The sequence below is a fragment of the Shimia sp. NS0008-38b genome (assembly GCF_040370365.1).
Lineage (GTDB): Bacteria > Pseudomonadota > Alphaproteobacteria > Rhodobacterales > Rhodobacteraceae > Shimia.
Genome location: NZ_BAABWQ010000002.1, coordinates 1 through 57,671, shown reverse-complemented (window position 1 = coordinate 57,671; position 57,671 = coordinate 1). Strand labels below are relative to the sequence as shown.

Annotated in this window: 50 protein-coding genes and 2 tRNA genes (1 of these 52 running past the window's edge); 37 read left to right on the top strand and 15 right to left on the bottom strand. The window is 55.9% G+C overall.

The window, feature by feature from the left end:
- Positions 1-3,391 carry the 3' portion of a DNA-directed RNA polymerase subunit beta' gene (gene rpoC / locus ABWV47_RS06330; RefSeq protein ID WP_353309745.1) on the top strand. It extends 857 nt beyond the left edge of the window, so 3,391 of the gene's 4,248 nt are visible here — the last part of the coding sequence; the start codon falls outside the window, past its left edge; its stop codon occupies positions 3,389-3,391.
- A 166-nt stretch (positions 3,392-3,557) separates the two neighbouring features.
- Positions 3,558-4,439 carry a DMT family transporter gene (locus ABWV47_RS06325; RefSeq protein ID WP_353309743.1) on the top strand — a complete coding sequence of 294 codons (882 nt, stop codon included), beginning with the start codon at positions 3,558-3,560 and terminating at the stop codon, positions 4,437-4,439.
- Here the strand turns inward: ABWV47_RS06325 and ABWV47_RS06320 are convergent.
- A complete protein-coding gene (locus ABWV47_RS06320; RefSeq protein WP_353312034.1) occupies positions 4,415-5,215 on the bottom strand; it encodes a putative rhamnosyl transferase in 801 nt (266 codons plus the stop codon). The genes ABWV47_RS06325 and ABWV47_RS06320 overlap by 25 nt on opposite strands.
- A 345-nt stretch (positions 5,216-5,560) precedes the next feature.
- Here ABWV47_RS06320 and rpsL point away from each other — a divergent pair, with 345 nt between their 5' ends.
- The 12 genes from rpsL to ABWV47_RS06260 all read left to right on the top strand — a co-directional run bounded on the left by rpsL (position 5,561) and on the right by ABWV47_RS06260 (position 18,735).
- On the top strand, positions 5,561-5,932 hold the full coding sequence (gene rpsL, locus ABWV47_RS06315) for a 30S ribosomal protein S12 (RefSeq protein ID WP_054000841.1): 372 nt from the start codon (positions 5,561-5,563) through the stop codon (positions 5,930-5,932).
- Positions 5,933-5,947: 15 nt separating this feature from the next.
- Positions 5,948-6,418: a 30S ribosomal protein S7 gene (gene rpsG, locus ABWV47_RS06310; RefSeq protein WP_353309739.1), complete on the top strand. Its 471-nt coding sequence runs from the start codon at positions 5,948-5,950 to the stop codon at positions 6,416-6,418.
- 24 nt (positions 6,419-6,442) lie between these two features.
- On the top strand, positions 6,443-8,560 hold the full coding sequence (gene fusA / locus ABWV47_RS06305) for an elongation factor G (protein ID WP_353309736.1): 2,118 nt from the start codon (positions 6,443-6,445) through the stop codon (positions 8,558-8,560).
- Positions 8,557-9,093, top strand: coding sequence for a hypothetical protein (locus ABWV47_RS06300; protein WP_353309733.1), 537 nt, complete (start codon positions 8,557-8,559; stop codon positions 9,091-9,093). The genes fusA and ABWV47_RS06300 overlap by 4 nt, the downstream gene beginning before the upstream one ends.
- Before the next feature lie 38 nt (positions 9,094-9,131).
- Complete coding sequence (tuf, locus tag ABWV47_RS06295) at positions 9,132-10,307, top strand: elongation factor Tu (RefSeq protein WP_353309730.1); 1,176 nt, start codon at positions 9,132-9,134, stop codon at positions 10,305-10,307.
- A gap of 188 nt (positions 10,308-10,495) precedes the next feature.
- Positions 10,496-11,497 (top strand): sterol desaturase family protein, encoded by a 1,002-nt coding sequence (locus ABWV47_RS06290; protein ID WP_353309728.1) that lies wholly within the window; start codon positions 10,496-10,498, stop codon positions 11,495-11,497.
- Position 11,498: 1 nt separating this feature from the next.
- Positions 11,499-12,608, top strand: a complete 1,110-nt coding sequence (locus ABWV47_RS06285) for an acyltransferase family protein (protein ID WP_353309726.1) — start codon at positions 11,499-11,501, stop codon at positions 12,606-12,608.
- Positions 12,609-12,831: 223 nt separating this feature from the next.
- A complete protein-coding gene (locus tag ABWV47_RS06280) occupies positions 12,832-14,397 on the top strand; it encodes an ABC transporter substrate-binding protein (protein ID WP_353309724.1) in 1,566 nt (521 codons plus the stop codon).
- 109 nt (positions 14,398-14,506) lie between these two features.
- Complete coding sequence (locus ABWV47_RS06275) at positions 14,507-15,487, top strand: ABC transporter permease (protein WP_353309721.1); 981 nt, start codon at positions 14,507-14,509, stop codon at positions 15,485-15,487.
- Positions 15,487-16,428 (top strand): ABC transporter permease, encoded by a 942-nt coding sequence (locus ABWV47_RS06270; RefSeq protein WP_353309718.1) that lies wholly within the window; start codon positions 15,487-15,489, stop codon positions 16,426-16,428. The genes ABWV47_RS06275 and ABWV47_RS06270 overlap by 1 nt, the downstream gene beginning before the upstream one ends.
- The gene (locus ABWV47_RS06265) at positions 16,428-18,146 is read left to right on the top strand and encodes an ABC transporter ATP-binding protein (RefSeq protein WP_353309716.1); all 1,719 of its coding nucleotides are present in this window, start codon (positions 16,428-16,430) and stop codon (positions 18,144-18,146) included. Before ABWV47_RS06270 ends, ABWV47_RS06265 begins: the two co-directional genes overlap by 1 nt.
- An 85-nt stretch (positions 18,147-18,231) precedes the next feature.
- On the top strand, positions 18,232-18,735 hold the full coding sequence (locus tag ABWV47_RS06260; RefSeq protein WP_353309714.1) for an SAM-dependent methyltransferase: 504 nt from the start codon (positions 18,232-18,234) through the stop codon (positions 18,733-18,735).
- A 3-nt stretch (positions 18,736-18,738) separates the two neighbouring features.
- Here ABWV47_RS06260 and ABWV47_RS06255 read toward each other — a convergent pair whose 3' ends face one another.
- From ABWV47_RS06255 to ABWV47_RS06230, 6 genes are all read right to left on the bottom strand, one after another.
- The gene (locus ABWV47_RS06255) at positions 18,739-18,957 is read right to left on the bottom strand and encodes a hypothetical protein (protein WP_353309711.1); all 219 of its coding nucleotides are present in this window, start codon (positions 18,955-18,957) and stop codon (positions 18,739-18,741) included.
- A 218-nt stretch (positions 18,958-19,175) separates the two neighbouring features.
- Positions 19,176-19,250, bottom strand: a tRNA-Glu gene (locus tag ABWV47_RS06250).
- Between the two features lie 45 nt (positions 19,251-19,295).
- A tRNA-Glu gene (locus tag ABWV47_RS06245) sits at positions 19,296-19,370 on the bottom strand.
- A gap of 164 nt (positions 19,371-19,534) precedes the next feature.
- A complete protein-coding gene (gene recJ / locus ABWV47_RS06240) occupies positions 19,535-21,283 on the bottom strand; it encodes a single-stranded-DNA-specific exonuclease RecJ (protein WP_353309709.1) in 1,749 nt (582 codons plus the stop codon).
- Positions 21,284-21,372: 89 nt separating this feature from the next.
- On the bottom strand, positions 21,373-22,347 hold the full coding sequence (gene glpX / locus ABWV47_RS06235; protein WP_353309707.1) for a class II fructose-bisphosphatase: 975 nt from the start codon (positions 22,345-22,347) through the stop codon (positions 21,373-21,375).
- Positions 22,348-22,431: 84 nt separating this feature from the next.
- Positions 22,432-23,730 (bottom strand): homoserine dehydrogenase, encoded by a 1,299-nt coding sequence (locus tag ABWV47_RS06230; protein WP_353309704.1) that lies wholly within the window; start codon positions 23,728-23,730, stop codon positions 22,432-22,434.
- A gap of 457 nt (positions 23,731-24,187) precedes the next feature.
- On the opposite strand from ABWV47_RS06230, the gene ABWV47_RS06225 reads away from it, so the two are divergent.
- Complete coding sequence (locus ABWV47_RS06225; RefSeq protein WP_353309701.1) at positions 24,188-24,775, top strand: TetR/AcrR family transcriptional regulator; 588 nt, start codon at positions 24,188-24,190, stop codon at positions 24,773-24,775.
- A gap of 193 nt (positions 24,776-24,968) precedes the next feature.
- Here the strand turns inward: ABWV47_RS06225 and ABWV47_RS06220 are convergent, their stop codons facing one another.
- Positions 24,969-25,880, bottom strand: coding sequence for a pirin family protein (locus ABWV47_RS06220; RefSeq protein ID WP_353309699.1), 912 nt, complete (start codon positions 25,878-25,880; stop codon positions 24,969-24,971).
- Positions 25,881-26,099: 219 nt separating this feature from the next.
- Between ABWV47_RS06220 and ABWV47_RS06215 the strand changes: the two genes are divergently transcribed.
- The 7 genes from ABWV47_RS06215 to ABWV47_RS06185 all read left to right on the top strand — a co-directional run bounded on the left by ABWV47_RS06215 (position 26,100) and on the right by ABWV47_RS06185 (position 32,729).
- Positions 26,100-27,725, top strand: coding sequence for a long-chain fatty acid--CoA ligase (locus tag ABWV47_RS06215; protein ID WP_353309696.1), 1,626 nt, complete (start codon positions 26,100-26,102; stop codon positions 27,723-27,725).
- A 3-nt stretch (positions 27,726-27,728) separates the two neighbouring features.
- A complete protein-coding gene (locus tag ABWV47_RS06210) occupies positions 27,729-28,619 on the top strand; it encodes an alpha/beta fold hydrolase (RefSeq protein WP_353309694.1) in 891 nt (296 codons plus the stop codon).
- Between the two features lie 161 nt (positions 28,620-28,780).
- Complete coding sequence (locus ABWV47_RS06205) at positions 28,781-29,770, top strand: NAD(P)H-dependent flavin oxidoreductase (protein ID WP_353312032.1); 990 nt, start codon at positions 28,781-28,783, stop codon at positions 29,768-29,770.
- Positions 29,767-30,438 carry a histidine phosphatase family protein gene (locus tag ABWV47_RS06200; protein WP_353309692.1) on the top strand — a complete coding sequence of 224 codons (672 nt, stop codon included), beginning with the start codon at positions 29,767-29,769 and terminating at the stop codon, positions 30,436-30,438. The genes ABWV47_RS06205 and ABWV47_RS06200 overlap by 4 nt, the downstream gene beginning before the upstream one ends.
- Before the next feature lie 24 nt (positions 30,439-30,462).
- A complete protein-coding gene (locus ABWV47_RS06195; RefSeq protein ID WP_353309689.1) occupies positions 30,463-31,488 on the top strand; it encodes a phosphotransferase family protein in 1,026 nt (341 codons plus the stop codon).
- A 1-nt stretch (position 31,489) separates the two neighbouring features.
- A complete protein-coding gene (locus ABWV47_RS06190; protein ID WP_353312030.1) occupies positions 31,490-32,266 on the top strand; it encodes an SDR family NAD(P)-dependent oxidoreductase in 777 nt (258 codons plus the stop codon).
- Positions 32,267-32,309: 43 nt separating this feature from the next.
- Complete coding sequence (locus ABWV47_RS06185) at positions 32,310-32,729, top strand: PaaI family thioesterase (protein ID WP_353309686.1); 420 nt, start codon at positions 32,310-32,312, stop codon at positions 32,727-32,729.
- Here ABWV47_RS06185 and ABWV47_RS06180 read toward each other — a convergent pair.
- A complete protein-coding gene (locus ABWV47_RS06180; protein ID WP_353309684.1) occupies positions 32,726-34,132 on the bottom strand; it encodes an aminotransferase class V-fold PLP-dependent enzyme in 1,407 nt (468 codons plus the stop codon). The two genes, ABWV47_RS06185 and ABWV47_RS06180, sit on opposite strands and share 4 nt — an antisense overlap.
- A gap of 93 nt (positions 34,133-34,225) precedes the next feature.
- Here ABWV47_RS06180 and ABWV47_RS06175 point away from each other — a divergent pair, with 93 nt between their 5' ends.
- The 6 genes from ABWV47_RS06175 (at position 34,226) to arsJ (ending at position 38,883) form a co-directional block, all read left to right on the top strand.
- Entirely contained in the window at positions 34,226-34,702 is a 477-nt protein-coding gene (locus ABWV47_RS06175; RefSeq protein WP_353309682.1) for an Lrp/AsnC family transcriptional regulator, read from the top strand.
- A gap of 88 nt (positions 34,703-34,790) precedes the next feature.
- Positions 34,791-35,123, top strand: coding sequence for an ArsR/SmtB family transcription factor (locus tag ABWV47_RS06170; protein WP_353309680.1), 333 nt, complete (start codon positions 34,791-34,793; stop codon positions 35,121-35,123).
- A gap of 13 nt (positions 35,124-35,136) precedes the next feature.
- Positions 35,137-35,361, top strand: coding sequence for a hypothetical protein (locus tag ABWV47_RS06165; protein WP_353309677.1), 225 nt, complete (start codon positions 35,137-35,139; stop codon positions 35,359-35,361).
- Positions 35,354-36,412 (top strand): ACR3 family arsenite efflux transporter, encoded by a 1,059-nt coding sequence (gene arsB, locus ABWV47_RS06160; protein WP_353309674.1) that lies wholly within the window; start codon positions 35,354-35,356, stop codon positions 36,410-36,412. The genes ABWV47_RS06165 and arsB overlap by 8 nt, the downstream gene beginning before the upstream one ends.
- Positions 36,413-36,425: 13 nt before the next feature.
- Complete coding sequence (locus ABWV47_RS06155; RefSeq protein ID WP_353309671.1) at positions 36,426-37,436, top strand: ArsJ-associated glyceraldehyde-3-phosphate dehydrogenase; 1,011 nt, start codon at positions 36,426-36,428, stop codon at positions 37,434-37,436.
- Positions 37,437-37,614: 178 nt separating this feature from the next.
- On the top strand, positions 37,615-38,883 hold the full coding sequence (gene arsJ, locus ABWV47_RS06150) for an organoarsenical effux MFS transporter ArsJ (protein ID WP_353309668.1): 1,269 nt from the start codon (positions 37,615-37,617) through the stop codon (positions 38,881-38,883).
- Here arsJ and ABWV47_RS06145 read toward each other — a convergent pair.
- The 3 genes from ABWV47_RS06145 to ABWV47_RS06135 all read right to left on the bottom strand — a co-directional run bounded on the left by ABWV47_RS06145 (position 38,880) and on the right by ABWV47_RS06135 (position 42,783).
- Positions 38,880-40,538, bottom strand: coding sequence for an adenylate/guanylate cyclase domain-containing protein (locus ABWV47_RS06145; RefSeq protein WP_353309665.1), 1,659 nt, complete (start codon positions 40,536-40,538; stop codon positions 38,880-38,882). The genes arsJ and ABWV47_RS06145 overlap by 4 nt on opposite strands.
- 150 nt (positions 40,539-40,688) lie before the next feature.
- On the bottom strand, positions 40,689-40,961 hold the full coding sequence (locus tag ABWV47_RS06140) for a hypothetical protein (RefSeq protein ID WP_353309663.1): 273 nt from the start codon (positions 40,959-40,961) through the stop codon (positions 40,689-40,691).
- Positions 40,962-41,601: 640 nt separating this feature from the next.
- Entirely contained in the window at positions 41,602-42,783 is a 1,182-nt protein-coding gene (locus tag ABWV47_RS06135) for a hypothetical protein (RefSeq protein WP_353309661.1), read from the bottom strand.
- A gap of 97 nt (positions 42,784-42,880) precedes the next feature.
- Here ABWV47_RS06135 and lepA point away from each other — a divergent pair, with 97 nt between their 5' ends.
- The 7 genes from lepA to ABWV47_RS06100 all read left to right on the top strand — a co-directional run bounded on the left by lepA (position 42,881) and on the right by ABWV47_RS06100 (position 50,457).
- Positions 42,881-44,683: a translation elongation factor 4 gene (gene lepA, locus ABWV47_RS06130; protein ID WP_353309658.1), complete on the top strand. Its 1,803-nt coding sequence runs from the start codon at positions 42,881-42,883 to the stop codon at positions 44,681-44,683.
- A 598-nt stretch (positions 44,684-45,281) separates the two neighbouring features.
- The gene (locus tag ABWV47_RS06125) at positions 45,282-45,716 is read left to right on the top strand and encodes a hypothetical protein (RefSeq protein ID WP_353309655.1); all 435 of its coding nucleotides are present in this window, start codon (positions 45,282-45,284) and stop codon (positions 45,714-45,716) included.
- Positions 45,713-46,675 carry a TRAFAC clade GTPase domain-containing protein gene (locus ABWV47_RS06120; protein ID WP_353309653.1) on the top strand — a complete coding sequence of 321 codons (963 nt, stop codon included), beginning with the start codon at positions 45,713-45,715 and terminating at the stop codon, positions 46,673-46,675. The genes ABWV47_RS06125 and ABWV47_RS06120 overlap by 4 nt, the downstream gene beginning before the upstream one ends.
- A 939-nt stretch (positions 46,676-47,614) precedes the next feature.
- On the top strand, positions 47,615-48,007 hold the full coding sequence (locus ABWV47_RS06115) for a rhodanese-like domain-containing protein (RefSeq protein ID WP_353309650.1): 393 nt from the start codon (positions 47,615-47,617) through the stop codon (positions 48,005-48,007).
- Between the two features lie 191 nt (positions 48,008-48,198).
- On the top strand, positions 48,199-48,468 hold the full coding sequence (locus tag ABWV47_RS06110) for an acyl carrier protein (RefSeq protein ID WP_353309647.1): 270 nt from the start codon (positions 48,199-48,201) through the stop codon (positions 48,466-48,468).
- Positions 48,465-49,679, top strand: a complete 1,215-nt coding sequence (locus tag ABWV47_RS06105) for a beta-ketoacyl-[acyl-carrier-protein] synthase family protein (protein WP_353309644.1) — start codon at positions 48,465-48,467, stop codon at positions 49,677-49,679. Before ABWV47_RS06110 ends, ABWV47_RS06105 begins: the two co-directional genes overlap by 4 nt.
- Positions 49,654-50,457 carry a MaoC/PaaZ C-terminal domain-containing protein gene (locus tag ABWV47_RS06100; RefSeq protein ID WP_353309641.1) on the top strand — a complete coding sequence of 268 codons (804 nt, stop codon included), beginning with the start codon at positions 49,654-49,656 and terminating at the stop codon, positions 50,455-50,457. The genes ABWV47_RS06105 and ABWV47_RS06100 overlap by 26 nt, the downstream gene beginning before the upstream one ends.
- Here ABWV47_RS06100 and ABWV47_RS06095 read toward each other — a convergent pair.
- The gene (locus tag ABWV47_RS06095) at positions 50,454-50,858 is read right to left on the bottom strand and encodes a DUF3307 domain-containing protein (RefSeq protein ID WP_353309638.1); all 405 of its coding nucleotides are present in this window, start codon (positions 50,856-50,858) and stop codon (positions 50,454-50,456) included. The two genes, ABWV47_RS06100 and ABWV47_RS06095, sit on opposite strands and share 4 nt — an antisense overlap.
- A 237-nt stretch (positions 50,859-51,095) precedes the next feature.
- On the opposite strand from ABWV47_RS06095, the gene ABWV47_RS06090 reads away from it, so the two are divergent.
- A complete protein-coding gene (locus tag ABWV47_RS06090) occupies positions 51,096-54,095 on the top strand; it encodes a cyclic nucleotide-binding domain-containing protein (RefSeq protein WP_353309636.1) in 3,000 nt (999 codons plus the stop codon).
- A 131-nt stretch (positions 54,096-54,226) separates the two neighbouring features.
- Entirely contained in the window at positions 54,227-55,780 is a 1,554-nt protein-coding gene (locus tag ABWV47_RS06085; RefSeq protein ID WP_353309633.1) for an alkaline phosphatase D family protein, read from the top strand.
- Positions 55,781-55,854: 74 nt separating this feature from the next.
- On the opposite strand, the gene ABWV47_RS06080 is transcribed toward ABWV47_RS06085, so the two are convergent.
- Both ABWV47_RS06080 and ABWV47_RS06075 read right to left on the bottom strand, forming a co-directional pair.
- The gene (locus tag ABWV47_RS06080; protein ID WP_353309630.1) at positions 55,855-56,367 is read right to left on the bottom strand and encodes a GNAT family N-acetyltransferase; all 513 of its coding nucleotides are present in this window, start codon (positions 56,365-56,367) and stop codon (positions 55,855-55,857) included.
- 155 nt (positions 56,368-56,522) lie between these two features.
- A complete protein-coding gene (locus ABWV47_RS06075) occupies positions 56,523-57,305 on the bottom strand; it encodes a Stf0 family sulfotransferase (protein WP_353309628.1) in 783 nt (260 codons plus the stop codon).
- Positions 57,306-57,671: the final 366 nt, after the last annotated feature.

Sequence of the window (57,671 nt, the reverse complement as noted above, 5' to 3'; positions counted from 1 at the left end):
CGAGCTGCGTGCGCCTGATATCATCGTGCGTAACGAAAAGCGGATGCTGCAGGAATCTGTGGATGCGCTGTTTGACAACGGCCGTCGCGGCCGCGTGATCACCGGCGCCAACAAGCGTCCGCTGAAATCGCTGTCTGACATGCTGAAAGGTAAGCAGGGTCGTTTCCGTCAAAACCTTTTGGGTAAGCGCGTCGACTTCTCTGGCCGTTCGGTGATTGTGACAGGCCCGGAACTGAAACTGCATCAATGTGGTCTTCCTAAGAAGATGGCGCTGGAGCTGTTTAAGCCGTTCATTTACTCGCGTCTTGAAGCCAAAGGTCTGTCCTCCACTGTGAAACAGGCCAAGAAGCTGGTGGAAAAAGAGCGTCCCGAAGTGTGGGATATCTTGGACGAAGTGATCCGCGAACACCCTGTCATGCTGAACCGTGCGCCAACGCTGCACCGTCTTGGCATTCAGGCGTTTGAGCCAGTTCTGATCGAAGGTAAAGCGATCCAGCTGCATCCGCTTGTCTGTTCTGCGTTTAACGCTGACTTTGACGGTGACCAGATGGCTGTTCACGTTCCTCTGAGCCTTGAAGCTCAGCTGGAAGCGCGCGTTCTGATGATGTCCACGAACAACGTGCTGTCGCCTGCAAATGGCGCGCCGATCATTGTTCCGTCACAGGATATGATCTTGGGCCTGTACTACACCACCATCATGCGTGAAGGCATGAAGGGTGAAGGCATGGTGTTCTCCTCAATTGAAGAAGTTCAATACGCACTTGATAGCGGCACTGTGCATCTGCACGCCAAAATCACCGCACGTATTCCTCAGATCGACAGCAACGGCTTGGAAATTGTTGAGCGGGTAGAGACCACTCCGGGACGCGTGCGTCTTGGTGCGCTGCTGCCGCAAAACAACAAAGCGCCGTTTGAGCTGGTGAACAAGCTGCTGCGTAAAAAAGACGTGCAGAACGTGATCGACACCGTCTATCGCTACTGTGGTCAGAAAGAGTCCGTGATCTTCTGCGACCAGATCATGACCATGGGCTTCCGCGAAGCGTTCAAGGCGGGCATCTCGTTTGGTAAAGACGATATGGTGATCCCCGACAACAAGTGGACCATCGTTGACGAGACACGCAACCAGGTGAAAGACTTTGAACAACAGTATATGGACGGCCTGATCACTCAGGGTGAGAAGTACAACAAAGTTGTGGATGCTTGGTCGAAGTGTAACGACAAAGTCACCGACGCGATGATGGGCACCATCTCTTCTGCGCAAACAGATGAAGATGGCTCTGAAGCGGAACCCAACTCCGTCTATATGATGGCGCACTCCGGTGCGCGTGGTTCGGTCACGCAGATGAAACAGCTGGGTGGTATGCGCGGCCTGATGGCCAAGCCAAATGGCGACATCATCGAGACACCAATCATCTCGAACTTTAAAGAAGGTCTGACCGTTCTGGAGTACTTCAACTCCACCCACGGTGCCCGTAAGGGTCTGTCAGATACGGCTTTGAAAACTGCGAACTCCGGCTATCTGACGCGTCGTCTGGTGGACGTTGCACAGGATTGCATCGTGCGTGCGCACGATTGTGGTACGGATGCAGCGATCACCGCAGAAGCGGCTGTGAACGATGGTGAAGTGGTGGCGTCTCTGGCTGAGCGTGTGCTGGGCCGTGTTGCGGCTGAGGACATCATGAAGCCAGGCACCGATGAGGTGCTGATTGCGCATGGTCAGTTGATTGATGAGCGCATGGCTGACTCGATCGACGAAGCTGGTGTGGCGACTGCACGTATCCGCAGCCCGCTGACTTGTGAAGCCGAAGAAGGTGTTTGCGCCATGTGTTATGGCCGTGACCTTGCACGCGGTACCATGGTGAACACCGGCGAAGCTGTTGGTATCATCGCGGCACAGTCAATTGGCGAACCGGGCACACAGCTGACGATGCGGACATTCCACATCGGCGGGGTTGCGCAGGGTGGCCAACAGTCGTTCTTGGAAGCTAGCCAGGAAGGCAAAATTGTCATCGAGAATGCCAGCATCCTTGAGAACGCCCATGGCGATTTCCTGGTGATGGGCCGCAACATGAAGCTGATCATCCAAGGTGAAGACGGCGAAGAGCGTGCAAGCCACAAAGTTGGCTATGGCTCCAAACTGTTTGTCAAAGATGGTCAGAAAATCGGCCTCGGTGACAAGTTGTTTGAATGGGATCCTTACACGCTTCCGATCCTTGCGGAGAAGAACGGTAAGGCCAAGTTTGTCGATCTTATTTCGGGCATCGCTGTGCGCGATGAGACCGATGATGCAACCGGCATGACACAGAAAATCGTGACCGATTGGCGCTCTGCGCCAAAAGGCAACGAGCTGAAACCAGAAGTGATCCTTGTGGACGCTGATGGGGAGCCTGTGCGCAACGATGCTGGCAACCCGGTACACTACCCGATGTCTGTGGACGCCATTCTGTCGATTGAAGATCAACAGGACGTTCAGGCTGGTGACGTTATTGCGCGTATCCCGCGTGAAGGCGCCAAAACCAAGGACATCACCGGTGGTCTGCCGCGTGTGGCGGAACTGTTTGAGGCTCGTCGTCCAAAGGATCACGCAATTATCGCCGAAATCGATGGTTACGTGCGCTTTGGTCGCGACTACAAAAACAAGCGTCGCATCGCGATCGAGCCGTCTGATGAGACCATGGAAACCGTGGAATACATGGTGCCCAAGGGCAAACACATCCCTGTGCAAGAAGGCGACTTCGTGCAGAAGGGCGACTACATCATGGACGGTAACCCGGCACCGCACGACATCCTGTCCATCATGGGTGTGGAAGCGCTGGCGGATTATATGATCGACGAGGTGCAGGACGTGTATCGCCTGCAGGGTGTGAAGATCAACGACAAGCACATCGAAGTGATTGTGCGTCAGATGCTTCAGAAGTGGGAGATCCAGGACTCTGGTGAAACCACACTGCTCAAAGGCGAACACGTCGAGAAGATCGAGTTTGATACAGCCAACGAAAAGGCGCTGTCTGAAGGACGCCGCCCTGCCAAAGGTGAACCAATCCTCTTGGGGATCACCAAAGCGTCGTTGCAAACCCGTTCGTTTATCTCTGCGGCATCGTTCCAAGAAACCACCCGTGTTCTTACTGAGGCCTCTGTCCAAGGTAAGAAAGACAAACTGGTTGGTCTGAAGGAAAACGTCATTGTTGGTCGTCTGATCCCTGCCGGTACAGGTGGAGCGACACAGAAAGTGCGTCGTATTGCGTCTGAACGTGACAATGTCGTGGTTGAAGCGCGTCGTGAAGAAGCGGAGGCCGCCGCGCGTTTGGCTGCCCCAACTCAGGACGTGAGCGCCGACGATGTGTTTGATAGTGGTTTGGTGGAAACACCTGAAAGCCGCGACTTCGACTAAGACGCTGTTTTAAAATTAGAGTTAAGAAGGGCCCCCGGCGTTGCGCCGGGGGCCCTTTTTGTTTGCGGCGTGGATTTTATCGGCTTCCAAAACATGGGGCTTGGCAAGCCTCTGTAGGGTGCATAGGGTCATCCAGTTTTGGAAGAGAGGGCAACAGATGGCGGTGATGAGTGACAACACCAAGGGGGCGCTCTTGATGATATGCTCCATGGCGGCGTTCACGTTCAACGACACATTGGTCAAGCTGTTGGGCAAAGAGGTTCCTCTGTTCCAAATGCTGTTTCTGCGCGGTGTCTTGGCCTCAGTTCTGATTTGGGCTTTGGCACGGGCTTTGGGGAAAATCCGCTGGCGTTTGTCGCGCAAAGATTGGGGATTGGTGGCGTTGCGCAGCGGTGCGGAGACTGGCGCTGCATATTACTTTATCACCGCATTATACCACATGCCGATCGCCAACGTGACCGCCGTTTTGCAGATACTGCCACTGACCGTGACGCTTGGTGGTGCCTTGTTTTTCGGAGAAAAAGTCGGTTGGCGTCGCGCCTCAGCCATTGCGGCGGGGTTCTGCGGTATGTTGCTGATTGTGCGACCCGGCCCGGAAGGCTTTGACCAATATGCGATCTATGCCTTGATTGCTGTGGGGTTTGTCACTCTACGCGATCTCTCCACCCGAAAAATGTCTCCTAATGTGCCCTCGTTGACTGTGACCTTAGTGGCATCTCTGAGTGTGATGGTGTTTGCCGGTGTTGCAAGCCTTGGTCATCAGTGGGTTGTCATGGATTTGAACCAGTGGATGCTTTTGGCCGGAGCGGCCGTGTTTATTCTGGGCGGGTATTCGTTCTCGGTCTTGGTCATGCGTGTGGGCGAAGTGAGCTTTGTCGCGCCATTTCGATACAGCGGTCTGTTGTGGGCGTTGTTGCTGGGGTTTGTGGTGTTTGGGGATTGGCCGGACACGCTCACATTGTTGGGCGGCGCCATTGTTGTGAGTGCTGGCGTGTTTACGCTGGCGCGCGGGCGCAAACTGTCTCAGGAAAAGGTCGATCGCACCTGATCAGCGTCGATGGCGAAACGGGCGGAAAATTCCGCTTCTTGCTGTTTGGTAAGCGGCACCACGGGCACAGGCTTGACCTTCTTTTGGCGGCTGTCGTTGTACCCATTGTGCGTGCGCACCCACATCGGGGTGTCGGTGAAGCTGATCGTGGGCATGAATTGATTCATGATCCCATGGCGGAAGTTCATAATCGTGAGCGGACAGCCTCCGCGAACATACATGCCCAAAGAGGCAACATACAGGTTGCGTACCGTGTCCGTGGCGGCAATGCCGTCGCCTGTCATCTCCGCAATGTGGCCTCGGTTCCAATCAAAAGCGACGGTTTTGTTGGTTTCTAACAAGCCAGACACGGCATTGGTGGCCGCACGCAATTGTTCGAAGAAATCGACCGATATGGCATCGTCATCATCGTGGCGAAATTGCAAACATGGCGCTTTAGGATCTTTGCGTGCACCATTGATCAGCTCTTTCATCAAGGGTCGATGTGGTTTGGGTGGATGGGCGACAATGCGGATTTGCGGAATGTTCGCGGTGATGTCGTGCAAACGGTCCACATGGTGTTTGGGAAGCGTGTCTCCAATCACAAGGATCATCTCAAAATTCTGATCGGTTTGGGCCTTAAGGCAAGGTAGAGCGACAGTTTCCATCAATTGAAAGCGCTCTTCCAACCGGGTCTCCTGATACAGAAAGTCAATGCGGTCCTCTATGGTTTCATGTTCCACTTGAAACCCACCCAAAGCCGGGTAAGAAAACCGACACAGGCCAATCACCTGCATGTCGTTGCTGTTGATCATTTCTTGCCTCTCTAGTCTTGTCGGCACATTGGCAGTGCTGCAGGGCGGACGCAACAGGCCGCAGCTGTTGACAAGCCCCGCGACTCCCAATATACGCGCGCCATCCGGCAATGGGCGATCTCCGTTCTGAGCCGTTTCACACCTGTAGTGGTCAAGTTCCGGTCTACTTTGAAGACCGCAACCTCTGAGACCCCACCGCGTCGTTTGCCTCGGAATGGAAACGATTGCGGTTTTTGCGCTTGTGTTCGCACATGTCGTGAAACGAACAGTTAACCGCGTGAGGCTCCGGCTTTGCGTTAAATGGAAGCAAACGGGAAAGAGACCCTTATGCCAACGATTCAGCAGCTGATCCGCAAGCCGCGTCAGCCTAAAATCAAGCGCTCTAAGTCACAGCACTTGGAGCAGTGCCCGCAAAAGCGTGGCGTTTGTACTCGCGTGTACACAACCACACCTAAGAAACCAAACTCCGCTATGCGTAAAGTTGCGAAGGTTCGCCTGACCAACGGCTACGAAGTGATTTCTTACATCCCAGGTGAAAGCCACAACCTTCAGGAGCACTCTGTGGTTCTGATCCGTGGCGGTCGTGTAAAAGACCTTCCGGGTGTCCGTTACCACATCCTGCGCGGTGTGTTGGATACCCAAGGTGTTAAAGATCGTAAGCAACGTCGTTCCAAGTACGGCGCGAAGCGTCCCAAGTAAGAAGGAGAGGCTGAGATGTCACGTCGTCACGCCGCTGAAAAACGCGAGATTCTGCCTGACGCCAAATTTGGCGACAAGGTATTGAGCAAATTCATGAACAACCTGATGATCGACGGTAAAAAGTCGGTTGCAGAGAAAATCGTTTACAACGCGCTGGATCGTGTTGAAACAAAGATCAAACGCGCGCCTGTGGAAGTGTTCCACGAAGCTCTGGACAACATCAAACCATCGGTTGAGGTTCGTTCTCGCCGTGTGGGTGGTGCCACCTACCAGGTGCCAGTTGAAGTGCGCCCTGAGCGCCGTGAAGCATTGGCCATTCGTTGGCTGATCACGGCTTCTCGTGGCCGCAACGAAAACACCATGGAAGAGCGCCTTGCAGGTGAACTTCTGGATGCCGTGAACTCACGCGGTACCGCCGTTAAGAAGCGGGAAGACACTCACAAGATGGCCGAGGCTAACAAAGCCTTCAGCCATTATCGCTGGTAATTCTTTAGGATTAGGACGAGAACAATGGCTCGCGAATATCCCCTCGAACGCTACCGTAACTTCGGGATTATGGCTCACATCGATGCAGGTAAAACAACCTGTTCGGAGCGTATCCTGTATTACACTGGCAAATCCCACAACATCGGTGAAGTTCACGATGGCGCTGCAACCATGGACCACATGGAGCAGGAGCAGGAACGTGGCATCACCATCACCTCCGCTGCGACCACCACTTTCTGGGAACGCACAGAGGACGGCGTAACTGCGGATTCTGAAAAGTACCGCATGAACATCATCGACACCCCCGGTCACGTTGACTTCACCATTGAAGTTGAGCGTTCGCTGGCGGTTCTTGATGGTGCTGTATGTGTTCTGGACGCCAACGCTGGTGTTGAACCCCAAACCGAAACTGTTTGGCGTCAAGCTGATCGCTATAAAGTTCCGCGTATGGTGTTCGTCAACAAAATGGACAAGATCGGCGCAGACTTCTTTAACTGCGTTCACATGATCGAAGACCGTACCGGCGCGACTGCCGTTCCTGTTGGCATTCCAATCGGTGCAGAAACCGAGCTGGAAGGTCTGCTGGATCTGGTCACCATGGAAGAATGGCTTTGGCAGGGTGAAGACCTTGGTGCGTCATGGATCAAAGCACCGATCCGTGAAAGCCTGCAGGACATGGCTGACGAATGGCGTGGCAAAATGGTCGAAGCCGCCGTCGAAATGGACGATGACGCGATGGAAGCGTACCTCGAAGGCGAAGAGCCTGATGTGGACACTCTGCGCGCTTTGCTTCGCAAGGGCACACTGGAAATGGCATTTGTGCCAGTTCTGGGCGGCTCCGCGTTCAAAAACAAAGGTGTACAGCCTCTGCTGAACGCCGTGGTTGACTATCTGCCCAGCCCGCTGGACGTTGTTGACTACATGGGCTTTAAGCCTGGCGATGAAGACGAAGTTCGTGACATTGCACGTCGTGCAGATGACGACATGGCGTTCTCCGCTCTGGCGTTCAAAATCTGGAACGACCCCTTTGTTGGCTCTCTGACCTTTACCCGTATTTACTCCGGTAAAATCGAAAAGGGCGACAGCTTCCTGAACTCGACCAAAGGCAAAAAAGAGCGCGTTGGCCGCATGATGATCATGCACTCCAACGACCGTGATGAAATCTCCGAAGCATTCGCAGGTGACATCATCGCTCTGGGCGGTCTGAAAGACACCACAACCGGTGACACGCTTTGCGCGATCAACGATCCGGTGGTTCTGGAAACAATGACATTCCCCGATCCTGTGATCGAGATTGCCGTTGAGCCTAAAACCAAGGGTGACCAAGAGAAAATGTCGACTGGCCTGCAGCGTCTGGCCGCCGAAGATCCTTCCTTCCGTGTGGAAACTGACATCGAAAGCGGTCAGACCATCATGAAAGGCATGGGCGAACTTCACCTCGATATCTTGGTTGATCGTCTGCGTCGTGAGTTCAAAGTGGAAGCCAACATCGGTGCTCCACAGGTTGCGTATCGCGAAACCATTGGTCACGAAGTTGAGCACACCTACACCCACAAGAAGCAGTCTGGTGGTTCTGGTCAGTATGCTGAGGTGAAAATGATCATCTCTCCAACCGTTGCCGGTGAAGGTTTCTCCTTTGAAACCCGCATCGTTGGTGGTGCTGTTCCTAAGGAATACATCCCGGGTGTGGAAAAGGGCATCAAATCTGTCATGGACTCCGGTCCGCTGGCAGGCTTCCCAGTGATCGACTTCAAAGTTGCTCTGATCGACGGTAAGTTCCACGACGTGGACTCCAGCGTTCTGGCCTTTGAAATCGCAGGTCGTATGGCGATGCGTGAAGGCATGAAATTGGCCGGCGCGAAACTGCTTGAGCCAATCATGAAAGTCGAAGTGATCACACCTGAAGAATACACAGGTGGCATCATTGGTGACCTCACCTCCCGTCGTGGGCAGGTGTCTGGTCAGGAACCACGCGGTAACGCTGTTGCAATCGACGCATTTGTGCCTCTGGCCAACATGTTCGGTTACATCAACAACCTGCGTTCCATGAGCTCGGGCCGCGCCCAGTTCACCATGCAGTTTGATCACTACGATCCGGTTCCGCAGAACATCTCCGACGAGATCCAAGCGAAATACGCATGATGTTGTTTCGCCGCACTATGCTGATGGGCGCTATTGCGTCCATCAGTATTGGACTTTCAGCGTGCTCTGGGACTGATGGCAGTTCAGCCACGCCTGAGGTTCCTCTGTTGTCGTTGGTTAATGTGTCTAGCATCAACGTCACAGCGAAGCGACGGGGTATTGTACGCTTGATTGATGATCTCAGCGGGCCGTATTCGGACGAACAGGTCATTGAGGATGTTCAAAGAGCGTTGAATTCTGAAATTCGTGACTTGGGCACTGGGGCTCCTATGACGTTGAATGTTCAATTGTCATCCATGGCTTTGGCAAGAGACTTCGGCGTGTTGTCGTTTAACAGCTCTGAACTGCAAGCGTCATTTACAGCGTCCGCTGCCACGTCGAATAAGGTCCTCACTCTCTATGGTAGGGTGCAAGCACCGGGTGAAAACGCTAAAGAAGGCGAAAACGTAGATGAGAAGTACGATATTCTGATCGCGAATTTTGCGAACGAAATTAAGAAAGTATTGGCGAGCAAAACCGTCGCTCCCAAGTAACATGACTTCATACTGAAGTCTTAAACAAGGAGGCCACTATGGCTAAGGAAAAGTTTGAGCGCAGTAAACCGCACTGCAACATCGGCACCATTGGTCACGTTGACCACGGTAAAACCACACTGACAGCTGCGATCACCAAGCAATTTGGTGACTTCAAAGCCTACGACGAAATCGACGGCGCACCTGAAGAAAAAGCCCGCGGCATCACCATCTCCACCGCGCACGTGGAATATGAAACCGACGCGCGTCACTATGCGCACGTCGACTGCCCTGGCCACGCTGACTATGTGAAAAACATGATCACCGGTGCGGCGCAGATGGACGGCGCGATCCTGGTTGTGAACGCGGCGGACGGCCCGATGCCACAGACCCGTGAGCACATCCTTCTGGGCCGCCAAGTTGGCATCCCGGCCATGGTTGTTTTCATGAACAAAGTGGATCAGGTTGACGACGAAGAGCTGCTTGAGCTGGTTGAAATGGAAATCCGCGAACTGCTGACCGAATACGACTACCCAGGTGATGATATCCCTGTGATCGCGGGTTCGGCTCTGGCCGCTCTGGAAGACCGTGACGACAACATCGGCAAAGAGAAAATTGCTGAGCTGATGGCGGCTGTTGACGAGTACATCCCACAGCCACCACGCGCTGTTGATGAGCCGTTCCTGATGCCCATCGAAGACGTGTTCTCGATCTCTGGTCGTGGTACTGTTGTGACCGGCCGTGTTGAGCGTGGCGTGATCAACGTTGGTGACGAAATCGAAATCGTTGGCATCAAAGACACACAGAAAACCACCTGTACCGGTGTTGAAATGTTCCGCAAGCTGCTGGACCGCGGTGAAGCTGGCGACAACGTTGGCGCATTGCTGCGCGGCATCGACCGTGAAGCGGTTGAGCGTGGTCAGGTTCTGTGTAAGCCAGGTTCCGTGAACCCACACACCAAGTTCGAAGCAGAAGCCTACATCCTGACCAAGGATGAAGGTGGCCGTCACACGCCGTTCTTCGCGAACTACCGTCCACAGTTCTACTTCCGGACCACAGATGTGACCGGCACTGTTGAGCTGCCAGCAGGCACCGAAATGGTGATGCCAGGCGACAACCTGAAATTCAACGTTGAGCTGATCGCGCCTATCGCGATGGAGCAGGGCCTGCGCTTCGCGATCCGCGAAGGTGGCCGCACCGTTGGCTCCGGTGTTGTGTCCAAAGTTATCGCTTAATCAAACCATCTGATTGATCGACGAAAAGGCCGCCCAAATGGGCGGCCTTTTTGCGTGGGGAGAGGCAAAGACTGTCTCGACTCCCGCGACATTCCTTTTTCCCGCCATGTTTTCCCCGCATTTCACAGGCAATTTCTGACGATATGCCGGGGGGCAATCATGCGTATTCTTGGAAAGGGAGCATGGAAATGGGTTGGGTGTACGAGGTTTGGACCGCTCTGAAGGGTATGTTTTGGGGCTGGGAATCGCGTTTGGCGGTGTTCTATCTCTGCACAACCATCGCCATGGTGTTTGCGATCTGGCTCTACCGCGGTCGTCCCAAAAGCTTTGTGAGCTTTCTCTTTCCCAAAGAGGTGTATTTCCACAAATCTAACATCATTGATGTTCAGATATTTGCGATCAACTTGCTGCTTGGTGTGGTAGGCATTTTTGGCGCAGTTCTGTTCACGCCCGTGGTCGCAAAAGTTGCTTTGACCACGATGATTGGCATTCAGGGGTCGCCGTTTCAGCCGCTCGACATCACTTGGGGCCGGAGCGCTTTGGCGACTTTGATCATGATCCTAGCGATGGATTTTTGCAAATACTGGGCGCACTACATCCATCACGAGAACAAGGTTCTCTGGCCATTTCATGCGCTTCATCACTCCGCTGAGGTGATGACCCCGCTGACCGCCAACCGCAATCACCCCGTGTTTCTGCTGATCCGAAATGTGATCTACAGCCTTGTGCTGGGCACAGTGCAGGCCGCCGTGTTGTTCCTGCTGATTGGCCAGATCGATCTCTTGACCATTGGCGGCGCCAATGCCGGGTATTTCCTGTTCAATTTGCTTGGGGCCAATCTGCGTCACAGTCATGTGTGGCTGAGTTATGGGCCTGTATTGGAGCATGTTTTCATTTCACCCGCGCAGCACCACATCCATCATTCCAGCGACAAGAAACACTTCAACAAAAACTATGGGGAAGTCTTTGCCATTTGGGACTGGATGTTTGGCACGCTGTATGTGCCCAAAGGCTATGAAAAATTGCAGTTTGGCGTGGCGGACGGCAAAGGTGAGTTGATTGAGCAGCCCCATGCCACGCTGAAAGATGCTCTGATCAAACCCTTTGTGGAAGCTTTAGAAGAGGCGACGGGCGTTGAAATGCTCAAGGCCAAATCCTCTGACACAAGCAAACCGGCGCAGGGGCACTGACATGAGCAGAGGTGTGTCCATATGGTTGGACGTGCTGCGGGTGGTGGCAACATTTGTTGTTGTACTGTCTCACTGGGCTTATCCAAGATTCACGGGAACCAACTACGCATTTTTGCGAGATTGGAATGTTGGCAGCGATGCGGTGATCCTGTTTTTTGTGATGTCGGGCTGCGTGATTGCTTATGCGGCAGATCGTGACCAAACTGCAGGACAGTTTGCCTTCAACCGAATGACACGCCTGATGACTGTGATGGTGCCTGCGTTGATCTTGACGTTGGCGTTTGACGCCATTGGCACGCGCATTGATTCCAACGCCTATCCCCATGGCTTCTACCAAGAACTCCCATTGGGAGAGTTTCTGTTGCGCGGCCTCTCGTTTTCCAATGAATGGAGCGCCTTTGAGCGGGTGCGTTTGGGCACCAACGGTCCTTTGTGGTCGCTAAGCTACGAGGCTGCCTATTACGCTTTGTTTGGCATCGCCCTGTTTATGAAGGGCGCGGCACGGATCGCTCTCTTGCTTGCGGTGTGTCTTGTGGTGGGCGTCAATGTATTGATCCTGATGCCTGCGTGGCTGCTCGGGGTGGCGCTGTGGCGCAGGTTGCGCAACGGCAACGCCTTGTCTCTGAGCCGCCCTACAGGCTGGGCTTTGGCTATTGGCGGACCAGCGCTCTATCTCTTTGGGCAAATCGCCGGGCTACCTGAGCTGTTGGCGGCGCAAACCGCCACCGCTCTGGATGTAGCTGACGCGCGTATGGTGCTTGGGTTCTCTGATGAGTTTCTTTGGAATGGCCTTATCGGTTTGTGTGCGGTGGCGCATGTGGCAGGTGTGGCGGTTTTGAATCCAAAGACGGTGCCCGCAACGAAGGCTATTCGCTGGCTCGCTGGGGCAACATTTTCAATCTACGTTACACATTATCCTGCCCTACATCTGTTAGATGCCACGCTGCCCGAGATCTGGGCACGGGACCTTGTATTGTTATTGGGCGCGGTTGTCGTGGGCCTGGTGTTTGCGCATTTCTTTGAGCGCCCAGTGACGCAGTTCCGCACATGGTTCAAACGCGTTCTGGGAACAGTGGTCTTAGGGCCCAAAGCGCTCCGAAGACCGTCTTGAGGCGTCTCGCGCGCGGGGATCTGACACCGGTTTGACACGCGTGAATGTGATGAGGTGTGCGGGCATCGGGCGCAAACGCGGCCACCGTTTCACTAACCCTCTGAGAGTATTTGCCTTAACAAGTTCACAAAACAGTGTCCCGCGCTTGCTTTTCACTCATGGCTGGGGTGAGACTGGTGCACGCGTTTGCCTGCTCTAGGCGGACAAAGAACAGGGGAGCACCATGAAACACCTCATCTCAGCGGCCTTGGCCGCGGCGATCTGCGCTGCGCCAGCGATTGCCGAAGATTTCAAATGGGCGGGCACAACCGACCCGCAAACCATGGATCCGCATGCAGTGAACTCTGCGCCGGTCTTGGGTTTTTTGAACAATGTCTATGAAGGTCTTGTACGTCGCGGCAAAGACATGGCGATTGAGCCTGCTTTGGCCACAAGCTGGGAGCCGATTGGCGAAGGTGAGGGCTGGCGGTTTCACTTGCGCGAGGGTGTGAGCTTCCACGACGGCAGTAGCTTTGACGCAGAAGATGTTCTGTTCTCTTATCAGCGCGCCTCCGACGAGACCTCAGATACCCGCAGCTGGTTTGCCCCCGTGTCAGACGTGAAAATGGTGGATTCAAAGACCATCGAGATCTACACATCGGCGCCCAACCCGATTTTTCCAGACAGTATCGCCAACTGGATGATCATGGACAAAGGCTGGGCAGAGACCAATAGTGCTGCGTTGCCAGACAAAGAGAATGGCAACTATGCGACGTTAAATGCCAATGGGACTGGCGCCTTTATGATCACAGCGCGCGAGCCCGGATTGCGCACCGAGCTGGCGCCCTTTGAGGGGTGGTGGGACGAGGCGACACACAACATCACCAAAGCCGAGTTCACACCGATTCAAAACCAAGCCACGGCTGTTGCGGCCTTGTTGTCGGGCGAAGTGGATATGATCAACCCGGTGCCCATTCAGGATGCCGCACGCCTGCAAGGTCAGGATGGTGTGAAGGTCATTCAGGGCATTGAGGCTCGTGTGATTATGCTGGGCTTTGCGCAGCAAGCGGACACGTTGAAATACGGTGCGGATGCCGGCCAACCTAATCCCTTTAAGGACGCGCGTGTGCGCGAGGCGGTCGCGAAGGCGGTGAATGTTGACGCAATTTTGAAGACAATCATGCGTGGCAATGCAGAACCCGCGAGCCAGTTGGTCAGCCCTGCAATGCGTGGGTACTCCTCAGCCAACGCTGATCGCGCGACTTTTGACAAAGACGCTGCGAAGGCTCTTTTGGCAGAAGCGGGTTACGCCGACGGCTTCTCTTTTGGATTGAAATGCCCCAACAACCGATACCTGAACGACGAAGCGGTGTGCCAAGCTGTGACCTCTATGCTGGCACAGGTGGGCATCACTGCTCAGCTTGACGCAATGCCTGTACAGAACTACTGGCCGGAGCTGCGTGCGGACAACTTTGACATGTATCTTCTTGGTTGGTCGCCCGGCACGTTTGATGCAGAACACCCGATCCGTTTCCTTGCTTCGACGCCGAATGCCGAGAAAAAACTCGGCAGCTGGAACTTTGGCGACTATTCCAACGCCAGAATCGATGAACTTCTGCCGATGATTCAATCCGAAATTGACGATGGAAAACGTCAGATGATGCTCGATGAATCAGCCGCGATTCTGCAGGCAGACACCGCCTATGTCCCGCTTTATGTACAGCCGCTGGTCTGGGGCACGCGCGACAATGTCTCTTTGACGCAGCGCCCGGATAATTTCTTTATTCTACGCTGGGTTTTGGTGGAATAAAGCTGCTTACATGAGGGGCGTCGGGCAACAGTCTGACGCCTCTTTGTGTTGCTTGACCCCCGCTGCGGGATCGCCACAAGTAGCGCAAATTTAACTAAGGGACACAGTCATGCTGACGTATGTCATTCGCAGAGTCTTACAATCTGCGTTGGTTCTTCTGATCGTGGGGCTTGTTGCGTTCAGCATGTTCCGTTTTGTTGGTGACCCCATCGACAATATGCTTGGTCAGGAACGCACCGATGCGGATATCTCCCGTCTCAGGACGGAACTTGGATTGGATAAGCCCTTTCCGGTGCAATACTACAACTTTCTGGAAAAGGCGGTTCAGGGCAACTTCGGTGTGAGTTATCGGCAGGGACGTCCTGTGGCTGACATTCTGGTCGAACGCGCGCCTGCGACTCTGGAGTTGGCTGCTGTAAGTGGTTTCCTTGCGATCTCTATTGGGATTGGGCTGGGCGTATTTACGGCGATACGCAAAGATGGATTTTTGGCAAATGCGATCATGTCGATCTCATTGATCGGGGTCTCCCTGCCAACATTTCTGATCGGTATATTGCTGATATACGTCTTTTCGGTTGAACTTGGCTGGCTGCCGTCATTTGGCAGGGGCGACGTTGTAAAAATAGGATGGTGGAGCACAGGACTGCTGACCGCGTCAGGTCTTAAGGCCATCATTCTTCCGGCAATCACCTTGGGTTTGTATCAGATGACCCTGATCATGCGATTGGTGCGCTCTGAGATGCTGGAAGTGCTGCGTCAGGACTATGTCCGCTTCGCGCGTGCACGTGGCTTGTCTGCCCGTTCCGTCAACTTCCGCCATGCCCTAAAGAACACGCTGGTGCCAGTGATCACGGTGACCGGCCTACAGCTTGGTTCGATCATTGCTTTTGCGATCATTACCGAGACCGTGTTCCAATGGCCCGGTGTGGGCCTCCTGTTCATCAACGCGATCCAGTTTGTGGACATCCCAGTGATGGCGGCCTACTTGATGCTGATTTCCGTGATGTTTGTGGCAATCAATCTGATCGTTGACCTTCTCTATTTTGCAATTGATCCGCGCTTGCGCACGGACGGTAAAGGGGCGCACTGATGTCTGACCAAACTTCAACCGCGCCACGATCGCGATTGGGCAAGGCGCTGGACAGCGACTTTGCTTACAACTTTCGCCGCTCTCCCGTTGCTGTGGTGTCTTTCATTGCGGTGGCACTCTTGGTGCTCAGCGCGGTTTTTGCCCCCTTGATTGCACCTTATGATCCATTTGATCCGGCGACGCTGGATCTGATGAACGGTTTCACCGCCCCCATGGCCCCCAATGACTTCACCGGTGATGTCTTCTGGCTGGGCACCGATGATCAGGGCCGCGATGTATTCTCCACCATTCTTTACGGCATGCGCATCTCGCTGTTTGTGGGCTTCTCTGCAGTGCTCTTTGCGATGGTGCTTGGTATCACATTGGGCCTGATAGCCGGCTACGTGGGCGGCTGGGTGGAAACCGTCATAATGCGTGCGGCGGACGTGCAACTGACGTTCCCCGCCATTTTGGTGGCCATGCTGATCTTTGGCATCGCCAAAGGCATCACCCCCATCGAACATCAGGACACTATGGCGATTTGGGTGTTGATCCTTGCGATTGGGCTGTCTGACTGGGTCCAATTTGCGCGCGTGGTGCGTGGTGCAACGCTGGTTGAAAAGGACAAAGAGTATGTCCAAGCCGCGCGCATGATTGGCCGCGGCCGTGGCGTCATCATGCTGCGCCATGTTTTGCCAAATGTGCTATCGCCGGTTTTGGTGATTGCCACGATCTCGCTGGCTTTGGCCATCATCGCTGAGGCCACGTTGTCTTTCCTTGGTGTGGGGGCACCGCCAACCCAACCGTCACTTGGCACGCTGATCCGCATCGGGCAACAATTCCTGTTCTCCGGTGAATGGTGGATCCTTCTGTTCCCGTCCGCGACTCTTCTGGCGTTGGCGCTGTCAGTGAACCTGCTGGGAGACTGGCTACGTGACGCATTGAATCCGAGGCTACAGTGATGAGCGACACACTTCTTGATATTCAGGGCCTGTCGGTCCACTTCCCGACCCGTCGCAAACTGTTTGTTGCGGTGAACAAAGCCAACCTTTCTGTTGAACCGGGAGAAATCCACGGTTTGGTGGGGGAATCCGGTGCCGGTAAATCCACCATCGGCGCGGCAGTTATGGGGCTTTTGGAGCGCCCGGGCCTGATCGCTGATGGCACGGTTAGCTTCAAAGGAGAGCAGATCAGCGGCCGTGACGCCGAGGGCATGCGCGCGCTGCGTGGCGCGAAGATTTCAATGATCTTTCAGGATCCTCTGACGTCGTTGAATCCGCTTTTGACGGTTGAACAACAGCTGGTCGAAACCATTCAATTTCATCTGAAGCTGTCTGACAGTGACAGCAAGCAGCGCGCCATTGAGTTGCTTGACCGGGTTGGCATTCCCAACCCGCCAGAACGGATAAAGCAATATCCACACCAGTTCTCAGGTGGAATGCGACAGCGCGTTGTGATCGCGCTCGCACTGTGTTCCGAACCAGATGTGATCATTGCAGATGAACCAACAACTGCGCTGGATGTGTCCATTCAGGCGCAAATTTTGGAACTCATCAAAGAGTTGGCACGAGAACGTCAGACAGGCGTGATCCTGATCACCCATGACATGGGCGTTATCGCGGACACCACCGATAAGGTGACGGTCATGTATCAGGGCGAAGTGGTGGAAAGCGGTTCAACAGAACGGGTGCTGGGGGCGCCAAGCCATGCGTATACCAAATCTCTGATCGCCGCTGTGCCACGCCCGACGCTCAAGGTGCATCGCTTTCCCCAACTGTCTTATGGCGGGCGTCAGATCGACTTTGCCATCGACGACCTCGCCCGCAATTGGAAGAAACCGGCACCAAGCAAATCAGGGACATTGCTTCGGGTTGAGGGGCTTACCAAAACCTTCCTGCAAACGGGTTCAATCATCCCGTCGCGCCGCAAATACTTCACGGCTGTAGACAGGGTCAGCTTTGACATTCGCGAAGGCGAGGTCTTTGGCATCGTGGGGGAAAGTGGCTCTGGTAAGTCGACGGTCGCGCGGATGATTGCAACGCTTTATCACACCAACGGTGGGAAAATCTTCTTTGACGAGGAAGAGGTCACAAGCCTCTCCTCGGCCAAAGACTTGGAGGGGTATCGTCGCCAGATCCAGATGATTTTTCAGGACCCTTTTTCCAGCCTCAACCCGCGTATGCGCGTCGACGAGATCATCGCGGAACCGGTGAAACACCACAAGCTGTTGCAAGGCGCTGATGTGCAACATCGTGTGGATGAGCTGCTAGAGCGGGTAGGTTTGGGTTCAGAGGCGGGGCGCAAGTATCCACATGAGTTCTCCGGCGGCCAACGTCAGCGGATTTCGATTGCGCGTGCGCTGGCCACACAGCCACGTTTCCTGATCTGTGACGAACCAACGTCGGCACTGGATGTGTCCATTCAGGCGCAGATATTGAACATCCTCAAAGACCTACAAGAGCATCTGGGCCTGACCATGTTGTTCATTAGCCACGACTTACCCGTGGTGCGCCAGATGTGTGACCGGGTGGGCGTGATGCGGCAAGGGCAGCTTCTGGAGGTGGCTGACACTGAGACGCTTTTTGCCGCCCCCAAGGAGGCCTACACGCAGGAGCTTTTGAGTTTGATGCCCAAACTTGAGGGCCTTTCTACTGAAGGCCTTCAAAGTCAACTCGCATAAGACAAACAAAAAACGCCGCCTGATTGGGCGGCGTTTTGTATTGGGGCGAGCCATTGTTGCAGCGTGGACAGAGTCGGAGAGAAAAATGTCAGATCAGCCTGAAGTGCGCGATGGGGAAACGGTACTGAGCTTTGATCCCTCAGAGCGGGTGGACGCGACCATAAGGTTTATTGGACACATTCACACGCCGTGGAAGCGTGGCGATTGCCCCAAGAATGTCACCCGTGCACGTGAAACAGGGGAAGGCGCACATGTGCAACTGGAGCCGGGGTTTGCGGAATGTTTGCGTGGCTTATCTGTCGGTGACGGGATCATGCTGATGTATTGGATGCACAGTGCACGGCGTGATTTGATGACACAGCGTCCACGCCACCATGCTGTGGCGCGTGGTACCTTTTCATTGCGATCGCCGAACCGACCCAATCCAATTGCTTTGGCCGCTGTGCGGATCACAGCATTGAATTTGGACACGGGCCGGATTGAGATTGATGCCATAGATTGCTTTGACGGCACGCCATTGGTGGACATCAAACCAAGCGCACCTGCGGTGGACGTGCCACCCGAAATCGAGATGCCTGCTGAACGCTAAATGTTACTGGCGGGCTTTGCGCTTGGGGTGGTCTGGAAGGTTGAATGGCCAGAGCCGGCGGTTGAGATTGTTGGCGGATTTTGGTGTGATAGCGAAGTCCGCGTCGTTGCAGGACGCCAAAAGAAACGCCCCCGCGCGTTGTTTGACATGCGCTGTGCCAGCCACAGCCGCGTCGCCGCGGTTTTTCGGCAAAATCCAAACAGACAGGTGCGTGCAGTGCATATCTAACCCCTTACAGATATCACGTTTCGGAAACCGAATCTCACAACGACCCAAGCAATGTCGTTTCCTGTAACCAGAGCTAGGGTAAATTGGTTAACGAAACCTCTGTAACGCTGAGTCAATCTGTGCGCCGTCTTATTGCGCAAAGCAGTATCGCTGAAAATTCACACATTCTCGCCAACAATGGCGGGTGGGGGACTTCTATGAGTGTGGAAAAATGGCATCCCGTAGGGGAATCGAACCCCTCTTTTCAGGTTGAAAACCTGACGTCCTAACCGATAGACGAACGGGACGCATTTTGGATGCGTCAGAGCGAATGCTCTCATATCCAGCCTCAGTGGCATCCCGTAGGGGAATCGAACCCCTCTTTTCAGGTTGAAAACCTGACGTCCTAACCGATAGACGAACGGGACACTCTGAAGTGTGAGGCGTATTTAGTGAAAGGCGTTCGCGGGCGCAAGCAGAAATGTGGGGGCATGTGGCGATTTTTTAGACGCGCCAGAGGGCCTCTCGCCCCCATCTTCGCGCAGCTGTGATTCCCCCAGAATAGATACCACCCGCAAGGTGATATTGGCACCTATTCCGCACGCGCGGCATCTTCGAGACGGAGCTGTACGGATTGCCGTCCGCCCCATGTATTGATTTCCAACCGTCCGGCCAAATGGAACCGCGCGCCACCGTGCGATTCTAGGGCTGGCCCAAGAGCTGTGTCATAGGCGCCAAAGGAAATCGCATCGATGCGTGCGCCGAAACCATCTCCAAAGGTGAGTTTGAGATGGCTATCGCCGACTCGTTTGGTGAATCGAATCTCTGCATCAGGAAACACAAAGCGCGGGGCAGGGGCACTGGCGCCAAAAGGTCCCGCCTTTTCGATGTCGGTGATTAAATCGACCGAGGCTGCGGTCGGCATCAAAAGCGCGTCAACTTTCAGATCCGCTGGCCCAGAGGCACCCGCGCCTTGCTTTTCCATCAACGCGCTCAGCCGCGCCATAGCTGGCTCCAACTGGTCGCGAGCAACGGTGAGACCTGCGGCCATTTTGTGCCCGCCGCCTTTGACCAGCAGGCCTTCGGCAGCCAGTTTTTGTATCGACGCGCCAAGATCAACGCCTGAGACAGAGCGACCAGAGCCTTTGCCCTCCTCTCCATCCAGACCAATCACAATGGCCGGGCGGTTGGTGGCTTCTTTCAGGCGTGAGGCCACAATGCCCACCACGCCGGGGTGCCATCCTTCGCCTGCCGCCCAAACCAGTGGCGCATCCAACCCCCGTTCTTCAGCCTGCGCCATGGCGGCAGCGCGCACCGAGGCTTCGATGTCGCGGCGTTCGGTGTTGAGTTCATCCAACCGCGCGGCCATGGCTTGCGCCTCTTGTGGGTTGTCGGTGGACAACAGGCGCGCGCCGAGGTCAGCTTGACCAATGCGCCCACCTGCATTCACCCGTGGGCCCAGGAGAAAACCCAAATGGTAGCTGTTTGGCGCACTGTCCATGCGGCTGACGTCTGACAGCGCCACAACACCGGGGCGTTCCCGCCGTGCCATGACTTTGAGCCCTTGCCGCACGAGGGCGCGGTTGACGCCAATCAGGGGCGCCACATCTGCCACGGTGCCAAGAGCCACAAGATCGAGCATTGCCATTAGGTCGGGGCCACGCGTGCCATCAGCCTCGCGCATTTGCCGATTGGCCTCCACCAGCATCAAGAACACCACGGAGGCGGCACACAAATGGGCCAAATCGCCACTTTCATCCTGTCGGTTTGGGTTCACGACGGCGACACAGTCTGGCAGGGTTTCGCCGCCCAAGTGGTGATCCAAAACCACCACATCCGCGCCTTTGGCTGCTGCAATGGGCGCGTGGCTTAAGGTGCCGCAATCCACACAGACAATCAGATCGTGTTCTTTGGCCAGTGCCGCCATGGCCTCATCGTTTGGCCCATACCCCTCGTCGATGCGATCCGGCACATAGAGCGTGGCGTTCAGGCCCATATTGCGCAGCCATGTGATGAGCAGGGCCGCAGAGGTGCCACCGTCCACATCGTAGTCAGCAAAGACTGCAATCTTCTGGCGTGCGGAAACAGCCGCCAAGAACCGCGCGGCGGCCACTTGCATGTCTTTTAGGTCACGGGGATCTGGCAACAGATCAACCAATTTGGGTTCCAGAAAGCTGGCCGCCTCATTTGCGCTGACACCACGGCGCGCCAAAACGGCGCAGAGCGCCGGCGGCAAGGCGGTGTCTTGAGCCAAACGCTCAGCGGTGCGTGTGGTTTCTACGTCTGGCCCAACCCAACGCCGTCCTGTCAGACTCTCTGAAACACCTAAGAAATCAGTCATGGAAGGGCTCTCTTCGTATAGAAAGGCCCGCCGAAAAGGCGGGCCGTTGCGGGCACGTGGACCCAATCATGCAGTGAAATGGCGCGTGATCAAGAGGTCTGATCGATGGGCGCGCGGTAGGTCACCCGCCGCACAGAGCCAGATTTGGACCGCATCAACAGAGTTTCTGTCTCAATCCAACCAGGGCTGCGTTTGATGCGCGGCAGCAATGAGCCGCCAGTCACGCCGGTGGCGGCAAAGATCACGTCTTGGGTCACCATCTCGTCGCGCGCATAAATGCGGTCCAGATCGGTGATGCCCGCTTTGGCCGCGCGGCCACGTTCGTCATCATTGCGGAACGTCAAGCGACCCCACATCTGGCCACCCATGCACTTTAGCGCGGCTGCGGCCAGAACACCCTCAGGTGCGCCGCCGCTGCCCATATACATGTCGATTCCGGTCTCTTCGGCTTCGGCGCAGTGCATAACACCTGCCACATCCCCATCGGTGATCAAGCGGATGCTCGCACCGGTGGCGCGCACTTCATCGATCATGTCCTCGTGGCGAGGGCGTTCCAGAATGCAGACGGTGATATCAGAGGTCTCACAGCCTTTGGCTGCGGCCAGCGCTTCAACCCGCTCTTTTGGGCTCATGTCCAGCGTCACCACATTTTCGGCATAGCCCGGGCCAATGGCCAGTTTGTCCATATAGGTGTCAGGCGCGTGCAGCATGGAGCCACGTGGCCCCATGGCAATCACCGTCAGCGCGTTGGGCATGTCTTTGGCGGTCAGGGTTGTGCCTTCCAGCGGATCCAGCGCGATGTCCACGCCCGGACCGTTTCCGGTGCCCACTTCCTCGCCAATGAACAGCATCGGAGCTTCGTCGCGTTCGCCTTCGCCGATCACGACCACACCGGCGATATCCAGCAGGTTCAATTGTTCGCGCATCGCGTTCACAGCCGCTTGGTCAGCGGCCTTTTCATCACCGTTTCCAATGAGGGCCGCAGAAGCAATTGCGGCTTGTTCCGCCACCCGGGCAAGGCCGAGTGACAGCATCCGATCGTGAAATTCTGGCTTGGAGGACATTGGGGGGAAATCCTTATGTGCTTTGGTCAAAATAGGGGATAGCGCAGCAGGGGAGTGCTCACAAGCATTGCTGCTGCGCCAAATTCACACGCTTTCAATGCGCAGGGCCACTGGTTCAGAAGCCATGACACCAGACGCGCGCATTGCGTCAATAGCCGCATCCAAATCTGCGCGTTGGGTTTTGTGTGTCACAATCAGAACCGGCGCATGGGCGTCATCGTGGCGGGTCTGACGCATGCGGTCAATGCTGATGCCGTTGTCTCCAAGTGCTGTGGCGATCTTGGCCATAGCACCAGGGCGATCTTGCAACGCGAGCCGCAAGTAGTAGGGCGCCGGAGAATTGGAGCGCGCTGCTTTGGCTGTGATTAAACTTTGTGCAGGAATGCCAAATGTTGAGACACGATACCCACGAGCGATGTCGCAGACATCCCCCATCACGGCACTTGCTGTTGGGCCTTCCCCGGCACCGGGGCCGCGCAAGACGACCTGCTCTACAGCGTCGCCTTCGATCACTACCATATTGGTTCCGCCTTTGAGCTGCCCGAGAGGGCTGTCTGCAGGCACAAGACAGGGAGACATGCGTTGTTCGAGACCTCGGCCGGTCATCTGGGTGACGCCCAACAGTTTGATTTTATATCCAAGCTCAGCGGCCTGATGGATGTCTTCGATCGAGATGCGCTGAATACCTTCCAGTTCCACGCCCTCGAAATCCACCTTTGTCCCAAATGCGATTGCGGACAGCAGCGACAATTTGTGACCGGCGTCAATGCCCCCCACGTCCAGATTGGGGTCTGCCTCCAGATAGCCGAGGGCATCCGCTTCAGCGAACACCTCGTCATAAGGCAACCCGGCGTCTTGCATCCGCGTCAGGATATAATTGCAGGTGCCGTTCATCACCCCCATCACGCGCGAAACTTCATTGCCGGCAAGGCCTTCGGTCAGGGATTTGATCACCGGGATGCCGCCTGCGACAGCGGCTTCAAAACGGATGACAGCGCCTTTTTCTTCCGCGGTTTCAGCCAACGTCTGACCGTGCCGCGCCAGAAGTGCTTTGTTGGCGGTGACAACATCTTTGCCAAGTTGTAAAGCGGCTTCGATGGCGTCTTTGGCTGGACCGTCTTCGCCCCCCATCAGTTCAACAAACACATCTACGTCGTCACGTTTGGCCAAGGCGACAGGATCTTCTTCCCAAGCGTAGCCCGCAAGGGCCACGCCTCGGTCCTTGTCTTTGGAGCGCGCGCTGACTGCGCTGATAGTGACCGGCCGTCCGGTACGTGCTGCCAAAAGCTCTGCTTTCTGACGCACAATTTTCACGACGCCCACGCCGACGGTGCCCAATCCGGCGATGCCAAGACGAAGTGGTGACGGCTGTGGCGTGGTCATGGTGAGGTACCTCAAATGGATGTTGTTTTGTCTTAGAACTTGATCTGCCGTTTAGCGGCTCTTGTCGGGCTGTGCAACGGAGGGGAGGGGGCAAGTGACTTACTGAAGTTCACTGGCGCGCCGTTGCAACCGTGTGCGTCTACCATCGATCTCGGCTTCAGTGGTATCCGTCAATCTCGGTGCAGGAGGAGACGGCAACTCTGAGGCGGGGAGGATGTCCGGGTAAGGCGCGGCTCCTGCAGCGGGCGCGGCTTCGCCTTCCAGTCCAGGAATTTGACCGCATGCGCTTAACATAAGCATGGCGATGCAGAGACCAAGTCTGCTTTGGGAACGGCGTTTCATCAGATATTTGCCTTTTGCTGCGCGCTTGCTCCGGTTATGGACCAGAGGTCGCTTTGGACACAACCCGCCTTTGACGGGGTTTTAAACGAACGAACGTTCAGATATTCTGTTTGCCATGGCAAGAACTCAAGGCTCTCACTCCGACATCACCGGCCCGCGCGTGCGTACGGCGGCGCTACGTCTTTTTGCACAGCATGGATACGCTGCGGTGTCCATGCGCCAGATCGCTCGAGAGGTCGGTGTGCAGGCAGGGGCATTGTACAATTATACGCCGGACAAACAGAGCTTGCTGTTTGGATTGATGAAGCAGCATATGGATGAGCTTTTGGCCGCGCGGGCTGAACTAAGTGCCACGGGTGATGCGGTCACTGATTTAGAAGCATTCACGCGGATGCATATTCGATTTCACAGGGCGCGACCCGAAGAAGTCTTTATTGCCTACATGGAGCTGCGCAATCTAACAGCGGAAAATTTTGACGCGATCGAAACGTTGCGCCGCACTTATGAAGATCAGCTTGAAGCTATTTTGCGTGCCGGGGTTGCCTCGGGAGACTTTGCCGTGGGGGACCCCAAAATTGCCACCATGGCGGTCATTGCCATGCTCACGGGTGTGAACACGTGGTTCAGAGAGGGCGGCCGATTGTCGCTTGATGAGGTGGGGCAAATCTATTGGGATATGGTGCGCAAAACCGTCGGACGGTGAGCAAATTTACCCCCGATTGTCTCCGTGTGTTTCGCTCATTGGCCATGCTAACGCGCAGCCTGACGAAATCCGCGACCCCTTGGTGCCCTGACGCTTGTATGTCAGAGCGCATTGGCGCGGCGTCATGCCTCACAAAGGTCTTTCGGAACATGTCTCCAGCGTAGTTGGAAACATGTTCCGATCAAACTTTGTGTTAGTGTGCCGGTGAGATGAACGTGCCATTGCGCAGTTCCGCAAAAGCCTGCTGCAACTCAGCTTGGGTGTTCATCACGATCGGGCCATGCCAGGCCACCGGTTCCTGAATGGGTTGCCCAGAAACCAATAAGAACCGCACCCCGTTCTCACCAGCCTGCACCGTCACCTCGTCGCCAGAGCCAAAACGGATCAAAGTGCGGTCCCCGCTGAGGTCTCGGATGTTCACCTCTTTTCCGGCAACTTCTTTTTCCAGAAGCACACCGGTGGGCTGGCTTGCATCTGCAAAAGCGGCATCTCCCTCAAACACATAGGCAAAAGCGCGGCGGCGGGTGTCGATTGGGAAGGTCTTTTTGACCCCGGCGGGCACATGTACATCCAAAAACAAGGGGTCCGCAGCGATGCCATCGACGGGACCAGTGCGCCCCCAAAAGTTGCCGATAATCACCCGTACACGGGTGCCATCATCTTCAAAAATTTCAGGGACTTCTTGAGAGCCGACGTCCTGATACCGGGGATCGGTCATCTTAAGGTCACGCGGCAGATTGGCCCAAAGCTGGAAGCCATGGTTCACACCATTGGCATTGGCGGTGGGCATCTCTTGGTGCAAAATACCGCGTCCAGCGGTCATCCACTGTACATCGCCTGATTGCAGATTGCCTGTGTTGCCGAGGCTGTCCTGATGTGAAACAGCGCCATCAATCACATAGGTGATGGTTTCGATGCCACGATGGGGGTGCCAAGGAAAGCCCGCCTGATACATCCGTGGATCGTCATTGCGAAAGTGATCCATCATCAGAAAAGGATCCAACTCCTCTGGATCCTGAAATCCAAAGACGCGGTGTAAATGCACGCCCGCACCTTCTATTGCCGGGGTGGCCTTGCGGGTCTCCAGGACAGGTCTGATTGACATGATATGTCTCCTTTCATCTCCCTAAATAGGCCCATTTACGTCTCGTGCACATGGGTGGTGGCGCGCCAAGCTTGTGCGGTGTTGCACAGACATGTCCAGAACAAGCGCGAGCGCTCTCAATTTGCGTGACGTCGCGGCACAGGAAAACCACCGTTTTGAAATCTGGCGCTTAGGACGTACCGTATCGCACACAATGACACTCACTGGCAGGGAGGCCAAATGCAGGGGTCCATGATGATGCGTCCGCTCAAGATTGCGGATATTTTGAGCTATGCAGCTGAAATTCACTCCACAGGAGAGGTGGTGTCGGTCCGAACCGAAGGGGACATTCATCGCCAAACCTATGCCCAAACCGCATTGCGAGTCGCTCAACTGGCGCATGGGTTGACGGCACAGGGGATGACTTTTGGAGATCGCATCGCGACGCTGGCTTGGAATGGCTACCGTCACTTGGAACTGTACTACGCCATTTCGGGCGCGGGGGGGGTCTGCCACACCATCAACCCAAGGCTTTCTGCCGAGCAGATGACCTACATCATCACCCACGCACAAGACACCATGCTGTGTGTCGATTTGACATTTGTGCCAATCGTCGAAGCTCTGCGAGACCAGTGGCCTACAGGTCTCAAAGTCGTTGTCATGACGGATCGTGCTCACATGCCCGACGGCGACTATCTGTGTTACGAAGAGCTGCTGAGTGGTCACCCTGAACACTATGACTGGCCAGATCTGCCTGAAGAAACCCCGGCGGGTCTGTGTTATACTTCTGGCACCACGGGCAATCCCAAAGGGACGCTCTACACCCACCGCTCCACAGTTTTGCACGCCATGATGGTGGGGCTCTCGCTGCCCGCCGCCCTTCAGCCGGGCAAACGCATTTTGCCGGTTGTGCCGCTCTTCCACGTGAATGCTTGGGGCCTGCCATATGCCGCGCCGCTGACGGGCGCGTCGCTGATTTTCCCCGGAGGCGCGCTGGATGGCGCAAGCCTGTTCAAACTGATGGACGACGAACATGTCTTCTCCGCTTGGGGCGTGCCCACTGTTTGGCTCGGTTTGCAAGGAGAAATCGCCAAACAAGGCCGCATGCCCAAAGGGTTGGGTGACATGGTGGTGGGCGGCTCCGCGGCACCAGCCAGCATGATCCAGTATTTTGAGGAAGGTGGCGTAAATGTCTGCCACGCCTGGGGCATGACCGAAATGTCCCCCATCGGCACTCAAGGCAACCTGCCAGCCCATCTGGACGCCAAATCCATGGCTGAACGCATTGCTGTGAAATCCAAACAGGGGCGGCGCGTCTTTGGTGTGGACCTCAAGATTGTCGATGAAGATGGCCAGCGATTGCCCCACGATGGTGAGGCGGCGGGCGAGCTCTACGTGCGTGGAAACGCCATCACGGCGGGCTATTTTGAGAACGAGGAGGCCAATGCCACGGCCTTTGACGCAGAGGGTTGGTTTGGCACCGGCGATGTGGCCACCATTGACACAAACGGCTTCCTCACCATTACCGACCGCGCCAAAGACCTGATCAAATCCGGCGGTGAATGGATTTCTTCGCTTGATCTGGAAAACACCGTGATGGCCCATCCCAAAGTGGCCAACTGCGCCGTGATTGCCGTAGCGCACCCCAAGTGGGACGAGCGGCCTTTGTTGGTGGTGGTGCCTTCGCCAGAAGGCACACCAGAGCCACAAGAGCTGATGGACCTGCTGCTGGAACACTTTGCCAAATGGCAGCTGCCGGACGATGTGGTGTTTGTCGACGAACTGCCGCTTACGGCCACGGGCAAAGTCTCCAAACTCACCCTGCGCAAGCAGTTTGCCGATCACAAACTGCCGGATATGGCTTAAACATTGCGCAGCGAAACCCTTTCCATTTCCGGTCACGACTTTCACGTGGTTGTGGCCGGTGACCCAGACAAACCCGCGATCCTGATGCTGCACGGCTTCCCGGAGTATTCCGGCGCCTTCTTTGATCTGATCCCGCATTTGGAGCGCGATTTCTTCTGCATCGCCCCGGACCAACGCGGATATGGCCAAAGCTGGAGACCAAGTGACGTCAGTGACTATAAGCTCGGGAAACTGGCATCCGACGCTGCAACCATTGTCGAACACTATGGCAGCGGTCGCGTGGCGGCGGTGTTGGGTCACGATTGGGGGGCGTCCGTTGCCTACCACTTGGCTGTCAGCGGCTGGGTGTTGATCGACCGGTTGATCATCGCCAATGGGGTGCACCCAATCCCGTTTCAGCGCGCCTTGGCCGGAGGTGGAGCCCAATCTAAGGCCAGCCAATACATCAACTGGCTGCGTGCACCGGGTTCAGAAGACATGCTCGCCGCCGACGATCACGCCCGTATGATGGGCATTTTCTCCAAACATATGGACATGTCGTGGATGACAGACCAAAAACGCGCCGCCTACCGCGCCGCTTGGGGAAACGCGGATCAAATCCGCAGTATGGTCCACTGGTATCGCGCCTCCACTCTGAAAGTGGCGGACCCCGGCGTGCCCCTTTCCGAGGAAGACCTGCCAAACCTGCCGCTGGATGCCCTGCGTGTGTTCATGCCACATCTGCTGTTGTGGGGAGAAAACGACACAGCCCTTCTGCCGGAGTGCCACGCCGGTCTCGAAGACCTCTGCGAGGATCTCACCCGCATCTCCATCCCCGACGCCGACCACTGGCTTCTGCATCAAAAACCTGCCGAGGTGGCCCGCCACGTCCGCGCTTTCCTCACACCGCACTGACGTTTGGCGCCCTAAACTTCCCGATCTGGTGCGTTTCGCCTCATGCCGCCCGCAAACGCGCCGGCAATGGCGCATCACAAATGACGTTAAGTGACTTTCCGATCCCTGACTTGAGCGGCTCCAAAGAGCGGCTATCCTCTCTCCAACCAAAGGAGCCTTATATGCCCGGTGACAGCCATCTTCCCAAAGCCCTACAAGGGCTGCGCATCCCGGCGGTGGCCGCACCGCTGTTTATCATTTCCGTGCCCGCGCTGGTGATTGCGCAATGCAAAGCGGGTATCGTCGGCAGTTTCCCTGCGCTCAATGCGCGAGAGGCAGAAGGTGATGCACCGCTGCTTGATATCTGGCTCACCCAAATTCGCGAAGAACTGGACCGTCACAATCAAGCGAACCCAGATCGTCCGGCGGCGCCGTTTGCGGTCAACCAAATTGTGCACCGCTCAAACACCCGCCTGCAACGCGACATAGACCTCTGCCACAAACATAAGGTGCCCATCTGGATCACCTCTCTTGGCGCGCGGGCCGAGGTCAATGACGCCGCTCACGACTGTGGCGGCATCGCTTTGCATGATGTGATCAACAACAAATTTGCCAAGAAGGCGATTGAGAAAGGCGCGGACGGGCTGATCGCCGTGGCCGCTGGCGCCGGAGGGCATGCCGGCCCACAGTCCCCCCTTGCTTTGATAAGTGAAATTCGCACGTGGTTTGACGGGCCGCTTTTGTTGTCAGGGTCCATTGGCACCGGGGCATCCCTGCTGGCGGCACAGGCCATGGGAGCTGATCTAGGCTACATAGGCTCGCCGTTTATTGCCACTGAGGAGGCCAATGCGGTGCCCGACTACAAAGACATGATCGTCAACAGTGGGGCAGAGGACATTGTTTATTCCTCTTTGTTCACGGGCGTCTGGGGCAACTACTTGAAGGGCTCAGTTGAGAACGCTGGCATGGACCCCGAGGATTTGCCTTTGGGAGATGTAAAGACCATGGATTTTGGCAGTGACAGAGAAAAGCCCAAGGCGTGGAAAACCATCTGGGGATCCGGCCAGGGCATTGGCGCCGTCAAGGAAGTTGCAACAACGGCTGATCTCGTGGGGCGTCTTGAGCGTGAATACGTATCCGCTTGGAAGAGGTTACAGGCGCGCATGACATGAGCCAAATGTTTCATTTGATACGACACGCTCAGGCGAGCTTTGGTGCCGAGGACTACGACAATCTGTCTGAGGTTGGCCATGTGCAATCCGCAGCTTTAGGGGCCGCACTTAAGCATCAGGGGCTGCGCCCGGATGCGGTGTTTATTGGTGCGCAAAAACGCCACCGACAAACGTGGGAGGGGATCGAAAGTGCGCTGGGCACTGGCCTTGTGCCTGTTGTCTTGCCCGGGTGGAATGAGTTTGATTTTGGAGGGCTTTTGGAGGCGCGCTATGCGTCGCGCAGTGACAAACCTGCCGATCTGCACACGGCCCGTAAAACGCATTTTCGGATCTTGCGTGACACCGTGTTGGAATGGCAACGCGATGAGATCGAGGCCCCGCCGGAGAGCTTTGCTGCCTTCACTGACAGGGTGCGCGAGGCGCGCGAGATTGTTGCAGGGTCGGGCGCAAAAACGCCGCTTGCGGTCAGCTCGGGCGGGGCGATCGGGCGCACTGTGTCAGACGTGTTGAACGCGCCTGCCGAGCAAATGATCCTGCTGCAATTGCAAATCAAAAACTGCGCCGTCACACGGTTGGTCATGGCAAAGGGCAATGTCTGGCTCAACGGGTTTAACGAGACCCCGCATATTGATGGCAGCAACGCCGACGCATTGCTGACTTACAGCTGAGAACGGCATCCGGAGAACAGGCATATGGACACGACCACATTGGACACTGCAGCCGTTGCGCGTTGGCTGAGCGAGCATCTAGAGGGGTTCTCCGGCGCTATTGAGGCCACCAAATTTGACGTTGGGCAATCCAACCCAACCTTTCGGCTGGACACACCCGCCAAACAGTATGTTTTGCGGCGTAAGCCACCCGGTGTGCTCCTAAAGTCCGCCCATGCTGTGGATCGTGAATTCCGTGTTCAGAACGCACTGTCTGGCACTGATGTACCTGTCGCCAAGATGCATGTGCTGTGTGAGGACGATGGGGTGATTGGCTCCGCTTTCTACGTCATGGATTTTGTTCAGGGGCGCAACTTTGACGACCCGCGGCTTCCGGACCTCAGCAACGCTGAGCGTGCACAGGTTGTTGATGAAATGGGGCGCGTGCTGGCCGCCATTCATTCTGTGGATATTGATGCCGTTGGCCTCTCTGACTACGGACCCGATGGCAACTATTTTGAACGCCAGGTTGGGCGCTGGGCGAAGCAATATCGCGCCTCTGAAACGGATGCTGTGCCACAAATGGATATGTTGATCGAATGGCTTGCTGCCAATATTCCGATCGACGATGGCAAACGCAGCTTGGTGCACGGCGATTATCGCATCGACAATATGCTCTTTGACCCAGACCGTCCAAAAGTGGTTGCAGTGCTGGATTGGGAACTGTCGACCATCGGCCATCCTTTCGCGGATTTGGCCGCTGTGATCATGCAGTGGCAAATGCCGCCGGGCCATGAGGGGCGGGGGCTTGCAGGTGTGGATCGCGCGACCCTTGGTTTGCCTTCTGACGAGGACTTTATTGAACAATACTGCAAGCGTATGGGGCTGCCCGGCATTGAAAAATTTGGCTTCTACCTTGCCTTTTGCTTCTTCCGAATGGCCGCCATCATTCAGGGTGTGAAGAAGCGGGCCCTTGATGGAAATGCATCTGACCCTGCGCGCGCAGCCAAACTGGGTACATTTGTCCCGATGTTTGCTGCCGCTGGGCTGGAGGCAACGAAACGTGGATAAAATGTATCAAGACAAGGTGGTCATGATCACAGGCGCGGCCAGCGGCTTTGGCGCCATGGCCGCAGACCGTTTTGCCCAGCACGGGGCAAAGCTGGGGCTTTCCGACATCAACGGCGCGCATTTGGCCGAGTTAACACGCACATTGCGCGCCAAAGGCGTCGAGGTGGTCGCTGATGAGGTGAACGTAGCCGAGGAGGCGCAGGTCGCGGCTCATGTGGCCAATATCGCGGAGGCATTTGGCACCATAGATGTGGCGATAAACAACGCAGGCATCGGGCATGCTATGCGTCCGCTGCAATTCCTGACCGCCGAAGATTTTGACTTGATGATGAACGTGAACGCCAAAGGCGTGTTTCTCGGCATGAAGTATCAGATCCCCTTAATGCAAGAGGCCGGGCAGGGGGCGATTTTGAATGTTGCGTCGGCAGCGGGGCTCGTCGGCTCCGGTCATTTGTCGCTTTATGCTGCGGCCAAACACGCGGTTGTTGGCCTGACCAAAGCGGCTGCGGACGAGAATGCCACCCGTGGTATTCGGGTGAATGCACTGTGCCCGTCCTTTTCGGCCACGCCAATGGTGGACGAGATGGCAAGTATGGTTGGAGAACGCACTGGTTTAAGCCGCGAAGATGCTCTGGCCCGTATTGCGTCCCGCGTGCCAATGGGGCGAGTGTCAGAACCAGAAGAGGTGGTGCAGGCCATGCTTTGGATCAATGCGCCGGACAACAGCTTCATGACTGGTCAAGCCATTGCCATTGATGGTGGCCTGACGGCCGTTTGACGGCCCTGCCAACCTGCGACACGAGACCTGAAAGCATAATGCCATGAGCCACGCCCCACTTGACCCTTCTTTGGAAGAAGCACCCTATGAGTTGCAAAAACACCTTGGCTTTAGGCTGACCCATTGGGACGTCGACTATGCCCGGCTTGAGCTGCCAATCGCGCCACATCTCATGAATCGCGCAGGCATCCCGCACGGCGGCATCTATGCGACGCTTTTGGATACGGTGATGGGCTTTGCGGGATGTTACACAGGCGACCCGTCGCACAAACGCTTGGCGCTGACCCTGTCAATGACGACCAATTTCCTGTCTCGGCCCAAAGGCAAGGGGCTGATTGCGGAAGGCTGGCGCACAGGTGGCGGCGCCAAAACCTTCTTTGCTGAAAGCACCATTTCCGATGAAACCGGCGAGATCATCGCGCGCGGCTCCGGCGCCTTCAAATATCGCGCGACAACGCTTTAGCCAGCCAGCGCCTGCTGCATGTCTTGGTCCCAACCGCGTGCCAGTTCAGACACGGACGCCAAGACAAAATCCACAGTATCATCGTTCATCAACACACTGAGATTCAGGCGCACAAAACCGGGTTTGCTGCCGCCTGAACCAAACAGGATGTCCGAACGGATGTCATCGGACGTGTGATCGTGAATATTCAACAGGGCATGCACGTAGGGCCCGGCACAAGAGCACCCACCACGCGCCTGAATGCCGTAGTGTTCTGATAGGGCACGGGTGAACTCATTGTGGTCGATCCGTGCGCCTGAAGAGGTTCGGGGCACAAATGACAGAATTGGCAGCCGCGCCGCGCGGGTGGATGCCAGAACGTCCACATGTGAATCTGCATCCCAAGCTGCAAAGGCCCGTGACGTCAATTCTGCATTGCGCTGCGCCATTGTCGCGTCGCCAATCACATCCTTCACAGTCAACGCCAATCCCACGCGAATGTCACCAACGACATTGGGCGTCCCGCCTTCTTCGCGCTGTTCCAGTCGGGTCACATAGTCATGCTTATGCGCGTTCACAAATGCCACGGTGCCGCCACCCGGACGGTAAGGAACACGGGCGCTCACCGCGTCTTCGCGCACCACCAGAACGCCACTCGCACCGGGGCCTCCGATATACTTGTGTGGCGAAAACACCAGCGCATCAACTTCAACGCCGTTTGCTGGGGTCATCGACATCGGCAGGTATGGGCCTCCGCCCGCATAGTCCCAGACCATCAATGCATCATATCTTTTGACGAGTCGGGTGATCGCCGCCACATCAGTGCACACGCCAGTGACATTGGCAGCAGCACTCATGGCAACGATCACGCGACCCGTCAGCCCTTGTTCCGCGAGTGTTTGGGTCAGGGCACCTCGGTCCGGTCCGGGCAATGAACCCTCCGGAATTTCAATGACTGTCGCGCCGCTTTCGCGCCATGGCAGCAGGTTTGAGTGATGTTCATACGGGCCTACAATCACAGTGTCGCCTTCTCCCACTTGCATCAAATGCACAAGTTGGTTCAGGCCGCTGGTGGCACCCGATCCCGAAAAGATCACCGCGTGCTCTTCCGCACGCGCGCTGCAATGATTGCGTACAACGGCCCGTGCACCTTCACGCAAAGCGCCCATGCGGGCGCCACAGAAAGACGCGTCGGTGTGGGTGTTGGCGTAGAACGGCAAAACCTCTTCCATGACAAAGGTTTCAACCTGTCGCAGCGCCCGCCCTGACGCGACATAATCTGCGTAAATTAGCTTTTTGGGTCCAAAGGGCGTGTCAAAGGTCGCGTCCCCCCCAATCAATCCGCCGCGCAGGAAACCCAATGTGTCTGGCGCATTGCGCAAGCTGTCTGCAAAACGGGTAAATGGGGCGGTCAGATCTTTCATGGTGTCCTCTTTGCTTGGTTGGCAGAAATTTAGATCACCAATGTTGAAAAAACTTCATCGTTTTCACCGTGATTTGCGATATGTTGTGGTCAAATGATTGAAAAGGTCGCCCAAATGGACAGTTTTGATAGAAAGATACTTGATGTTCTGCAACGGGACGCTTCTCTGTCGCAACGCGAAGTGGCAGAACGAGTCGGATTGTCACAGAATGCGCTTTGGCGCCGTTTGAAGCGGTTGGAGGAGGACGGCGTGCTCCGCGGCACGCATATGCGCATAGATCCCACCGCTCTGGGGCTTGATCTAACGGTGTTTGTGATGGTGCGCACCCGGAACCACTCGGTGGAATGGGCGGAAAGCTTTCGAAAACATGTTTCCCGCATTCCTCAGGTGGCGGAGTTACATCGCATCGGAGGTGATTGGGACTACATGCTCAAGATCGTCACCTCCGGCATGTCAGGCTATGATGCTGTATACCGGCGGCTCACCACTGGCTTAGAGCTCGACACTGTCACGGGTTATTTCTCCATGGAAACCATGCTTGAAGGCCGTCCGTTGGATGTCTTTAGCTGACCGTCAACTCAAGCTGTCATGAAAATTTCACAGTGGCGAGTCAGATGCCGTCTTGCCGAATCTTCAATACATCCATACTTCGTGAATTATGGAAAAGTTAGCTGCCCTCACCGCCTTCTCAGCCTTATCCCAAGAAACGCGTCTGGATGCGTTTCGCCTGTTGATTCAGGCAGGTGAGGCAGGTCTGAGCGCCGGTGAAATCGCCGAAACGCTGGATGTGCGGCAAAACACTCTGTCCGCCAACCTCTCGGTTCTGTTGCAGGCGGATCTGCTGCGCAATCAACGCGAAGGGCGCAGCATTCGTTATTTTGCCAATACGGACGGGGTGCGCGGCCTGCTGGGGTTTCTGTTGGAAGACTGTTGCGGCGGGCGCCCCGATCTATGCCAGCCGCTGATCAAAGATCTAAATCTTGGTTGTTAAAGGAACCGATCTCATGTCGGACAAAACCTACAACGTCTTTTTTTCTTTGCACTGGCAACGCACGGTGTTCTCCGAAACCTACCGCATGTTGCGCAATCGCATTTCAGTCTTCGTCAATCTTCCAATCGCAAGTCTGGACGCCATCGTACTGCAGCAAAAGCTGAATGAAATTGGCGATCAGCAAGCCGAAGACAGTCTTACAGCCATCCGCAAGCATCGAGAGAAAAACGGTGAGTGATCACACAACACAAATCAAAGCGGGCCTAGGCACTTTTGAGCGACTGTTGTCGCTATGGGTGGCCTTGGCCATTGCTGTTGGGCTTGGGTTTGGTAGCCTGTTTCCCACCCTATTTGGCTGGCTGGCGAGCCTCGAAGTCGCCTCTGTCAACTTGCCGGTGGCCGTGCTGATCTGGGCGATGGTTTACCCGATGATGGCGGGCATCGACTTTGGCGCAATCGCAGATGTCGGACGCAAACCCAAAGGCTTGGTGATCACACTTGTGGTGAACTGGCTGATCAAGCCTTTTACCATGGCCGCGTTGGGTGTGCTGTTCTTTGAGCACATCTTTGCCCCTTGGATCGATCCCCAAACCGCGAGCGAATATCTTGCGGGCGTGATCTTGCTGGGCGCGGCGCCTTGTACTGCGATGGTCTTTGTCTGGTCCAATCTCGTGCGGGGTGACGTCAACTACACGTTGGTGCAGGTCAGTGTGAATGACGTGATCATGGTCTTCGCCTTCGCGCCCATTGTGGCCTTCCTGCTGGGAGTGACCAACATCGTGGTGCCGTGGGAAACACTCATCCTATCGGCGGTGCTCTACATATTGCTCCCACTGATCGCTGGCTATGTCACGCGTAAGCGTTTGATCGGGCAGGGGGGTGAGGTGGCGGTCGACGCCTTCCGAGACCGCCTGCGCCCGACCTCTGTGAGCGGTCTGCTTCTGACTGTTGTGTTGCTGTTTGGCTTTCAGGCACAAACGATCCTGACTGAGCCGCTCAACATCCTGCTGATTGCCATTCCTTTGCTGATCCAGACCTATGGGATTTTCTTCATCGCATATGGCGCCGCTAAGCTGTGGAAAGTGCCTTTTGAAGTTGCGGCCCCCTGCGCGTTGATCGGCACATCCAACTTCTTTGAACTCGCCGTTGCTGTGGCAATCTCGCTTTTTGGCCTTGGGTCTGGCGCTGCGCTCGCCACGGTCGTGGGCGTCTTGGTCGAAGTGCCTGTGATGCTCAGCCTTGTTGCTTTTGCCAACCGCACCCGCGGCTGGTTCTCGTCTCACTCTTGAAGGAACACTCCTCATGACCAAAATCGCAATCAATGGCTTGGGCCGCATGGGCAAGCTTGTGATCCGCAGCTTCTTTGACCTTGGGTTGGATGCCGAAATCGTCCTGCTCAATGACCCATCGGGTGACGCCGAACTGCACGCGCATCTGCTCGAATTTGATACGGTGCATGGCCGTTGGCGCGCTGATTTCGCCTATGACGCGGACAGCATCACCATCGACGGCCAAAAGATGCGCAAAACGGCTGCCTGGAGCATCGAAGAGTTGCCACTCGAAGAACTGGGCGTGGACCTCGTGGTGGATTGCACCGGGGTCTTCAAAACCAATGCCAAGTTGCAGCCCTATTTTGATGCTGGTGTCAAAAAGGTTGTGGTCTCGGCCCCGGTCAAAGAAGACGATGTCGCCAATATTGTCTACGGCGTGAACGATGCCACCTATGACGCGGCCATGCACAAGGTGATCACAGCCGCCTCCTGCACCACCAACTGTATCGCCCCCATTGTCAAAGTGGTGCGTGAAAAGCTGGGCATTGAGCAGGCCAGCTTCACCACAATCCATGATGTGACCAACACCCAAACCATCGTGGATCGGGCCCACAAAGACCCGCGACGCGCACGTTCTGCGCTCAACAGTCTGATCCCAACCACCACCGGCTCCGCCAAAGCCATCATCCAGATTTTCCCGGATATGGCCGGTAAGATCGACGGCCATGCCGTGCGCGTGCCACTGTTGAACGCCTCGCTGACGGATATTGTCTTTGACGTCAGCCGCGACACCACCGCCGAAGAGGTCAACGCCTTCATGGCCGAGGCGGCCGCTGGCGAGATGGAAGGCATTCTGGGGTATGAAACCCGCCCGCTGGTCAGCTGTGATTTTACCAACGACGACCGGTCCACAATTGTCGATGCCCTCTCCACCCGTGTTGTGAACCATCGCCATGTCAAAATCTACGCATGGTATGACAACGAGTGGGGGTATGCCTTCCGCTTGGCTGATGTGACCCGCATGGTTTTGGCCAGCATCTAATGCCCTCTTGGCTCGTGCCGCAGGCACGGGCCGCGCCCACCCCTCCCCTCAGGAGGGCGCATGTGCGACGTTTCATCAAACACTGATGTAGATCGTTGTGTAGTGCGGGTGGCAATTTCAGTTGTTCCTTGCGCCCACCTAGGCTCGGGCGCGTCCCTCAGAGACCGCGATAACCGCCATGACCGACGCACAGACCCAAAAAACGCCACCAAAGCCAGATGGCCTCGCCGCCTACATCACCGTCACCGCCGCCTATTGGGCTTTCATGCTGACGGACGGCGCGCTGCGCATGCTTGTGCTGCTGCACTTCAACGGTCTTGGGTTCTCGCCCATCCAGCTTGCATATCTGTTCTTGTTGTATGAGGTCATGGGGATTGTCACCAATCTCTCCGCCGGTTGGATCGCGGCGCGCTTTGGACTGACCTCCACGCTCTATGCCGGTCTCACAATCCAAATCCTTGCGCTGATTGCGCTGGCCCAACTCGATCCCGCGTGGGGCATCACCGCCTCCGTGGTCTTTGTGATGTGCGTGCAGGGCGCCTCTGGCGTGGCCAAAGACCTCTCCAAGATGTCTTCCAAATCCGCCGTCAAATTGCTCGCACCCAAAGACGGCGGTGGGTTGTTCCGCTGGGTGGCTTTGCTGACGGGTTCCAAAAACGCGGTCAAAGGCTGCGGCTTTTTCCTCGGCGCAGCGCTCCTGGCCATATGGGGCTTTCACGTCTCGGTCTGGGGCATGGCCATCATCCTCACCGTGATCCTGATTGGTGTGATGATCTTTATGCCCGCAGGCCTGCCGCAAGGCTCCAAGAAGGCGAAGTTTTCCCAAGTCTTCTCCAAAGACAAAAACGTCAACCGCCTGAGCCTTGCCCGCATGTTCCTTTTTGGCGCGCGCGATGTGTGGTTTGTGGTTGGCATTCCCGTCTACTTCAATGCTGTGCTCAGCGATGGCACTGCTGAGGGTCGTCGCGAGGCCTTTTTCATCATTGGTATTTTTATGGCTGTGTGGATCATTCTCTATGGCGCCGTGCAGGGCAACGCCCCCCGTATTCTGAAAGCGGCCAGTGCAACGCCCAGTGAAATCACCGAAAAAGCCATCAATTGGGTTGGCTATCTAACAATGGTGCCGCTTGTGCTGACGGCCGCTGTGTTGGTGTTGGACACATCTCTGTCACTGACGGTGATGCTGATCACCGGGCTGCTGGTCTTTGGCTTCATCTTTGCTGTGAATTCAGCGGTGCACAGTTACCTGATCCTTGCCTTCACCTCAGATGAACGTGTGACTATGGATGTGGGGTTTTACTACATGTCCAACGCCGCTGGTCGCCTGATGGGCACCTTACTTTCGGGCCTCAGCTACCAAATCGGGGGGCTGTCGCTCTGTCTGTTCACCGCCGCTGTTATGTCCGCGCTCAGTTGGCTGGCGGCCCGACGTCTGCGTCACGCTTAGACGGGATCAGCTTGGGGATGGGTTGCGGTGTTGATCCACTCTAGCTCTTGCGGCAACGCCAGTCGGTTTATCGCGACTGACGGCGTTTTGGGCAACACCGCAGCCGCAGCCCGCGCGGCTGAGAGCCCTTCCGCATCTCCCGCTTTGTCGCAGACCAAGGCTTTCAGGAGCTGAATACCTCGGTCAGTGGGCCGCAAATCGGCCACCGCGATGGCGGCTGCTCGGGCTTTGTCCAAGTGGCCCGCCGCCAGATACACCCGCGCCACAAACGCCAATCGGATCATCCGAAACGGGTCTTCACTCCCCCGTTTTACGTAGATGTCCAGCGCCGCAACCGCATCCTCGAACCGCGCGTCAAGCAAGGCGGCTTGGGCGATCAAATCAGACGTGCCTACGAAACTTGGGTTGATTTCACGCGACCGCTCCATGTCCGCCATCGCACCGGGCAGATCGCGCAGCACCCGCAACCGATAGGCGCACCGCGCCCAGAACACAAAATCACTGGTCGACGCCTCAGCCACCGCCATATCCAGATCACGCCCCACCTGTTCCAAGGCTGCCACATCCGGCGTGGCAAACTCGACGGACCACATATTCAAACGGCTTTGCGCACGCATCGCCAGCGACATGCCGTTGTTGGGGCTCAGCAGAACAGCCCGATCTAACGCCGCCAGCCCCTCGTGCCAGCTGTCTAAGGTTTGCTGAAAATACTTGGCAGCCGCACGTGCGCGCAATTCCGACACGCTCAGCTGGTTGTTGTTCAAATGGGAGAGCCGGTTGCCGTCATGCTGAATGGTCTGCAGCCGTACATCCGCCTCCATGCGCGGAAGCATGTCGTCCACAAAGGCAAACGGATCGCTCAGATCTCCCTCGTATGTGCCAGTCCACAATGTGGTCAGGTCTTCGCGCATGATCAGCGACAAGGTGAACCGCGCCCGCGACCCCGCCGCGCGCAAACGTCCACGCACCAGAAACACGGTTGGTGTGGTGTCCAGACTTCCGGAATCCACGGTGGTGATGCCGGTGCGTCTCAGAGAATGCTGCACAATCCCATCATGCAGGTCGAGCGCCACGGCTTCGGTCTCTTCCGTCTCCGGGACGGCCACAAACGGTTCAAATCCAATGGAGGGCAGCTCTCCTGCATTGGGGGCGGTGGACAGGTTGGCTGGGCGCCACTGATACAGCCGAATGGGCGTGGCAATGTTTTTGAGATTGAACATGCCGGCGTCGCGCAGTTCGGTCTGGCGCGCCCGTGAGAGCCGTCGAAACAAATCTTCGGAAAACATCGCGCCACCGGGAGGCGCTTCGGTCTCGATCCGCTGGGCAATGTTCACGCCATTGCCGTAAAAATCCGCCTCGTCCTCGACAATTTCGCCGATGTGACAGCCAATACGCAGCTTGATCACATCATGTTCCGCAAGGCGGCTCTGCACCTCTTCTGCGCAATCCAACGCAGCCTCAACACCGGGGAAAGACAGAATCCATCCGTCGCCCATACGCTTGAGCACTTCGCCGCCATACGTCTTGGCGACAGGTTCTAAATGCTCATTGCGCAGGGCCTGCACTGCGGCCACGGCAAGGTCCTCGTCTTCGCCCATAAGGCTGGAGTACCCTACCAAATCTGCACACATCAAAGTGGTCAAGCGACGGCGCATGAATGTCTTCCCTGAGAGTGTGATCCGCCGTTTGTAACCCCTGTTACAGCCCCCGGATCCTTTTGGTCTTCGACCAGAATTTCGGGTGTATAGGGGCAGTTATCAAGGGGCACCAGAGAATTCGCTCACATAACGTTTCTATCTGGAGCGTCAGTGGAAGGCAGAGTTGACCTGAGACTGGGCAGCCATCAACGGCGCATGGGAGGACACGGGCGTCGTGTCCGTCTGTTGTCCCCCAGGCGCAGCCGTCGGTTCAAAATACCAAAACGCGGTGGCGAACAGCACGATGAAAAGCCCAAGGTTGTAGGCCAAAGCCCGTGGAACCTGCGCCACATACCGGCGCCGGTCTTTCACTTCGTCCGGCTTTAGAAACGACAATTCCCCACGCCGCGAATGCTGTTTTCGGGCCCTCCAGCCGTGCATCGTGACCTCCTCAATATGGTCGGCAAACACAGGATCATGACTCTATGGCATATTTGTGACCGGGGGAGGGGGGAGACGTTTCTGCTTTGCAGGATCCCCCATGATCCGAAGGGTACCCCCTACCGACGGGGGCTTGCGGAGCAAGGTCCCGAGAGGGGACCCTCCCCCGTCAAACCAAAAGGTTTGCCTCCGGCAAACTGGGAGGGCGTTTCGCACCCACCCATGGTCAGGCACCGCTCTGTCCGAGGCCACAGACAATTAACCGGATCATTTATGATCCGGATCGCACCCGACCCCGCCCCCCAGGGCAGGTGCGATTGTGCTAGGTTGGCGTCATGCGGAAAGGCTTGTTTGATTTGCAAGGTCTCGAGAAACAGAAAACCGCCCACGGTGCCGGGTGCGATCCTATGTTGCCTGACACCAACAAAAGACATCTTTAGCTCGGCACCGCCGAGCAGCGCCTGACCCTCCCCCAGGAGGGCGCTTTGCACCCACCTAGTGTCAGGCGCTGCTCTTTCCGAGGCCACAGGCAATCAACCAGATCATTTGTGATCCGGGCTCTGACTCAATCTGTGGGGTGGGGTTCCAACTCACAATGTCAACGCCCGCGGAGCTCGGTAGGTCGGGCCTCAGCCCGGCGTTATCCCGGAGGCAAGGTCTTGGCATACTCCCAAATGGCTTTGACCACCGATTGCACACCTTCGTTCTCTGCTGTGAAAAAGGCAGCAGTTCCTCGGATTGCCCATTTCGTGCCGGTCGTTCCAATCTCTTCCGCCGCTTTCTTCGCCGTTATGCCCCCAAGCTCGGCGCAATAGACCGTGAATTTCTTTGCAATTCCAAGCAAGACCTCTGCGATTTTCTTGAGGCGCGAAGGCGACGGCTCCGGTTTCTCGATCTCTTCTTCGAGCTCAACCAACGTGTCCCAAATCAACGCGACATCCGTTTGGAATAGTCCAATCGTATCGTCGATCGCCTCAGGTGGCTGATTGTGCAATCGACTGGGCAATGCTTCGAGTTGCTTAACTTTCGCAAGCTGTTCCTTCAAAGCCACCACTTCGCGCTCAAGTTCCCACTTGGCTTCAATCCGCGCAATCTCCCGTGCAACCGCTTCTGGGCCCGAATCCCAAATGTCATCGCCGATCAAAGCCACCTGCAATTGCAGGTCCCAATCCAGCGGTTGCCCTTCCAGCATCCCGCGATACCACCGTCGCCAGAAATCCCATGTCCCCTTGGGATCTGGGAGCGCTTTGAAAGTGTGCCAAAGCGCTAGCACTTGCTGAACGCCCTCCCCATCTGGCCAAAGCCTTTCGTTGAAAACTCCAGTTGTGCCGTTTGCGTCAATGGATTGGCAGTCCGCGAAAGACGCTGCTTGCATTTGAGGAGCGAAAGCGTGCGCTGATGAGCCGTCTGCAAAAACGGCAGCGCCTTTTTTCTCGCCAAGGCCCGAAAAAATAACCGAGCTAGCCGCAGAGCTTCCAGCGCTATGGGCTGAGAACGGTGACAAACCGCCGGAATCGCTTATCCGGGTTGCATCAAGCAGCGCTTTTTCGGAAGTAGAATTGGCTCTAAAACGCTGAAGTGCAGACCGCACATCTCTTAGATCTATTGAAGAACATGTGCTTGCAACTGCAGACATTAAGTCAAGCATCAGGCACAGCATCAGCAAGTCAGCCCCCTCAAAACTATCAAAGGATTGTTCGACGCCGGCCATCGCTGTTGGCAGAATACGCAGTGCGTTGCGGGTCGCAATCGCACTGCTGAAGCTTGCGTCCTGCGTCACCAGCCAATCGACAAGCTGACCTATGTCCTCAATCTTATCCAAATCCGCCCCCTCAAAACCCGTATTCACCCCAAATAACTCACCCCACACCCTACAGCCCTGCTTGACCAAGACAAGATTCCCCCTCATATCCCGCTGCATGAGCACTGATCTGTCCAAAATCCGCAATTTCTCCATTGTCGCCCATATCGACCATGGCAAATCCACCCTTGCTGACCGCCTCATCCAAGAGACGGGCACGGTGCAAGATCGCGACATGAAGGAACAGCTGCTCGACAGCATGGACATCGAGCGTGAGCGCGGCATCACCATCAAGGCCAACACCGTGCGCATCGACTACAAAGCCGACGATGGCGAGACCTATGTGCTCAACCTGATCGATACCCCCGGCCACGTGGATTTTGCCTATGAGGTCTCCCGCTCCATGCGTGCGGTTGAAGGCTCGCTCTTGGTGGTGGACAGCTCCCAAGGGGTTGAGGCGCAAACACTGGCCAATGTCTATCACGCCATGGAGGCCGACCACGAGATTGTGCCTGTGCTCAACAAGATCGACCTGCCAGCCTCTGATTGTGACCGTGTGGCGGAACAGATCGAAGACGTCATCGGCATCGAGGCCACCGGCGCCATCCAAGTCTCTGCCAAAACCGGACAAGGTATCCATGAAACCCTTGAGTCCATTGTCAAAGACCTGCCCGCGCCAACCGGCACGCTGGATGCGCCTCTCAAAGCCATGTTGGTGGACAGCTGGTATGATGCCTATCTGGGCGTGATCGTGCTGGTGCGGATCATGGACGGCACCCTGAAAAAGGGCCAGCGCGTCAAATTTATGTCCAACAACACCCTGCACACTGTGGACCGTGTTGGTGTTTTCCGCCCCGAAATGGAAATGGTCGACAGCCTCGGCCCCGGCGAAATCGGCTTCCTCACCGCCTCGATCAAACAGGTGCGTGACACGCGTGTGGGTGACACCATCACCAACGACCGCAACGGCACCGAAGAGGCGCTGGACGGCTTTAAACCCGCACAGCCGGTGGTGTTCTGTGGTCTGTTTCCGGTGGACTCAGCCGAATTCGAAGACCTGCGCGACGCCATCGACAAACTGGCGCTCAACGACGCGTCTTTCTCCTTTGAAATGGAAACCTCCGCCGCGCTGGGCTTTGGCTTCCGCTGTGGTTTCTTGGGCCTGCTGCACCTTGAGGTCATCCGCGACCGCATCGAGCGGGAGTACAACATCGAGCTCATCACCACCGCGCCCTCGGTGATCTACCACGTCTACCTGAAAGACGGCACGCAGATCGACCTGCACAACCCCGCCGACATGCCCGACATGTCCACCGTGGACCACCTCGAGGAGCCGCGGATCAAGGCCACCATCCTTGTGCCGGACGACTACCTCGGCGACGTGCTCAAACTCTGCCAAGACCGTCGTGGCATTCAGATGGATCTGACCTATGCCGGGTCGCGCGCCATGTGTGTCTATGACCTGCCGCTCAACGAGGTGGTGTTTGACTTCTATGACCGCCTGAAATCGGTGACCAAAGGCTACGCCTCCTTTGACTATCAGATGGAGGATTACCGCGAGGACAACCTTGTGAAGATGTCCGTGCTGGTCAACGACGAGCCTGTGGATGCGCTCTCCATGATGGTGCACAGAGATCGCGCAGAGCAACGTGGCCGCGCCATGTGTGAAAAGCTCAAAACCCTGATCCCGCGCCACATGTTCAAAATCCCGATCCAAGCGGCGATTGGCGGCAAAGTCATCGCGCGCGAGACTTTGAGCGCGCTTCGCAAAGACGTGACCGCCAAATGTTACGGCGGCGACGCCTCGCGGAAACGGAAACTGCTGGACAAGCAGAAAGCCGGTAAGAAAAAGATGCGCCAGTTCGGGAAAGTGGATATCCCGCAGGAAGCATTTATTAGCGCGCTCAAAATGGACGACTAAGTCGTCCAGTTTCGAGCGCGAGTGCGCGGAAGCGAAGGCCACGCCTTCGCGGGCGCACCCCGGAGTTTAAGGCACGCAACGCCAGCCCCAATCCCCCAAGGCTGCTCAATCGAGCGGCCTTTCCTCAATCATCAGCCCCAAACCGCCAAGATTTGACCCGCACATAGGTCGGCAAGGCCGACCCGCCCCCGACCCTCCCCACGGGAGGGGGCTTCACCCCCACCCAGGGTCGCGGGCAGGTCTTTGTGCTGAGTGAAGTACGTTTCAAGTTTGGCAGAGGTCTTTCTGGAAGCACTGTTTGCCACCACCCCAAGGATCGCATTCGACCCCGAGGGCGGCTCACCACTTGGCACATCCCTGACCGCATATTCCCCTCGTCGCGTCTGGCGCAGCCTTTGCAAAATCGCACCCGCCGTCAAACCGAAGGTTTGCCTCTGGCAGAATGGGGCCGGTTTCGAGCGCGATCTGGATCAACGCCCTTCATGTCCTGCGAGCGTAGCTATTCGACACGAAACCGTCTCTCAACAACAATTGCACTCAAAAGACTAGTAGTCTATGTCAGGATTCAACCTTGGTAAAACACAATTTATGAGTGACCATGTCGGCAATAAAAGAGTTCACGCTTCCGTTGGTGCCCTTCGCGTTTCAGGTAGTATTGAAAGTCACTTTGAACTATGGGCAGGATTGGTGGTACTACATCGATACTGGTACATTACTTTTGACCTTTAGTGTCTGGTCCATAGTACTGTTAGCGAAAGTTCCTAGCAAAACCATGATACCTTCGGACGATGAAATCGTCGAGTCTATGGCCAGAGTAAGACGAGCATTTGTTGTGTTTTCTATGATAGGTTTCGCGCTATTTGGCACTACCGTGTATAATCAAATTATTATTGACAGACTTCCTGGAGCTTTAGAGGCTGCAAACTTAATTGACTTGGAGCGCTTCACAATTGCCGCGATTGCATTTGCGGTGTGTTTTATAGCCTATATTGCCTATTATCGTGTTCCGGTGTCTAAGATGGTTGAAGCATGATGGAAGATTTTTTTACGTTAATCAGTAATACGAAATTGGACATGTTCTCGATTGCCATTGCAGTCTTATTTGGTTTTGCGGCTATTAACACAGTTTCTCAACTTCTTATTCCGATTTTCACCCGGGGAATTAAGTTGTCGTTGCGAGTGGCTGTGATTGGATTGCCTAGGGCAGGTAAAACATCCCTCATTACGGTTGTTTTTGACGCAATCATGTCGGGAAAACTCGCAAAATTCGCGACTGTTCGCGGCGGACAGACAGTAGACAGGGTAACTAGGTATATGACTGCCATGTCAAAAGGCATAAATTTAGGCCCGACTGATGACAAAGACGTATTTGCGTACCGATACGGGGTATCACAGAGGCGGTTTGGCTTAATTCCGCTCAAGTATGATGTGGAAATTGCCGATTTCCCCGGGGAATACTCAAAGGACCTGTCGGAGAACTTGTTGGATCAGCAACTTCCTACAGGGCTTTACAAAAAAGAGTTCTTCTCATGGGTTCTTCAGGCCGATCGTTACATTTTCGTCATTGATGCGGAAACCTTTTTAAAAAGCGAGGCGTCGGACAGAAGTGCTTATGTAAGTATGATAGATGTTCTTTTTAAGAATGCAGTACTTCATTTAAAAAATGAGCTTTTGGATGAAAAAGTTTACAACAGAAGAGCATTGGTCGTCTTCACCAAGTGTGACACAGCCTTTTGTGTACCGCTCGCTGGAGAAAGTGAAGAAGCCAACCTAGTATACAGAGATCACCGAATGGATAACGTCTTGACTGACGAGGAAAAGCTGACTGATGCACAGAACCAGCTTTCCCAAATGGTGGATCAGTTCAGCGTTACTTTGGATTTTCTATCCAATAATTTCAAAAGGATGGATGTTCTTTTGCATAGTTCGTACTTCGATTTACCGTTTTCAGAAGGTGCTAACGATAGGGTTGTTAGATTTTCGTCACCCTAAGGCGGAAGGCATTTGGTAAAAACTCCGTGCGCAAAATAATTCCATCCTCCCCCAAATCCCCCCCAAATCTCACCTTTCCCAACCCATCCCCAGCTTATCCACAGGAAATCCCCAAGCTTCCCCAACGGCTTACCCCCAGCCCCCGTCAAAAAAACCTTGCCCGACTCGCCCCCTTTGACCCACCATTAAGTCAACGCAAGGGATCGCAAGATCCGGCGCGGGACGCTGAGGTCTTCCGGAGAGGGGCATGCTGTTTCACAGCGATCTGCCCTCCAGTGACCGGGGCGGGGAAGGGCCGGTTCACACCGACACAGACCTCGCAGGGCGCGTTTCTGTCTCAGGAATGTGCTGTCCACGCTGGAGAACTCGACGGGACGCTGGCCGAAATGGCTGGGAGATGCGGCGGGGCTCTGTGAGCGTCGCAATACCTCCAAGGCAGGAAGGCGGCGGATAAGCCTGAGCGGTGGCCGATGGGCTAAGGGACACATCTTTTGAACGGCGCAGGCCTTTGGGCGTGCCTCATTTGGGGGGTGCTTTGAGCATCGGTTTGGGGGGGAGTGTTTGCACGTAGGGTGCAGGCAAAGCTTGCAAGAGTTTCGTCTGACACACATGGCAATCAGATCCCGCTGCACTGGCCCAGATGGCGCTTGTCCCATTCCATGGGGCGGGTTGGGATGGGCCCCGTCACGGGGCTGGTCTAGGTCTCTTCATGAGACCGCACATTCGGGACAGCGCGAAGCGAATGCGCAGCATGGGGAGGCTTGCCGACCCGGAGGGCACATTCAAACGAAGGCGTCAGGTTGTGGGCTTGGGGTGTGTTTTGACCCGCTGCCGTCCATCCCCTGACGCCTTCTTTCTTGTCACGGATGCGCGATGCCCCCTTAACAGGCGGCTCTGCTGTGCCTACCCTCAGGGAAGACACATCTGAGGAGTTTCCCTATGCCGACCACTGCCGCTGATCTTCTGCAAGCCGCCCATGCGGTTGTTCCCAAAATTTCCGCCGCTGATGCACAGGCGCAAGTTGCCGCCGGTGCGCTGCTCTTGGATGTGCGCGACGCGCCTGAGCTGGCCGCCAATGGCCGGGCTGAGGGCAGCCATCACATTCCACGCGGCATGTTGGAGTTCCGTGCGGATCCGGCCACGCCGTTTCATGATCCGGAGTTGCAATTTGACCGTCCGGTGATCCTGCATTGCGCCTCTGGTGGGCGCGCGGCGCTGGCGGGCAAGCTTCTGAAGGATATGGGCTATGGCACGGTGTACAATCTTGGCGGATTTAAGGACTGGGTCGACGGCGGCGGGGCTGTGATTGAGCCTGTTGATCCGGGCATGTAGCCTATTTTGGCGGCAAATTTGGCACTGTCGCGATACCGACGCGATAGTGACGCGATACCGACGTTGAATTTTGCCCCGATTTGCCGCCATGTTCCGTCTGGAAACTTTTGCAATTGGCACTTACAGTTAGAGCCGTCCGCAGGGTTTTGCGGATGATTTGACGCATGTATTTGAAGACTGGAAGGACACCGATGAGCACCGATCGCGAAACACTGACCCGTGAATTGCTGGAGATGGTCGCGCAAGAAGGTATGGTGGATCCTTCTGAAATCAAACCAGAAAGACCGCTGGAAGAGTTGGACATCCAGTCTGCGGATTTTGTGATGATCCTGATGTCGATTGAGGAAAAATATGGCGCCTATGTCTCTGTCGACAATGAGCTCACCGATGTGGTGACCGTGCAGGATTTGCTGGATCTGGCGATCTCCAAAATCGAAGCGCATCAGGCTGCCGAGGCGTGAGGCGCGTCGTCGTCACCGGCCTCGGTGCTGTCTCTGCTTGTGGGATCGGCGCCGAGACTCTGATCGACGCCACGCAGACCGGAACTTCGGGCGTCAAGCCCATCGCGTTTGATGATTTGGACGCCCAAAGGGTGAAAACCGCCGCCCGCTTGTCAGAGGCTGATTTGGCGCACATCATTGGCGAGAAGCCACACCGCATGCGTGAACCAGTGGCTGAATACGCCCTCACCGCCGCCCGCGAAGCCGTGGCGCAGGCCGGGCTCACCGCGGCGCATTTCGGCGATATGTGTGGCGTGTCCATTGGTTCGGGCTTTGGCGGCGGGCAAACGCTGAACCGCAACTATATGAAGTTTGGTCGTGAAGGCTCGATGCGGCTCGATCCAATGGCAGTGCCCAAGATCATGAACAACGCCGCCGCCAGTTGGGTGTCGATGGAGTTCGGCGCCACAGGCCCCGCATTGTGTTTGGCCACTGCCTGTTCCTCCGGCAGCCAGTCGATTGGCATGGGGTTTCAGATGATTGCGACCGGCCAAGTTGACCGCTGTATTGCAGGTGGCTCCGAGGGCTGCCTTGAAAGCGGTGTGTTTCGCGTATGGGAGCTGCTCCGCGTCATGACCGCAGAGGTCAACCGGCCTTTCAGCAAAGACCGCAACGGTATGATTTTGGGCGAAGGCGCTGGCATCCTTGTGCTGGAGAGCCTGGAAAGCGCCCTTGAGCGCGGCGCCAACATCCTGTGCGAACTCAGCGGATTTGGTACAAACTCCGACGCCGGTGACCTTTTGCGTCCAGATCCGGAGCGTGCGGCCGCCTGTATGCGCGTGGCGCTGCGGCAAGCTGGCCTTGAGGCTTCAGATATCGATTACGTCAACGCGCATGGCACCGGAACTGTGGCCAATGACGTCAACGAGGCGACCGCTCTACGAGAGGTTTTTGGCGAGACCTTGGAGGGGGTGGAGATTTCCTCTACAAAGCCGATACACGGCCATGCGCTCGGCGCCGCTGGGGCGTTGGAGCTGATTGTCGCCATTGGCGCATTGCGTCGGCAATCCGCACCGCCCACTGTCAATTTCACCGAGACAGATCCCAAAATCGATCTTCTGCCTGTGCCCAACGATGCCAAGCCGATGGCGATCAATGCCGTGATGTCCAATTCGCTGGCCTTTGGCGGCATCAACGCCACTCTGATTGCGCAACGCTATAGCGATGGATGACCAAGGCCAAAGCGTCGTGGGCACATCGCTGCGACTTGCCTCGCAGATCTCAGCCGCACAATTGCGCTCATTATCCGATCTGTTGGCGGACATCTTAGAGGTGTCCGCACCCTTGCCACCGCCGGCGTCGGCTGCGGCACTGCTTTTGGGCGATCCAAACGTCTCTGCGGCGCTCATAGATATCGAAGCCCCAATAGGCACTGCGGCAGTACATGAGGCACAGCGGTTTTCGGGGTGTGATTTGTCGCAACTGACAAAAGACGTTCCCCTTGCTCTGGATTCAGAGATCTCGAACGTCTCCGCGCGCTATCGCTTCGCAGTAACGGACTCAGACGCTCAGATTGAGACGCGGGTGCGCTTTCAGTCCCCGGAGCAAGTCCGCGCATTGCGGGCACCAAAGTTCAAGGCTCGAATGCTTGCTGACGAGGGGCTACCCATAACCGGCTCGATTTCTATGGATCACGTGCGCCGGTATAGGGCGCTTTCAAATGACATGAACCCGATTCACGCGGACAATCGCGTTGCGATCGCTGCCGGTTTTGAACGTGCAGTGGTGCCGGGGATGTTGTTGTGTGGGCTTGCAGAAACGGCCTGTTTCCTTGTCCACGGTGCCCACAATATCACAGATATTCGGGCACGCTTTGTGTCGGCGGCATTTGTCGAGGAAGACGTCAAAGTGATGGTCGGCGCATTTGTGGGCAAAACGCGCGTGTTTGTTCTCAGCGCGACAAACGACATTCGCGCTATTGTTGATATTTCTTCAGGACGCCCGCGTTAGCCCGCGCTATTTGGCACCAACGTGCAGGCGTAATACGCCCAGATCATCACCAAATACGTCAGCTGATGCAGCGCTTGATCGGTGCCCATCGCATACCAATACAATGGCTGATCCGGGGTCAGGTTGCGATCAACGGAGTAGCGCGCCTTGCCCCAATCGATGTGGAAATGCACCACAAATTCGGCCAATACCATCCAGAAGATCATCATTGGGCTTGCGCCGAAAACAGCCAACAGAATCAAAGAAAACACCGCGTGAATTCCGGCATGTTGCGCTCGTCCCATGTGCCAGTAGCGCTCACGCCCCACAATCATCTTGGCGTTCTGCAAAAAGAAGTCCGCCACCAGATGTTTGATCTGAAACGCTGCGACCAGCAAAAGAATGGTCGTTATTTGGTCCATCGACCTAAGCCCCATGATGTATTCGACTTTCTGAGACTAGCGGCGAATGCTGTCCTTCGCAAACCTCTGTTTTCACAATAGTGGACTTACTTTAAGAAACCGTTTGAACAGGGTGGGCTCGCAAGGGTAGCATCCGCTGAAAGATTGGGCGGCGTTTGCCGCAGACGTTCAGGAGTCCGGACCATAGAACGCTCGCTTTTTTCCTTTATCTGGAAGTATTCCAAACGGGATCAGCTGGTGCTGCTGGCCCTGACTGTATGCCTTTTTCCGCTGCAATTTCTGACATTGGAGCTGCCCAAGCGCATCATCAACGATGCCATCGACGCTGATCAGGACTTCATCGATGTTCTCAATTGGGAAATGACACAGTCAAACTTCCTGATCATGTTGAGCTTCTTGTTTTTACTGTCCGTTCTTGTGCACGGCCTGATGAAAATGCGTATCAACACGCTGAAAGGTGTGCTGTCTGAGCGTATGTTGCGCCGGTACCGTTTCACGTTGATCTCGCGCATCACCCGGTTCCCTCAGCCGTATTTACGCCGTACATCTCAAGGCGAAATGGTGTCGATGATCACCGCGGAGTCAGAGCCTTTGGGCGGGATGATGGGGGACGCGATCAGTTTGCCTGTTATGCAAGCGGGGCAGATGTTGACCATCCTTGGCTTTTTGTTCCTGCAGAGCGTGTGGTTTGGCCTCGCCGCAGTCGCGCTTATTCCTTTGCAGGCGTGGTTGATTCCGAAACTTCAGCGACAGATCAATTTGTTGAACAAAGATCGTATTGTTGAAGTCCGTCAACTTGCCGCCGAAATTGGTGAAACGGCCACTGGCACACCTGAGCTGCGCGGCAATGGCGGCTGGCGGTTCCGCTCGTCTCAGATCACGCGACGTCTGGGCACGCTCTTTCTGATCCGTCTCGAAATCTACAAGAAAAAGTTCTTTATGAAGTTTCTGAACAACTTCATCACGCAGCTCACACCGTTCTTTTTCTATCTCGTTGGTGGTCTTCTGGTCATTGGCGGGCAGGTCACCACCGGGGCTTTGGTGGCAGCGCTGGGAGCGTATAAGGATCTGTCATCTCCTTGGAAAGAGCTGTTGAATTACTACAACCGGGTCGCTGACCTCTCGTTGCGCTGGCATCTGATCGGAGATCGTTTCGATCCGTCGGGCATGGTGGACGAGGAGCTGATTGAAGACGAACCCGAAGACATCCCGCGTTTGACTGGGGAAATCGTCCTTGGGGAAGTTTTTGTGCGTGACCATGATGGCGATTCCGTGTTGGAAAACATCTCCGCCACCATTGCACAAGGCACCGTTTTGGGCATCCGCTCCCAAGACGCCGAAGAGCGGCGTGCTGTGGCGGAGCTCTTTACACGTGAAATTTCGCCTGTGGGGGGGACGCTGTCGATTGGCGGGCGAAAACTGAGCGAGCTGCACCAACGGGTGATCGCCACGCGTGTTGGCTACGCAGATCCTTCCCCATACGTGTTCCAAGGTACATTTGGCGACAACGTGTTGATGCCTCTGAAGCGTCAACCACTGGCAGATCTACCTGATCCCATGGGAGAGGCTGAGGAGAAGAAACGCGCTTATGAAAGTGCGCGCACCGGCAACAGCTCTGATCGGTTGTATTCCGAGTGGGTGGACCCGGCGCTGGCCGATATGGGCAATGAGGATGATGTGCACGCTTGGTGGGTGCAGCTTATGGATGCCACTGGCGCAGGCAATGCGCTGTTCCGCAAAGGATTGGATCAACCCTTCTTCGAAGTGGACCACGAGGACTTGGCCCAAACGCTTGTGGACCTGCGTCCCCAAATCAAGGCGGCGCTGGATACTGCGGGCCTTGGCAAGGCCTATCACAGGTTTGACCCTGATCTTTACAACCCGGCGCTGCCAGTGGCGGCCAACCTGTTTTTTGCGACACCGCGCCAACCGATCACAGAAGGCAGAGAAGACCGCATCGGAGAGTTCCTCGTCTTGTTGCAAGACCTCGGTATTGAGGATCGAATTCTGCGCATGAGCCGCGAAGTCATTGAGATGCTCAACCAGACCTTTGGTGTGGATGGCACTGATCATCCATTGTTCCAACAGCTGGGCTTTTCGGCAGATGACTTTACCCGCAATGTCGAGCTGTTCGGCAAAAGTCGCGATGTTGGGCTCGCAAATATGGAGCGCGATGATCTGGTGCAGATGTTGTCGCTGCCGTTCCAAGTGTCTGCTGAACGCATCGGTGCCGGCTTCAGTGATGAGCTCAAACAAAGCATATTGGAGCTGCGTCACAACGAAGCCGAGAAACTCGCCGAATGGACCGCTGTCTATTTCGCCACTTTCCGCGAGGACCGATTTATTCCCGGAATGACGGTGCTTGAGAACGCAATCTTTGGCAAACTCTCCGCCTCTGCCGGGCCGCGTGCAGAGCAAATTCGAGACATCGTCGCAGGCCAGCTGCGCGAGGCCGGTATGAAACAAGAGGTGGCTGAACTGCTGTTTGCGGTGCCCACGGGCATTGGCGGTGCAGGGCTGCCCTCCGCCTTTGCAGAACCGCTCGCGATCAGCCGCGCTGCCATCAAGAAACCGGACGTGATGATCTTGAACCGCTGTCTTGCCAACTATGAGGAAGGTCAGGCGGCTGACACCATTGCCAATCTGCGCGAGTTGCTGCCCAATACCACCTTCATCTTCTTGGAAGAAGAGTTTGAGGATCCTGACAGCTTTGATCTGGTGCTGGAGCTTGAGCACGGCCGCTTTAAAGACAGCGACGCCGCTGCGGTGGAAGACACTGACAACGCCGCAAGTGCAGACCTGCGGCGCAAAATGCGCGCGTTGGCGACAGCTGACATGTTTGCCGGCCTGTCTCGCCGTCAGATGCGTCTGTTGGCGTTTGGCGCGCAATGGCATCAGGAAAAGGCCGGGGACTTTGTGTTCCACCTTGGGGATGATCCAGCAGATGGTGCCTACCTGATCCTTGAGGGTGAGGCGAATTTGGGCTTCAAAACACCAGACGGGGGCACTCAGGTGGTGGCCACGGCGGGGCCTGGCACGATCGTTGGCGAACTTGCCCTGATCAAAAAGGAAAAGCGCGCTCTTGATATGCAGGCGAAAACCGACCTCGACATGCTGCGTCTGGGGGAGAGTGAGTTTATGGCGGTGGTGGAAAACGATGCGTCAACCGCTTTCCGCATCCTGCAAGCCGTATCCGGGTACGTTGGGGCGCCGCAACAAAGCAAAGATGACAGCTGACAACTTCGTGTGATCGGCCAGCGCCTTCCGGTCACACAACCTTCACCACCTCTTCACAGTTTCATCCAACCTCTGTTTCAGAATCATCGTTCCCTTTTGGTATGAAAACCAACAGATAGGGAGCCGACCCAATGCCACTTATCCGCCCATCACGCCGTGCCGTTTTGGCCTCCGGCGCTGCTTTTCTTGCAATGCCCGCCATCAGCCGCGCGTCGTCCCGCCCCGTGTTTACGCACGGAGTGCAGTCCGGCGATGTGGATGCCACATCCGGTATGATCTGGACCCGCACCGACCGTCCGGCGCGCGTGTCCATGGAGGTTGCCACCACCGAGAGCTTCACCGACGCGCGCGTGCTCTCAAACATGGACGCCATCCCAACCTCAGATATGGCGATCAAACGTCTGGTGTCCGGCCTGCCGTCTGATCAAGACATCTTTTACCGCTTCACGGCGGCTGATCTGTCTGATGTGAATGCGGTGTCCGAACCCTTGATCGGTCACTTTCGCACAGCCCCAACAGCGCGCCGCGATGTGCGCTTTGCGTGGTCTGGCGACACCGCTGGCCAAGGTTGGGGCATCGATGACGATGGCATGATGACTTACAGCACGATGGCCAAGCACGAGCCTGACTTCTTCCTGCACTCTGGTGACACCATCTATGCCGACGGCCCAATGGAGGATGAAAAGGAACAGCCAGACGGCACCATGTGGAAAAACACCACGCTGATTGACAGCAAACGCAAAGTGGCTGAGACGCTGCAAGAATACCGCGATCAGTGGAAATACAACATGATGGACCGCCACGTGCAGGCGATGAATGCGGCTGTACCAACCTTCATGCAGTGGGACGACCACGAGGTTGTAAACAACTGGTCGGATTCCAAAGACCTGATGGGCGATGATCGCTACACCGTGAAATCCGTGCACCTGCTGCAAGCCCGCGCCACGCAAGCATTCCACGAGATGACACCTCTGCGCCGCTCTGCTGAAGAGCCCGCCCGCGTGTATCGCAAAATCAGCTATGGCCCGATGCTTGATGTGTTCTTCATCGACCTGCGCTCTTATCGTGGCCCAAACAATGCAGAGATGACCGAAACTCTGACCGATGATCAGCGTGTGTTTGGCGCTGAGCAAATTGCTTGGCTGAAAGAAGAGCTGACCAAATCCAAAGCCACTTGGAAAGTCATCGCCTCTGATCAGCCCATTGGCTTGATCGTCTGGGACAATTTCCGCGACCAAGCTGGCTCTGAGGGCATCGCAGATGGCACCAATGGACCGGCCAAAGGTCGCGAAGTTGAGCTGGCTGACCTGCTGCGCTTCATCAAAAATGCAGGCATCGACAACACTGTCTGGTTCACGGCTGATGTGCATTACACTGCCGCGCACTACTACAACCCAAATGAGGCACAGTTCAGCGACTTTACCCCCTTCTGGGAGTTTGTGTCAGGCCCGCTGCACGCCGGTACTTTTGGCCCCAACGCGATGGACAACACCTTTGGACCAGAGGTCAAATTTGTGAAAGCGCCACCAGAAGGCCAGTCCAACTTGCCGCCATCGATGGGCCTGCAGTTCTTCGGTCTGGTCGACATCGACGGCGCAACACAACAGATGACCGTGCGTTTGATGGACCGCGCTGACACGGAACTCTACAGCGTCACGCTCGATCCTGTCGGTATCGCCATCTAAGCGTGGCTGTCATTTCGGAAGAGAAGGGCGCTTGCATCTGCACGCGCCCTTTTGTTTGGGACGGCACCCTGCAGCTAGGGCAACTCATGTTCAAGATAGACCAAATAGGGATCAAGCTCAGCAGGGTTTGCGTTTTCTGGATAGCGCGGAATATAGCGAAAGCCAAAGTGCTCATACATGTCCAGCATCGGGCGGTTGCCTTTGATGGTGTCGGCGTAAACGGTGCGACATCCCATGTTGCGCGCTTCCGTGATGCGCATCTCAAACAACTTGCGGCCCAGCCCCAAACGCTGAGCCTCCGGCCGCACATACATGCGTTTTAGTTCGGCCGCGTCATTGCGAACTTTGCGTATCACGCCACAGCCCACCAGAGTGCCAGCTGCGTCCGTCGCTAAAACTGTGCGGCCTGTGGGGGGCAATAGGTCATCTATATGGGCCAGCGTATCTGCAGCCAGCTCGGATGGCGACAGAGCAGGGCCGCCAACTGCAACCAGCTTGTCACACATGATTTGATAGTAGTCGCACATCAGTGTTTCAAAAGCACCGTGGTCGGGGAGGGCGGAGACAAACTCAAGTTTCAGTGTCATAAACGGTCCGATCCTATTTCGCAGTGCACGCCTCTCGAAAATGGCACAGCAACGCGCAACAGGTAAGGGTGCTTTTACGCACGGCAGTGTCTTGCTTTGTTTGTCTGGGGCGGGGCAATGAATCGGGAGGGGTCTTCTTGCGCCCATCTGTCCGTCTATGCTGCGCCCATCTCTTTCCGATATCGCGCGATCCAAGCCTCACTCTCTTTGTCGGAAAGTTTCATTGTGTCAGCTGTGACATTCCGTGCCGCTTCCGGTGGCAGGCCGATGTGGCCAAGCACTTGCTTTAGGGCTCTCTGCGGTGCCCGTGCCACAGTTTCATATGTAAGGGTAAGGGGCTGCACGCTGGCCAGTGCAAACCATGACCTCCATGCGTCGTCGTAGCTTTGCAGCTTTTTTACGGCGTCAGATAGCGCCTTTGCATCATATCCATCTTTGTTTGTCTCAGGCTCCTGACCCGGTGAGCGCTCAAGGTCAGAGCCGTCCTCGTTTTTGTGCCACAGTCCAGATTGTTCCGCTTTCACCAGGGATACGGCCTGCGCCACTTTGTCGGTGCGTGTGAGGTAAATGAATTTGGTCGGGCCAAAGGCGCATGTGATGCGGTCTAGGTCTGTGGGGCTTTCTGGAAACAACAGCGCCAGTTTTTGAAAGAAGAAGTCCAAGGCGTGCCCTTGAAGGCGCAGCCCAAATACATCGGTGTCTGCGCGCCCCTTGAGAACCGCGGCGTCAACAATCTCTTTCAGCCACTGCGTTTCAGGCATTCCATTGTGGGGGATCTGCATCCGTGTCGCCCAGTCCTCCAAAGAGGGGCGGTGAAACCACGACTTCGGTTTGCCGGCCACGCCTGTTGCGTGCAGCATTCTGTAGAGCAGCGTGCTGCCACTGCGCGGTGTGGTGCACAGAATGTAAGCCGTGGTGTTTGGGCTGGATGTGTCCATCATAGGTCCAAGGCTAAGCGCGGGAGGTGGCGCCTTTGTGACAGGCTTGCCGCGGATTGGTTGAGGCTTTGCTTGTTAAAGGTTGTTCACCGGGGGCGGTTTTGGGGGTGTTGCGTTTTGCGTTGTTTTTGGGTGCGTTTCGTTATTGTTTTGCGTTTTGTGGTTTTTGGACAGTTGTGAAACCGTTGGGATACCGCTGTGATACTGACGTTTGATTTGGGTGTTAACGGTGTGTTGCGTTGTGAGTCTTTTGGTGAGTCTGTTGCGAGTCTGTGTGTAGGTCTGTGGATAAGTGCTGATTGAGTGATGTGTTGTGAGTGATTGTGTTTGTTTTGGATTTTCTGGTTGGCGTCTGTGTTGTTAAGG

Coding starts and splice junctions, on each gene's coding strand:
- ABWV47_RS06325 (WP_353309743.1), top strand. CDS start 3,558: ATGAGTGACAACACCAAGGGGGCGCTCTTGATGATATGCTCCATGGCG.
- ABWV47_RS06320 (WP_353312034.1), bottom strand. CDS start 5,215: ATGCAGGTGATTGGCCTGTGTCGGTTTTCTTACCCGGCTTTGGGTGGG.
- rpsL (WP_054000841.1), top strand. CDS start 5,561: ATGCCAACGATTCAGCAGCTGATCCGCAAGCCGCGTCAGCCTAAAATC.
- rpsG (WP_353309739.1), top strand. CDS start 5,948: ATGTCACGTCGTCACGCCGCTGAAAAACGCGAGATTCTGCCTGACGCC.
- fusA (WP_353309736.1), top strand. CDS start 6,443: ATGGCTCGCGAATATCCCCTCGAACGCTACCGTAACTTCGGGATTATG.
- ABWV47_RS06300 (WP_353309733.1), top strand. CDS start 8,557: ATGATGTTGTTTCGCCGCACTATGCTGATGGGCGCTATTGCGTCCATC.
- tuf (WP_353309730.1), top strand. CDS start 9,132: ATGGCTAAGGAAAAGTTTGAGCGCAGTAAACCGCACTGCAACATCGGC.
- ABWV47_RS06290 (WP_353309728.1), top strand. CDS start 10,496: ATGGGTTGGGTGTACGAGGTTTGGACCGCTCTGAAGGGTATGTTTTGG.
- ABWV47_RS06285 (WP_353309726.1), top strand. CDS start 11,499: ATGAGCAGAGGTGTGTCCATATGGTTGGACGTGCTGCGGGTGGTGGCA.
- ABWV47_RS06280 (WP_353309724.1), top strand. CDS start 12,832: ATGAAACACCTCATCTCAGCGGCCTTGGCCGCGGCGATCTGCGCTGCG.
- ABWV47_RS06275 (WP_353309721.1), top strand. CDS start 14,507: ATGCTGACGTATGTCATTCGCAGAGTCTTACAATCTGCGTTGGTTCTT.
- ABWV47_RS06270 (WP_353309718.1), top strand. CDS start 15,487: ATGTCTGACCAAACTTCAACCGCGCCACGATCGCGATTGGGCAAGGCG.
- ABWV47_RS06265 (WP_353309716.1), top strand. CDS start 16,428: ATGAGCGACACACTTCTTGATATTCAGGGCCTGTCGGTCCACTTCCCG.
- ABWV47_RS06260 (WP_353309714.1), top strand. CDS start 18,232: ATGTCAGATCAGCCTGAAGTGCGCGATGGGGAAACGGTACTGAGCTTT.
- ABWV47_RS06255 (WP_353309711.1), bottom strand. CDS start 18,957: ATGCACTGCACGCACCTGTCTGTTTGGATTTTGCCGAAAAACCGCGGC.
- recJ (WP_353309709.1), bottom strand. CDS start 21,283: ATGACTGATTTCTTAGGTGTTTCAGAGAGTCTGACAGGACGGCGTTGG.
- glpX (WP_353309707.1), bottom strand. CDS start 22,347: ATGTCCTCCAAGCCAGAATTTCACGATCGGATGCTGTCACTCGGCCTT.
- ABWV47_RS06230 (WP_353309704.1), bottom strand. CDS start 23,730: ATGACCACGCCACAGCCGTCACCACTTCGTCTTGGCATCGCCGGATTG.
- ABWV47_RS06225 (WP_353309701.1), top strand. CDS start 24,188: ATGGCAAGAACTCAAGGCTCTCACTCCGACATCACCGGCCCGCGCGTG.
- ABWV47_RS06220 (WP_353309699.1), bottom strand. CDS start 25,880: ATGTCAATCAGACCTGTCCTGGAGACCCGCAAGGCCACCCCGGCAATA.
- ABWV47_RS06215 (WP_353309696.1), top strand. CDS start 26,100: ATGCAGGGGTCCATGATGATGCGTCCGCTCAAGATTGCGGATATTTTG.
- ABWV47_RS06205 (WP_353312032.1), top strand. CDS start 28,781: ATGCCCGGTGACAGCCATCTTCCCAAAGCCCTACAAGGGCTGCGCATC.
- ABWV47_RS06200 (WP_353309692.1), top strand. CDS start 29,767: ATGAGCCAAATGTTTCATTTGATACGACACGCTCAGGCGAGCTTTGGT.
- ABWV47_RS06195 (WP_353309689.1), top strand. CDS start 30,463: ATGGACACGACCACATTGGACACTGCAGCCGTTGCGCGTTGGCTGAGC.
- ABWV47_RS06190 (WP_353312030.1), top strand. CDS start 31,490: ATGTATCAAGACAAGGTGGTCATGATCACAGGCGCGGCCAGCGGCTTT.
- ABWV47_RS06185 (WP_353309686.1), top strand. CDS start 32,310: ATGAGCCACGCCCCACTTGACCCTTCTTTGGAAGAAGCACCCTATGAG.
- ABWV47_RS06180 (WP_353309684.1), bottom strand. CDS start 34,132: ATGAAAGATCTGACCGCCCCATTTACCCGTTTTGCAGACAGCTTGCGC.
- ABWV47_RS06175 (WP_353309682.1), top strand. CDS start 34,226: ATGATTGAAAAGGTCGCCCAAATGGACAGTTTTGATAGAAAGATACTT.
- ABWV47_RS06170 (WP_353309680.1), top strand. CDS start 34,791: ATGGAAAAGTTAGCTGCCCTCACCGCCTTCTCAGCCTTATCCCAAGAA.
- ABWV47_RS06165 (WP_353309677.1), top strand. CDS start 35,137: ATGTCGGACAAAACCTACAACGTCTTTTTTTCTTTGCACTGGCAACGC.
- ABWV47_RS06155 (WP_353309671.1), top strand. CDS start 36,426: ATGACCAAAATCGCAATCAATGGCTTGGGCCGCATGGGCAAGCTTGTG.
- arsJ (WP_353309668.1), top strand. CDS start 37,615: ATGACCGACGCACAGACCCAAAAAACGCCACCAAAGCCAGATGGCCTC.
- ABWV47_RS06145 (WP_353309665.1), bottom strand. CDS start 40,538: ATGCGCCGTCGCTTGACCACTTTGATGTGTGCAGATTTGGTAGGGTAC.
- ABWV47_RS06140 (WP_353309663.1), bottom strand. CDS start 40,961: ATGCACGGCTGGAGGGCCCGAAAACAGCATTCGCGGCGTGGGGAATTG.
- lepA (WP_353309658.1), top strand. CDS start 42,881: ATGAGCACTGATCTGTCCAAAATCCGCAATTTCTCCATTGTCGCCCAT.
- ABWV47_RS06125 (WP_353309655.1), top strand. CDS start 45,282: ATGTCGGCAATAAAAGAGTTCACGCTTCCGTTGGTGCCCTTCGCGTTT.
- ABWV47_RS06120 (WP_353309653.1), top strand. CDS start 45,713: ATGATGGAAGATTTTTTTACGTTAATCAGTAATACGAAATTGGACATG.
- ABWV47_RS06115 (WP_353309650.1), top strand. CDS start 47,615: ATGCCGACCACTGCCGCTGATCTTCTGCAAGCCGCCCATGCGGTTGTT.
- ABWV47_RS06110 (WP_353309647.1), top strand. CDS start 48,199: ATGAGCACCGATCGCGAAACACTGACCCGTGAATTGCTGGAGATGGTC.
- ABWV47_RS06095 (WP_353309638.1), bottom strand. CDS start 50,858: ATGGACCAAATAACGACCATTCTTTTGCTGGTCGCAGCGTTTCAGATC.
- ABWV47_RS06085 (WP_353309633.1), top strand. CDS start 54,227: ATGCCACTTATCCGCCCATCACGCCGTGCCGTTTTGGCCTCCGGCGCT.
- ABWV47_RS06080 (WP_353309630.1), bottom strand. CDS start 56,367: ATGACACTGAAACTTGAGTTTGTCTCCGCCCTCCCCGACCACGGTGCT.
- ABWV47_RS06075 (WP_353309628.1), bottom strand. CDS start 57,305: ATGGACACATCCAGCCCAAACACCACGGCTTACATTCTGTGCACCACA.